This is a genomic window from Pyrococcus kukulkanii, assembly GCF_041647995.1.
Taxonomy (GTDB): domain Archaea; phylum Methanobacteriota_B; class Thermococci; order Thermococcales; family Thermococcaceae; genus Pyrococcus.
In genome coordinates this window covers 1-51,680 of record NZ_JARRIB010000007.1, presented here as the reverse complement: position 1 = coordinate 51,680, position 51,680 = coordinate 1, and the positions used below count along the sequence as shown (strand labels likewise).

47 protein-coding genes, 1 other RNA gene and 1 pseudogene are annotated in these 51,680 nt (G+C 44.0%); 24 read left to right on the top strand and 25 right to left on the bottom strand.

Annotation, left to right across the window (positions count from 1 at the left end):
• The 4 genes and pseudogenes from P8X24_RS11615 to thpR form a co-directional block, all read right to left on the bottom strand.
• A pseudogene (locus tag P8X24_RS11615) lies at positions 1 to 272 on the bottom strand (RNA-guided endonuclease InsQ/TnpB family protein); the annotation flags it as partial.
• Positions 269 to 880, bottom strand: coding sequence for an IS607 family transposase (locus P8X24_RS11610; RefSeq protein ID WP_372916424.1), 612 nt, complete (start codon positions 878 to 880; stop codon positions 269 to 271). The pseudogene P8X24_RS11615 and the gene P8X24_RS11610, both read right to left, overlap by 4 nt.
• A 295-nt stretch (positions 881 to 1,175) precedes the next feature.
• Positions 1,176 to 2,516, bottom strand: a complete 1,341-nt coding sequence (gene cca, locus P8X24_RS11605) for a CCA tRNA nucleotidyltransferase (protein ID WP_372916422.1) — start codon at positions 2,514 to 2,516, stop codon at positions 1,176 to 1,178.
• 5 nt (positions 2,517 to 2,521) lie between these two features.
• The gene (thpR, locus tag P8X24_RS11600) at positions 2,522 to 3,076 is read right to left on the bottom strand and encodes an RNA 2',3'-cyclic phosphodiesterase (protein ID WP_372916420.1); all 555 of its coding nucleotides are present in this window, start codon (positions 3,074 to 3,076) and stop codon (positions 2,522 to 2,524) included.
• Between the two features lie 121 nt (positions 3,077 to 3,197).
• Here thpR and P8X24_RS11590 point away from each other — a divergent pair, with 121 nt between their 5' ends.
• The gene (locus tag P8X24_RS11590; protein WP_372916418.1) at positions 3,198 to 4,175 is read left to right on the top strand and encodes an ATP-binding protein; all 978 of its coding nucleotides are present in this window, start codon (positions 3,198 to 3,200) and stop codon (positions 4,173 to 4,175) included.
• Here the strand turns inward: P8X24_RS11590 and P8X24_RS11585 are convergent.
• The 3 genes from P8X24_RS11585 to P8X24_RS11575 form a co-directional block, all read right to left on the bottom strand.
• Positions 4,156 to 4,728: an MBL fold metallo-hydrolase gene (locus tag P8X24_RS11585; RefSeq protein WP_372916416.1), complete on the bottom strand. Its 573-nt coding sequence runs from the start codon at positions 4,726 to 4,728 to the stop codon at positions 4,156 to 4,158. The genes P8X24_RS11590 and P8X24_RS11585 overlap by 20 nt on opposite strands.
• Positions 4,725 to 5,240, bottom strand: a complete 516-nt coding sequence (locus P8X24_RS11580) for a hypothetical protein (RefSeq protein ID WP_372916414.1) — start codon at positions 5,238 to 5,240, stop codon at positions 4,725 to 4,727. The genes P8X24_RS11585 and P8X24_RS11580 overlap by 4 nt, the downstream gene beginning before the upstream one ends.
• A gap of 209 nt (positions 5,241 to 5,449) precedes the next feature.
• Positions 5,450 to 5,911 (bottom strand): phosphoribosyltransferase, encoded by a 462-nt coding sequence (locus P8X24_RS11575; RefSeq protein WP_372916412.1) that lies wholly within the window; start codon positions 5,909 to 5,911, stop codon positions 5,450 to 5,452.
• Positions 5,912 to 6,052: 141 nt separating this feature from the next.
• On the opposite strand from P8X24_RS11575, the gene P8X24_RS11570 reads away from it, so the two are divergent.
• Positions 6,053 to 7,222 carry an ATP-binding protein gene (locus P8X24_RS11570; protein ID WP_372916410.1) on the top strand — a complete coding sequence of 390 codons (1,170 nt, stop codon included), beginning with the start codon at positions 6,053 to 6,055 and terminating at the stop codon, positions 7,220 to 7,222.
• Here P8X24_RS11570 and P8X24_RS11565 read toward each other — a convergent pair.
• From P8X24_RS11565 to P8X24_RS11540, 6 genes are all read right to left on the bottom strand, one after another.
• On the bottom strand, positions 7,207 to 8,949 hold the full coding sequence (locus P8X24_RS11565) for a radical SAM protein (RefSeq protein WP_372916408.1): 1,743 nt from the start codon (positions 8,947 to 8,949) through the stop codon (positions 7,207 to 7,209). The genes P8X24_RS11570 and P8X24_RS11565 overlap by 16 nt on opposite strands.
• 32 nt (positions 8,950 to 8,981) lie before the next feature.
• A complete protein-coding gene (locus P8X24_RS11560; RefSeq protein ID WP_372916405.1) occupies positions 8,982 to 9,995 on the bottom strand; it encodes an ATP-binding protein in 1,014 nt (337 codons plus the stop codon).
• A 39-nt stretch (positions 9,996 to 10,034) separates the two neighbouring features.
• Positions 10,035 to 11,210 carry a hypothetical protein gene (locus P8X24_RS11555; protein WP_372916403.1) on the bottom strand — a complete coding sequence of 392 codons (1,176 nt, stop codon included), beginning with the start codon at positions 11,208 to 11,210 and terminating at the stop codon, positions 10,035 to 10,037.
• Between the two features lie 14 nt (positions 11,211 to 11,224).
• On the bottom strand, positions 11,225 to 12,250 hold the full coding sequence (locus P8X24_RS11550) for an ATP-binding protein (RefSeq protein WP_372916431.1): 1,026 nt from the start codon (positions 12,248 to 12,250) through the stop codon (positions 11,225 to 11,227).
• 63 nt (positions 12,251 to 12,313) lie between these two features.
• Positions 12,314 to 14,770 (bottom strand): phosphoenolpyruvate synthase, encoded by a 2,457-nt coding sequence (ppsA, locus tag P8X24_RS11545; RefSeq protein WP_372916401.1) that lies wholly within the window; start codon positions 14,768 to 14,770, stop codon positions 12,314 to 12,316.
• A 150-nt stretch (positions 14,771 to 14,920) separates the two neighbouring features.
• Positions 14,921 to 17,386 carry a hypothetical protein gene (locus P8X24_RS11540; RefSeq protein WP_372916399.1) on the bottom strand — a complete coding sequence of 822 codons (2,466 nt, stop codon included), beginning with the start codon at positions 17,384 to 17,386 and terminating at the stop codon, positions 14,921 to 14,923.
• A gap of 39 nt (positions 17,387 to 17,425) precedes the next feature.
• Here P8X24_RS11540 and P8X24_RS11535 point away from each other — a divergent pair, with 39 nt between their 5' ends.
• The 4 genes from P8X24_RS11535 to P8X24_RS11520 all read left to right on the top strand — a co-directional run bounded on the left by P8X24_RS11535 (position 17,426) and on the right by P8X24_RS11520 (position 20,198).
• On the top strand, positions 17,426 to 18,556 hold the full coding sequence (locus tag P8X24_RS11535; RefSeq protein WP_372916397.1) for a hypothetical protein: 1,131 nt from the start codon (positions 17,426 to 17,428) through the stop codon (positions 18,554 to 18,556).
• A complete protein-coding gene (gene queC / locus P8X24_RS11530; protein WP_372916395.1) occupies positions 18,456 to 19,175 on the top strand; it encodes a 7-cyano-7-deazaguanine synthase QueC in 720 nt (239 codons plus the stop codon). Before P8X24_RS11535 ends, queC begins: the two co-directional genes overlap by 101 nt.
• A 34-nt stretch (positions 19,176 to 19,209) precedes the next feature.
• On the top strand, positions 19,210 to 19,749 hold the full coding sequence (locus tag P8X24_RS11525; RefSeq protein ID WP_372916393.1) for an AAA family ATPase: 540 nt from the start codon (positions 19,210 to 19,212) through the stop codon (positions 19,747 to 19,749).
• A gap of 113 nt (positions 19,750 to 19,862) precedes the next feature.
• Positions 19,863 to 20,198: a hypothetical protein gene (locus P8X24_RS11520; RefSeq protein ID WP_372916391.1), complete on the top strand. Its 336-nt coding sequence runs from the start codon at positions 19,863 to 19,865 to the stop codon at positions 20,196 to 20,198.
• Here P8X24_RS11520 and P8X24_RS11515 read toward each other — a convergent pair.
• The 3 genes from P8X24_RS11515 to fba all read right to left on the bottom strand — a co-directional run bounded on the left by P8X24_RS11515 (position 20,195) and on the right by fba (position 22,442).
• Positions 20,195 to 20,665, bottom strand: a complete 471-nt coding sequence (locus P8X24_RS11515) for a THUMP domain-containing protein (protein ID WP_372916388.1) — start codon at positions 20,663 to 20,665, stop codon at positions 20,195 to 20,197. The two genes, P8X24_RS11520 and P8X24_RS11515, sit on opposite strands and share 4 nt — an antisense overlap.
• 12 nt (positions 20,666 to 20,677) lie before the next feature.
• Positions 20,678 to 21,535 carry an agmatinase gene (gene speB / locus P8X24_RS11510; protein WP_372916386.1) on the bottom strand — a complete coding sequence of 286 codons (858 nt, stop codon included), beginning with the start codon at positions 21,533 to 21,535 and terminating at the stop codon, positions 20,678 to 20,680.
• A gap of 61 nt (positions 21,536 to 21,596) precedes the next feature.
• Complete coding sequence (gene fba / locus P8X24_RS11505) at positions 21,597 to 22,442, bottom strand: class I fructose-bisphosphate aldolase (protein ID WP_068575977.1); 846 nt, start codon at positions 22,440 to 22,442, stop codon at positions 21,597 to 21,599.
• Between the two features lie 99 nt (positions 22,443 to 22,541).
• Here fba and P8X24_RS11500 point away from each other — a divergent pair, with 99 nt between their 5' ends.
• Both P8X24_RS11500 and mobB read left to right on the top strand, forming a co-directional pair.
• Positions 22,542 to 22,751 (top strand): LSm family protein, encoded by a 210-nt coding sequence (locus P8X24_RS11500; protein ID WP_068322409.1) that lies wholly within the window; start codon positions 22,542 to 22,544, stop codon positions 22,749 to 22,751.
• Positions 22,752 to 22,757: 6 nt separating this feature from the next.
• Complete coding sequence (gene mobB / locus P8X24_RS11495; RefSeq protein ID WP_372916383.1) at positions 22,758 to 23,489, top strand: molybdopterin-guanine dinucleotide biosynthesis protein B; 732 nt, start codon at positions 22,758 to 22,760, stop codon at positions 23,487 to 23,489.
• A gap of 78 nt (positions 23,490 to 23,567) precedes the next feature.
• On the opposite strand, the gene P8X24_RS11490 is transcribed toward mobB, so the two are convergent.
• Entirely contained in the window at positions 23,568 to 24,149 is a 582-nt protein-coding gene (locus tag P8X24_RS11490) for a BPL-N domain-containing protein (protein ID WP_372916381.1), read from the bottom strand.
• Positions 24,146 to 25,339 (bottom strand): serpin family protein, encoded by a 1,194-nt coding sequence (locus P8X24_RS11485; protein ID WP_372916379.1) that lies wholly within the window; start codon positions 25,337 to 25,339, stop codon positions 24,146 to 24,148. The genes P8X24_RS11490 and P8X24_RS11485 overlap by 4 nt, the downstream gene beginning before the upstream one ends.
• Before the next feature lie 50 nt (positions 25,340 to 25,389).
• Here P8X24_RS11485 and P8X24_RS11480 point away from each other — a divergent pair, with 50 nt between their 5' ends.
• Positions 25,390 to 26,160, top strand: coding sequence for an RlmF-related methyltransferase (locus tag P8X24_RS11480; RefSeq protein ID WP_372916377.1), 771 nt, complete (start codon positions 25,390 to 25,392; stop codon positions 26,158 to 26,160).
• Here P8X24_RS11480 and P8X24_RS11475 read toward each other — a convergent pair.
• Positions 26,118 to 27,176 carry an AAA family ATPase gene (locus tag P8X24_RS11475; protein WP_372916375.1) on the bottom strand — a complete coding sequence of 353 codons (1,059 nt, stop codon included), beginning with the start codon at positions 27,174 to 27,176 and terminating at the stop codon, positions 26,118 to 26,120. The two genes, P8X24_RS11480 and P8X24_RS11475, sit on opposite strands and share 43 nt — an antisense overlap.
• Before the next feature lie 112 nt (positions 27,177 to 27,288).
• Entirely contained in the window at positions 27,289 to 27,825 is a 537-nt protein-coding gene (locus P8X24_RS11470) for a CBS domain-containing protein (RefSeq protein ID WP_372916373.1), read from the bottom strand.
• A gap of 50 nt (positions 27,826 to 27,875) precedes the next feature.
• On the opposite strand from P8X24_RS11470, the gene P8X24_RS11465 reads away from it, so the two are divergent.
• From P8X24_RS11465 to P8X24_RS11450, 4 genes are all read left to right on the top strand, one after another.
• Positions 27,876 to 29,804 (top strand): phosphoadenosine phosphosulfate reductase domain-containing protein, encoded by a 1,929-nt coding sequence (locus P8X24_RS11465; RefSeq protein WP_372916371.1) that lies wholly within the window; start codon positions 27,876 to 27,878, stop codon positions 29,802 to 29,804.
• Between the two features lie 142 nt (positions 29,805 to 29,946).
• Positions 29,947 to 30,831 (top strand): asparagine synthetase A, encoded by an 885-nt coding sequence (locus P8X24_RS11460; RefSeq protein ID WP_372916369.1) that lies wholly within the window; start codon positions 29,947 to 29,949, stop codon positions 30,829 to 30,831.
• Between the two features lie 46 nt (positions 30,832 to 30,877).
• On the top strand, positions 30,878 to 31,525 hold the full coding sequence (locus P8X24_RS11455; protein WP_372916367.1) for a phosphoribosyltransferase: 648 nt from the start codon (positions 30,878 to 30,880) through the stop codon (positions 31,523 to 31,525).
• Between the two features lie 3 nt (positions 31,526 to 31,528).
• Positions 31,529 to 31,810 carry a hypothetical protein gene (locus P8X24_RS11450; protein WP_372916365.1) on the top strand — a complete coding sequence of 94 codons (282 nt, stop codon included), beginning with the start codon at positions 31,529 to 31,531 and terminating at the stop codon, positions 31,808 to 31,810.
• Here P8X24_RS11450 and mce read toward each other — a convergent pair whose 3' ends face one another.
• Genes mce through P8X24_RS11435 form a run of 3 tightly spaced genes read right to left on the bottom strand, consistent with a single transcriptional unit; the run spans position 31,811 to position 33,635 of the window.
• Entirely contained in the window at positions 31,811 to 32,212 is a 402-nt protein-coding gene (gene mce / locus P8X24_RS11445; RefSeq protein WP_372916363.1) for a methylmalonyl-CoA epimerase, read from the bottom strand.
• Positions 32,213 to 33,160 carry a methylmalonyl Co-A mutase-associated GTPase MeaB gene (gene meaB, locus P8X24_RS11440; RefSeq protein ID WP_372916361.1) on the bottom strand — a complete coding sequence of 316 codons (948 nt, stop codon included), beginning with the start codon at positions 33,158 to 33,160 and terminating at the stop codon, positions 32,213 to 32,215. It abuts the gene before it with no gap.
• A 43-nt stretch (positions 33,161 to 33,203) separates the two neighbouring features.
• On the bottom strand, positions 33,204 to 33,635 hold the full coding sequence (locus P8X24_RS11435) for a cobalamin-dependent protein (RefSeq protein WP_372916359.1): 432 nt from the start codon (positions 33,633 to 33,635) through the stop codon (positions 33,204 to 33,206).
• A 127-nt stretch (positions 33,636 to 33,762) separates the two neighbouring features.
• Here P8X24_RS11435 and P8X24_RS11430 point away from each other — a divergent pair, with 127 nt between their 5' ends.
• The gene (locus P8X24_RS11430) at positions 33,763 to 34,362 is read left to right on the top strand and encodes a DUF7411 family protein (RefSeq protein WP_372916357.1); all 600 of its coding nucleotides are present in this window, start codon (positions 33,763 to 33,765) and stop codon (positions 34,360 to 34,362) included.
• An RNA gene (locus P8X24_RS11425) (C/D box small nucleolar RNA) lies at positions 34,355 to 34,410 on the top strand. The genes P8X24_RS11430 and P8X24_RS11425 overlap by 8 nt, the downstream gene beginning before the upstream one ends.
• Here the strand turns inward: P8X24_RS11425 and P8X24_RS11420 are convergent.
• Positions 34,408 to 36,114: a hypothetical protein gene (locus tag P8X24_RS11420; protein WP_372916355.1), complete on the bottom strand. Its 1,707-nt coding sequence runs from the start codon at positions 36,112 to 36,114 to the stop codon at positions 34,408 to 34,410. The genes P8X24_RS11425 and P8X24_RS11420 overlap by 3 nt on opposite strands.
• 91 nt (positions 36,115 to 36,205) lie before the next feature.
• On the opposite strand from P8X24_RS11420, the gene P8X24_RS11415 reads away from it, so the two are divergent.
• From P8X24_RS11415 to P8X24_RS11400, 4 genes are read left to right on the top strand one after another with little or no spacing between them, the layout of a single operon-like run.
• Entirely contained in the window at positions 36,206 to 37,705 is a 1,500-nt protein-coding gene (locus P8X24_RS11415; protein WP_372916429.1) for a DHH family phosphoesterase, read from the top strand.
• A 1-nt stretch (position 37,706) separates the two neighbouring features.
• Complete coding sequence (locus P8X24_RS11410; RefSeq protein ID WP_372916353.1) at positions 37,707 to 39,236, top strand: dihydropteroate synthase-like protein; 1,530 nt, start codon at positions 37,707 to 37,709, stop codon at positions 39,234 to 39,236.
• A 6-nt stretch (positions 39,237 to 39,242) separates the two neighbouring features.
• Entirely contained in the window at positions 39,243 to 39,434 is a 192-nt protein-coding gene (locus tag P8X24_RS11405) for a hypothetical protein (protein WP_372916351.1), read from the top strand.
• Complete coding sequence (locus P8X24_RS11400; protein WP_372916349.1) at positions 39,424 to 39,927, top strand: PUA domain-containing protein; 504 nt, start codon at positions 39,424 to 39,426, stop codon at positions 39,925 to 39,927. Before P8X24_RS11405 ends, P8X24_RS11400 begins: the two co-directional genes overlap by 11 nt.
• A gap of 11 nt (positions 39,928 to 39,938) precedes the next feature.
• Here the strand turns inward: P8X24_RS11400 and P8X24_RS11395 are convergent, their stop codons facing one another.
• On the bottom strand, positions 39,939 to 40,784 hold the full coding sequence (locus P8X24_RS11395) for an SDH family Clp fold serine proteinase (protein WP_372916427.1): 846 nt from the start codon (positions 40,782 to 40,784) through the stop codon (positions 39,939 to 39,941).
• A gap of 235 nt (positions 40,785 to 41,019) precedes the next feature.
• On the opposite strand from P8X24_RS11395, the gene P8X24_RS11390 reads away from it, so the two are divergent.
• From P8X24_RS11390 to P8X24_RS11370, 5 genes are all read left to right on the top strand, one after another.
• Positions 41,020 to 43,005 carry an alpha amylase N-terminal ig-like domain-containing protein gene (locus P8X24_RS11390; protein WP_372916347.1) on the top strand — a complete coding sequence of 662 codons (1,986 nt, stop codon included), beginning with the start codon at positions 41,020 to 41,022 and terminating at the stop codon, positions 43,003 to 43,005.
• A gap of 813 nt (positions 43,006 to 43,818) precedes the next feature.
• Positions 43,819 to 45,153, top strand: a complete 1,335-nt coding sequence (locus tag P8X24_RS11385) for an extracellular solute-binding protein (RefSeq protein ID WP_372916344.1) — start codon at positions 43,819 to 43,821, stop codon at positions 45,151 to 45,153.
• A gap of 63 nt (positions 45,154 to 45,216) precedes the next feature.
• Positions 45,217 to 46,125: a carbohydrate ABC transporter permease gene (locus tag P8X24_RS11380; RefSeq protein ID WP_372916342.1), complete on the top strand. Its 909-nt coding sequence runs from the start codon at positions 45,217 to 45,219 to the stop codon at positions 46,123 to 46,125.
• Positions 46,122 to 47,465 (top strand): ABC transporter permease subunit, encoded by a 1,344-nt coding sequence (locus P8X24_RS11375; protein WP_372916340.1) that lies wholly within the window; start codon positions 46,122 to 46,124, stop codon positions 47,463 to 47,465. Before P8X24_RS11380 ends, P8X24_RS11375 begins: the two co-directional genes overlap by 4 nt.
• A gap of 10 nt (positions 47,466 to 47,475) precedes the next feature.
• Entirely contained in the window at positions 47,476 to 51,543 is a 4,068-nt protein-coding gene (locus P8X24_RS11370; RefSeq protein ID WP_372916338.1) for a glucodextranase DOMON-like domain-containing protein, read from the top strand.
• Positions 51,544 to 51,680: the final 137 nt, after the last annotated feature.

The window sequence follows — 51,680 nt, the reverse complement described above, 5'->3', positions numbered from 1 at the left end:
CCCTTCCTCTTCTTTTCAAGAAAACCCTTGACTCTAGCAACTACATCCTGGCAGGCAGTGTAGTAATAGTGGCTTGGAAGTTTATACTCCCCTTTCAGTTCTGGTGGTATGGAACTCCTAAGCTTGATTGAATTCCTAATCTTATTTTCAAAAGCAGACTCGGTGAGAATTATCAGGAGTTTGGAGTAATCACTGTAAACTTCTTTCACTGCTTTAAACTTCTTCTTTGTGAGTGGGTAGCTTTCGAGGACTACTGTTCTCGTCAGTTTCACTCGTTCTCGACCTCCGTGAGGAGTTTTTTGAATCCTTGAACGAGCTTCTTGTTCTTGCGACCGTAAAGTCTTCCCGCAAAACTGGTTATTATTGTAATCAAATCCTCGACAAGTTCTTCTTTTGGTGTTTTATCCTTCTTGAAGACTGTTTCAATCCTCACGTTGTAGGCTGTGAAGAGTTCTTCCAGGTATTTGAACCCGAATCGTGTGAGCCTGTCAGGGTGTGTGATGATGAGGACATCATACTCCTTGTTTTTTGCTAAATTGATTAGTTTTTTGAGGCCTTTTCTGTTCTCGTTCAATCCTGAGGCGATTTCCTTAACCTCATCCACGATTTGGTAGCCTTTACTAACTGCATATTGTTCAAGAGTTTTGAGTTGGGTTTCCAAGTCTTCTTTCTGGTCTCTTCCTGAGACTCTGGCGTAGAGGACTGCTCTTGTTGTTTCTTGTTTTTTACCGAGTAGTTTTTGAACTTCTTCTTCTGGAATTCTGTAGTCTCGGCCTATTTTGATGGCCTTGATTTTTCCAGCGTGGATCCAGCGGATTATGGTGACTTTATTGTAATTGAGGAGTTCCGCAACCTCTGAAGGTTTGTAAAACTTGGGCATTAATGACACCTAAGTATTAGTATGCAACGAAAATATTTAAACCCTTCGAAAGACACTACTCAGAGAACAGCCTGTGAGTGTTCGAGTGACCCGCTCCGCCATAGTGAACTGAAAGAGAAGGAGGATTAACAGAGTAGTCTAAGCCAGGCACCCGTAGTATCACGGGAGATAAAACTCCACGTGAAGAAGACCCGTCACGACCAGGTAGAAAAGTAGCTCAGGAAATGAGTCTGGTGTGTACCTAACCACACCGTTCTCGCTAGGATGAAACGGTGTATAACGTTATATAACAGCTTCACTTGACTCTAAACTTCATCCTTGAGAGGAACACGTAAGCATCCTTACGTAAACTCCTTGGAACGTAATCCACCAATATATTAGCCTCCTGCACGGCCTTTTTAACCTGCTTCCCAGCAGAGAACATACCACTTTTCAGTATCTTCTCAACCACGTCAACTATCCAACCCTCGACGGACTTCTCAGAGTAGAGATCCTTCCCCTCGATCCAAACTCTCTCGTTTCTAGCATAGAACCTTAAGCCATGTGACGAGAAGTAGAGGGGCCCCCTCTTTATCGAAACCTTCGGTCTCTCGAGCCTATCAACCTCGAGGAAGATGAAGTTTCTACCGTAGTCAATCCCTAGAACCTTAAAGCCCTCTAGCTCGAGTTGCCTAGCTAGGCCTTTAGCCGTCTTCTCAACCTGGGGCAGTAGAAGGTCATCAACGATATCAGGTGGATCAAATAAGAGGGTAAGAAGGTGAGTTCTCTTCCTCCTGAGCTCCTCCAAGTAGTTCCCTACAGCAACTTTGGGGAAGAAGTAGTTAAGCGAAGGGCTCTCCAGGAACTTCTTCGCGTTAAAGTAGAAGAGGCCATAGCGCTCCCAGCTTAAGTTGGCCGCAACATTCCTCCTGGGGTCTATAGGATCTATAACTATCAAGGGTTTATCTTCCTCTACCTCCCTCTTTACGGTCTTCATCGCTATCTCGGGCTCTCTCTTAAGCCAATTCCCAGGATCAATAACCTTCTGCCTGAGCATGAAGTCATGCTTTTCTAGAACCTCTAGGAAGGAGCCGAACTTTATAACGAGGATCTCCGCAAGGTATCCAGAGAACCCCCTAACGTAGATCTCGCTCCCATAAGCGTTTATTCCCTTTAGGAATTTCTTTAACAGTCTAACCTCATCGTTCCTCCCGTTGAGGTTCTCTAGAACCCATCTCGTGTGGAGTATAGACCTATCAACGGCAGTCCTCACATCCCTCCAATCCCTAACGTCATAGCAGGGGACGAGATCAACTTGAAAACCCTTATAGTAGGCCCTAACGTAGGGGTGCTCAGCGTAAGCCACTTCATACCTCTCCAATTTTTTCCCGATTTCCTTGGCTAGCTCAAGACCCCTCTCCCTGAGCTCCTCAAGGGGGATATCCAATGGAAAGGCCAAGAACAAGTCTATATCGTGATCGCCCCTCAGAAAGGTATCCTTCTCAAGGGATCCAACAAAGTAAGGCCTAACCTCGATACCAAGTTCCTCTGATGAGGATTTAACTAGCTCAAGGAGATACAATCTAACTTCATTCAACTCTTTATAATCCTCTTCCCTGGGCTTTATCCTCTCAAGGACTTGAGCTAAAAGCTCCATGGATATCACTCCGAGAGCTCGAACCTTGCCAAAGTTTCATATATCGGCCCCTTTGGAGTTAGCGTGCTCTTCTTCAGCTCTATCGCCTCAACCCTGAAGGTTCCGAAGTCCTCGTTGGCCAATTCCTTGAGCTTCATTGCCAAGCCGAGCTTATCCTTAACGAACTTAACCCTGCCAATTGTAACGTGGGCAACGAACTCCTTGTCCTTCTTGAAGCCTAGCTTTGAAAGTTCCCTCTCTATATCCTGGGCTATGGCCTTTATCCCCTCGTCGTTCTCAACTCCAGCCCATATAACCCTAACGTAGTTTGGATTCGGGAAGACCCCTATTCCCTTAACCCTCACTTCATGCTTCTTGTGCCTTTTGGCTATCTCCGCGAGAATTTTCTTTATCTCCTCGGCCTGCTCCTGCGTAATCTCGCCAAGAAACTTCAACGTTATGTGCAGGTTCTCCCTCTCAACGAACTTAATCTTCGCCTCTTTAGTTCCTATGAAGTCCTGAGCCCTAACTATGGCATCCCTAACCTCCTCGCTGACGTCTATGGCTATAAACGCCCTCATGATACCACCTAGGGAAAATTAGGGAGAAAGGTTAAAGAGATTTTGGGGAGAGTTATCAAAGGATGATGAAGGATCCAGCTCTGACCGGTGATGAGGCCTGCGATGACTGACGGTGATTAAAATGGAGTTCCATAACAGGGAGAAGGAAATTGAGGGACTTATGAGGATAATAAAAAGTGAGCCAACGCTAATTACATTCATCTATGGGCCAATAAACAGCGGGAAAACAGCTTTAATTAAGAAGGTAATCGAAGATCTCCCGAAGGACTACGTGGCATTCTACATCAACCTCAGGGAGAGAATGATAAAAGACTACAGGGACTTTATTCAAGAACTCTTCGAAACCTTTGACGTTAAAGAGAACTTACTCCTCGACTTATTGGAGGAAACCACGAAGTTCATGGGAATTCCAATTTCAAGAAACTTACTTGAGAAGATATTTAGCAGAGATAAGCCCGGAGATGCATTCAAGTACATCGTGAATCTTACAAGGAAGCTCAAGGACAGCGGAAGGACGCCAATAATAGTATTGGACGAGCTCCAGAAGATTAAGGACATTAAGATAAACGGCTACCTGCTGTACGAGCTCTTCAACTTCTTCATAAGCCTGACTAAGGAGAACCACTCAGCCCACGTCTTCGCTATAACCTCAGATTCGCTGTTTATAGAGAGAGTGTTCAGAGAAACGAAGCTCTATGGGAGGGCGAGATACTTCCTCGTAGACGATTTCGATTATAAAACCACCGAAGAGTTCTTAAGAAAACACGGATTCTCAAGTGAAGAAATTGAGCTAACGTGGAAATACTTCGGAGGTAAACCCGTGTTCTTGATTGAGGCTATAAACAACAAGGATAACATAAAAGAATTTTGTGCAAGCCAGCTTTCGTTAAGGAAAAGGCAAATAAAAGAGATAATAAAGGGAAGGAATTTCAAAATTCTCAAAGAGTTTAAGGATAAGGAAGAGATTATTGTTGAAGAAATTGATGAGGAAATAGAGTACCTAGTGGAAAACAACATCCTGTTCTTCGATCCTGTAAGGGGAATCCTAAAGCCACAGTCAAGGCTCGATCTACTCGCAATCAGGGAAATAGCTCCCTGACGAGCTCCTCCACTTTCTCCTTTGCGTTTCCTATTATGGGCTCACCATGGGCTGGATAAAGGTTCTCGAAGTCTATCTCAAGCAATTCCTTGATCCTCTGTCTGTTCTCTTCAGGATTCAAGGAGTACATCCGTGGAATCTCCTTTAACCTCCCATTTTCCTCCATCAGGAGATCCCCAGGGAACAAAGACTTTGATTCCAAGTCCAAGAGAACTATGCTGCCCTGAGTGTGCCCGGGCATGTGGAATACCTTCAATCCCTCAATGACTTCTCCACCTTTAACTTTCACATCCACCTCCCCAATCCTGGGAGCATCTAATTCATGGGCAACAACCTTAATCCCTGGGAACTTCTCCTTTAGACATCTCAGGGAGCCCGTGTGATCAAAGTGGTGGTGGGTAAGAAAGACCATGGTCAAAGGCTTACCAAGCTCCTTAACTTTCTCAACTATCTTTTCACAGGTCTCCTCGAGACCGGCATCTACGAGGATTAAGTGGTCTTCTCTCTCGATCATGTACACGTTAACGAACCTGTCAAATATCCTGTGGATCATCTCCTCCACCTCAATATCACGATTAAAGCAAGGACACTTATAACACCAAGGGTCCACCATGGGAAGCACTTTAACTCAGACCTAGAAACTGTGAAATTTGTGGGAATTTCCTCATAATTAAGGGTAAAACCTGTGATGTTCTCGGGGGCTATAACTTCACCATCCAATTTCATCACGAAGCTTGAAGATTCCGTATTCACAATGCATGTATCTTGGCACTTCAGACCGGTGACGTTAAGCGTCCAGAAAATATCGTCCCCAGATAAGCCCTCCGTGTAGTACTTTGCCCAAGATACTTTCCCATCCTTGAGTATTCTGGCTACAAAGTAGTAACCTATCCAAGGAGCATCGCTACCTCCTCCAGCAATCCCAGCCACTATCGCCGAGTCCTTTAGGAAGACTACTGCCTCTGGAACCATATAGTATTCCGAGGCGATGACCTTTTGTACAGCCAAATTCCCGTCCCTGTCCAAAACTGCCATCCAAAGTGAGTCCCTAGGGTGGGCAGGCATCTTCGCGGAGCCGATAACTAAAACATTTGAACCAAAGTCGTGGTAATCAATAATGTTAACGCAGAATCACGGGGAAGTTGAATTAAAGGTGACAACCCAGGAGCACTCCTTCACCACATCATTCCCAGCAGCTACCTAAGGAAGGATTAACAGCATTACAAATAGTGATATCCACTTCATGATTTAAAGTTGGTCAAAAATATATAAAGCTACTCTTTGGTAACGACTGGAAATTCCTCCCATGGGAAGACTATCCACTTGTCAGTCCTGAAGACGTAATAGTCCGGAACTACGGAAGTCCATGGCTTCATAGCCAAGCAGGCGACCTTTATCTCCCTCGCACCAAGCTTCTTCACTTCCCCTATTACTACCTCTAAGGTTTTTCCAGTATCACTGACGTCATCCACTATCACAACCTTCTTGTCCTTGAGATCCCCATGTATCGGGATTGTAATTACAGGCTTCTCAGCCCTCTCATCTATCCCCTTGTAGAACTTAACGTCGATTACCTTGAGCGGAAGATCACCAAGGATGTGGCTCAACCTAACGGCTGGAATTAACCCTCCCCTTGCGACGCCAACGATTACATCTGGCTTGTACTCTCTCAGCTTATCGGCTAGAGCAAATATCGCCCTGTCAACCTGCCACCAAGTTAGATAGACCTTGTCCATTTTCTCACCCCCTTTGCTCTCCAGTTAACACCTGAATTTAAAAATCCACCGAAAAGCTGAGGCATGTTTGTCAGGATGTTGCAATATTGTGTAAAACAGCAGTTAACAATATTTATAAAGATATGTAAAGTATGAGTTAACATGATTGGACTACTTGAAGATCAGAATCCATGGTGGATACATGAGGAAGATCCTGAATTAAAGGAATTTAAGAAGCTGAGGTACAGGATAACGCCGAAGTGGATAGAAGAAATCTCCCTCCAGCCATTCTCCCTTAATTTCATTCTCGGACCAAGGAGAGTTGGGAAAACCCTCGGAATGAAGCTACTGATAAAAAACATCCTGGAGAATTCAAAAAACCCGTACTCAGTATTCTACTTCGACTGCAGCATTTTAGAGAACTATAAAGAACTCGTTGAGATAATGGAAGCATACTTCAAAATAAGAAGGCGCAAAGGAGTAAAGAGCTCGTATATATTCCTTGATGAAGTAACCTTACTCCCGGACTGGTGGAGGGGAGTTAAGTACCTTATTGATAGGAAAAAATTCATTGATGACGTTCTCACGGTAACCGGATCAATAACCCTCGCCAGAGAAAGAATTATAGGAGCATTTGGGGGAAGAATGGGTAGAGGAAGAATTATAGAGGTTACTCCGCTCTCATTCAGAGAGTACTATCACTTATTCTACCAAGAGTTTGCTCGCTCAAAGGCCAGTGAAATCTTCGAGAACTACCTAGAAACCGGAGGATACTTGGCCTATCTCAATGGCATGCTCACGACAAAAGACGTGATCTTAACGATAAAATCAGATATTCTAACCCTTGGAAAGAGCACGAGCATTGCTAGGGATGTTATCGGAGCCATAATTGACGTTGCTCCCGATCCTGTATCCTTCAGAAAGCTTGCCGAAAGGTCAGGCGTATCAGTTCCGACGGTAAGAGAGTACATTGAAGTGTTTGAAGCCCTTCACATTCTCCTTCAAATACCCTTCAGGGATGAAGGAGGGAGAATAATAGAGAGAAAAGATAGGAAGTTCATAATAAGAGACCCCCTAATTGCAAGAGCTTTAGCAGAGTGGGCGGGGAGGGAGATAGGAAAAGAGGTGCTGTACGAGTGGATCGTGCAGGAACACCTATACAGGAAATTTGGAGAGGTATTTTATTTCAGAACGGATAAATATGAGATCGACGCAGTTGCTAAGGGAATCAAAATCGAGGTTAAGTCGGGGAGAATAAAGAGGAAGTATCCCAGGGGTGTGATAGTTATCGGCGGAGAGGAAATTCCAGAGTTCCTCTATAACTTAACATGACCCTTATAAAGGCCCCTCACATCCTGGGGAAGCAAATTAAGGAACTCATCCTCGCTCTTAAAGGGCCTCTTCGCCAGAATTTTAGCTAAGGTTTTCTTTCCTACCCCAGGGAGCCACTTCAAAACCTTGGAGCTCTCCCTGTTAACGTCAATTGGAACCGGAATTCCGGTGACGCTCCTAAGCCCGTGGTCGACTATCATTACGTCGTAATACTTGTCGAGCTCGAGCCTCTTGGGCACGCCAACTATCAGGGGGTAGCTTCCAAACTGCCTGCCGAAAGTTAAACCATTATCATAAACCTCCATCCTCACGTCCCTCAGAATCGTCCCTACTGGAACGACCCTCTTGAGCATTGGGAGGTCTATCTCATGCCTTATCTTGTGCCTGTAGTGCTCTATCAGCTTCTTGTGCTTTTCAGTCTTCACCCTATCCCTCATGTTCCAAAGCGGCGTCCCAGGGAATACAACGACCTGCCTGATGTTTATCCTCCTAACCATCAAGCCGTCGTCGAGTATCTTCTTCAGGAACTGAAATGTAAGTTCGTACGTTCTCTTTGTCTCTCCAGGAAGTCCAAAGATTATGTTTATCCCAGGGAGGAGCCAGGGAAGACCATTGTAGCCTCTCTTCCCCCCGACCTCGTTTATTATCTTTACGGCCTCGTATGTTTCCTCTGGAGTAGCGTTGAGGTTATTCAACTTGGCAACCTTTGGATCCGCAGTTTCCAATCCAAAGGCAACCACGTTCCCCGGGGTTCCGTACTTAATTATGGCCTTTGCAATCCTTCTGCTCTCCTCGGGGTAGTTAGCGATCACCGCTGGATTTGCATTGTCCACGTGGAGGGTTTTAACGTTTGGTGCAGCACTTCTAACTGCTTTAAACAGCTTCTCAACTTCCTCGGGCTTTGGAATTGGAACCCTGCCGTTGGGCTCGGCCATGTAGGAGAAGATGCAGCTCTGCCTCCCTATCCTGAAGTGCCTCACTCCCAACCTGTATAGGACTTCAACTTCCTGGGCAACGAATTCCTGGGGCCTGTTCTCTACGACGGGGTAGCGAACCGGCTCCGTGCAGAAGGAACAGCCCCCTATACCCATTGCCTTGGGACAGCCACGCTGGGTTTCTATCTCGGCTAATACGAATTCAGGATAGCCCGGGAACTGCTTAACTACTTCAGCTCCCAGTAAAGCGTAGAGCTGCAACTCCCCATAGCTTCTAAACCTAAAGGGATCTAGATCCCTTCCCGAGAAGTAGTCGTAGAGGAAGGCCTCAAGGTCGCCGTAGACTACGTAATCGAAAACCTCCTCGGCGAACTTGAGTTCCTTTGTGGTTATCTTAACTCCACCCATCTTTGCTGAGCCCATGAAAGCGGGACCACCAAGGATCTTGACAGCATTAAATCCGCTTATGAACTTTGCAACCTCCTCAACGCTCCCAGGAACCGCGGAGAGATACTTTCCAGGAGTGTGAAGGCCGCCAATGAAGATTATAACATCGGCTTTCTCAAGTATCTCCCTAACCTTAGGGAAGTTTGGCGTCTTGTTCTTCGTCCTAATGCCGTCTTCACCCTCGAATGTCGCCCTTAAATCGTCAATCGTGAGGTAGAATACGTTAGCATCTCTCCTAGCCTTCTTTATCGCACCATAAGCGTACCTTGGGTAGAGACCTATGTAGGGAGGAACGCCAAGCCCCGCGGGCTCGTCCGTGTAGCCGTCTATTATTGCAACTATCATCTTAGACGAGAACACAGGAGGGGATAAAAACCTTATCCAACCTCATCCAACGCCCTCCTTATTGCCAAGAGCTCAAGCCTCCCCTGAGGCCTTAGAAGTCTTTTCCTCGGATCAAAGAAGAGGACATTGTTCTTAACAGTCCAGAAAACTGCATCGTCGATCTCATTGCACTTTATTGCCTCTTTATCGTTAAACTCATTAAGAAGGGGCAAAATATCCCTGAATAACTCTGGATTCTTTCTCCTCATCGAGTTTAGGGAGAGGACTAACCAACTCGTCCTATCCTCAAGCGTTCCCTCGCACCACTCCTTGAGTTCCTCCCTATGCTTTAGTGCTTCAACAAGATAAACAGGCTTACCCCCAAAGTAGCTCCAAACTAACTCAGCCTCATCATTAGTGAATCCCTGGGACACGAGGAATTTAAGGGCAGTTTCTCTCTCAAAATCATCAACTAGGAAGTAATCTGCTCTTCCCTGGAGCATTGCCTCGTTGTAGACCTTCTCTATGAAGAGACTATCAGAAGTAACGACAAAAACATGGCTTAAACGAGTTTCTTTTGTGAGCCTAACGAAGAAGTTAAAGAGTTTGTATATTAAAAGACCATCTATCTTTAAATCACTCACAACCTGCAGTTCGTCAATTATCAAAATCGGTTTTCTTCCTTTCTCCTTAAGCTCTCTTAAGTAATTTTCGAGGAATACAAAGGGATCTTCGTCTTTATTTTCCAGGATTTTTTTAAAAACCCCCTCAGGAACTGGAATACCACCATAAGCTAGACCACTTTTCAGGAGTTCTGCCAAGAGTTCCTTCGGAGAGCCTTCCCTAACACTAAAGAGAACCTTCATAAAGTCTTCATAGCTATTAACAAAACGTCCTCTCAGATTTATATAAAAAACCGTGAAGTCTTTAGCAATTCTTTTAGTTAGTTCAGACATTAGAACTGTTTTCCCAGAGTTTATCGGGCCGTAGATAAAGGTTATCATGTTTGGATCATAGGAAACCATTTTCAGCAACTTCCCAAGCTCCCTCTCCCTATCGAAGAACATGCTACCACCTAAGCTAATATTGATAAAGGAGTAAAAAGGTTATCCCAGGAGCCAGTCAACGAGCTTCAGACCCTCCAATGCTTCAGGGGTGTAGGGCATCACGACGTGGTGGTTACCTAAGGCTTTCTCTAAGAACTCCCTTCCTATGTCCACCACCAGCTGAGTTCTGCAGAGGCCCTCCTCAAGGAGGCCACTCCTCACTTTTCTCGCAACGAAGTAGGAAAGCTTTGAGTAGTCTAGGCTCACCCTACCTATTATGAGCCTATCATATTTTATCTCGCACGTTACGGCATAGGGACAACCGCTCTCAAAGTGGGAAACTATGCCACAGTTCCTCCCCAGGGTAGGTGCTATCGTACAGTGAGCAAGCTTCAGCTCACCATTTTTCGTGAATCCACTTGGGTTTGCTATCCATCCGGGACTGTCGGTTAGCTCATAGCTTATCGTGAGCATGAGCAAGCTGTGAAAGTCATCCTCACATGCCGTTGGAATTCCCTCGGCGTTCATCATTGCCACAGCAAGGCAGGGGGTAACCTTATACTTGACAACGAAGGGGAAGCAGTCAATTACTATAGCGTTAGCTTTGTACTCGTCCTTTAGCTTCTTTAGCGCGTAATAAATCCTCACGACATCCCTGACCTTCTCCCCTTCAGCGTTTATGAGAACCCTGACCTTGGCCAGAAGATCTTTTATTTCACTCTCGCTTGCACTCCACCCAACCTCCTTTATCCTTTCGTAGCTTATGGCATAGACTTTAGAACCAAAAACCCCTGAGAAGGCCTTAGCGTTTTCGCTTACTTTACCATCACTCGTTATCTCGAGGATCCTTAGGCCCTTCAACCTTTTATACGCTTTCAACCCCCTTATTAAACCAATTAGCTCCTCAGGAGATTCCGCATGGTACAGGTAAACGTTGTAACCATTCGCCTCAGCCCAAGCCTTAGCGGATAAACCGCTTGGAAGGCTGTTGTGCTTTCCATGGGTAATTAAAATTGTCGGCTTTCCAGCTTTTATTACTTCCTTGGCTTTCTTACTGGTTCCCCCAGTCAACAGGAAAAGTAACACAATATCAGCACCATCTACTCCAGAAACCTCATTCACATCCTTAAAGCTCACGAGATCCTTAGGGAATACCTCCCTAAAGCTCTCCATGACCTTCCTATAGTAACTTTCGCCATGAAGCTCACTTGCCAAGAATAAGCCCACAATTTCCACATTTGCCACCTCCATTATAACTTTTCAAGTGCCTTCCTTATCGCTAAAAGTTCAAGCCTCCCTTGAGGCCTTAAAATTCCCCTCCTTGGATCGAGGAATAGAACATGGTTTTTAACCGTCCAAGCCACTGCATCATCTATATCTAGACACTCAATTTCCTCACTCCACCTGAACTTTCCAAGTAGACTCAAAACTTCTTCAAAAAGCTCTTTGTTAGTTCTTCTAAGTGAGTTGAGGGAATAGAGCAACCAATGGAACTTAGCCTCAAGCGTTCCCTCGCACCACTCCTTGAGTTCCTCCCTATGCTTTAGTGCTTCAACAAGATAAACAGGCTTACCCCCAAAGTAGCTCCAAACTAACTCAGCATCATCCCTACTAAGTCCGTTGACCTTAAGGAAGTCCAAGGCAGTCTTTCTATCAAAGTCATCAACTAGGAAGTAATCTGCTCTTCCCTGGAGCATTGCCTCGTTGTAGATTTTCTCTATGAAGAGGCTGTCTGATGTGACAGCAAAAACATGGGCTAAGTGCTCCTCCTTAGTCAAGTGAACAAAGAAGTTGAACATCTCATAGATCAGCGAACCATTAACCTTCAAGTCCCCAATAACCTGTAACTCATCAACAATCAGAATAGGATTCTTCCCCACCCTCCTAATTTCTTCCATAAGAGTCGCGATATATGTAAAAGCATTTTTTGGCTTCTTTTCCATAACTATTCTCTCAAAAAGCTCACTAGGAATTGGAAATCCAAAAACTTCCTTTCCAACGGAGAGAACTAGAGAAATTGCATCCTTTAAAGTTCTAATATTGTTTCTAAGATCTAGTGAGAACAACACACTAACAAACTCTTCATAACCTGTAATAGGAGATCTCCTGAAATTAATTTTGAAAGCTAAGTAGTCGTCTGGAAGCCTCTTGATGAACTCATCAATCAAAGCAGTTTTTCCAGAGTTTATTGGGCCGTAGACAAACGTTATCATGTTTGGTTCATAAGATATTAAGCTCAGTAAAGCCCTAAGTTCTTCCTCCCTATCGAAGAACATGCCATCCACCAATAACTAATCCAGAGGAGATGATAAAAATATTGCTTGAAGAAAGAGAAGAATTCAGAAGAGATCCTCTTCTTCCTCTTCCTCGAAGAGCTGCCTCCTTGCAGCCTCGAGCATGAGCTTCCTCTCTTCCTGAGCAACTACCTGCCTGATTAGCTGCACTGCATCTGGGTTGGCTGAGATGCTGTCAATACCAAGCCTGACAAGTATTCTTGCCATCTTCGGATCACTTCCGGCCTGTCCGCAGATGCTGGTCTCGACTCCGTACTTCTTACAGACCTTAATGACGTGCTTGATTAACTTGAGCACTGCTGGGTGGGTCTCATCATAGAGCTTGGCAACCCTCTCGTTGTCCCTGTCAATTGCGAGCGTGTACTGGGTCAGGTCGTTAGTTCCAAAGCTGATGAAGTCGATTCCCTCCTTGACGAGATCCTCGATAATTATTGCCGCAGCTGGAACCTCGATCATGACACCCCAAGCAACGTCCTTGTGTGGCTCAAGACCAACCTCTCTAGCTATCTCCTTGGCCTTCCTTATCTGCTCTGGGTGGCTAACGAGTGGTAGCATTACACCAATGTTGTTGTAGCCCTTCTCAACGACCTTCTTGATGGCCTTGAACTCGGCCCTGAGAAGCTCCGGCTGATCAAGACCTCTCCTGATGCCTCTCCATCCAAGCATTGGGTTTCTCTCTTCTGGCTCGTCCTCTCCACCAGGCATCTCCCTGAACTCATTGGTTGGAGCGTCAAGGGTTCTGTACCAAACTGGCCTTGGATAGAATGCTGCTGCAACCTTCTCAATTCCCTCAGCAAGCCTCTCAACAAGCTCCTCCTCCTTGCCTTCCCTGATAAACTTGATCGGGTGCTGACCGATGCTGAGAATCATGTGCTCAGCCCTAAGTAGTCCTACACCATCAGCTCCAGTAGCTGCAGCCCTCTCAGCAACCTCAGGCATTGAAACGTTGACCTTGATGAGTGTTCCAGTGACCAATGGCGCGGCAGCAACTGCTCCTCCAGCGGCCTCAGCCTTAGCCTCCTCCTCCTTCTTGACTAGGCTCTTGACGATTCCCTTGTAAACGAGACCTCTCGCACCGTCAACTGTAACGTACATTCCGGTCTTGAGCTTCTTGGTTGCCTCCTTGGTACCAACGACACATGGAATTCCGAGCTCTCTTGAAACTATTGCAGCGTGGCTCGTCCTTCCACCCTCGTCGGTAATGATTGCAGCGGCCCTCTTCATCGCTGGAACCATGTCTGGGTTGGTCATTGTTGTAACGAGAACATCTCCTTCCTTGACCTTGTCGATCTCGCTTGCATCGAATATAACTACAACCCTACCTGCACCAATTCCTGGTGAGGCACCAAGACCCTTGAGGATGACCTCTGCCTCCTCAACTTCCTCTACCTCCTCACCAGCAGCCTCCTCCTCTTTAAGGGTTGTGACAGGTCTTGACTGAACGATGTAAAGCTTGCCGTCGTCCTTGTCATAAGCCCACTCAATGTCCTGCGGCCAGCCGTAGTGCTCTTCAATCTTTTGGCCCATCTTCGCAACTTCAATTATCTGCTCGTCAGTAAGAACCTGCTTCTCAACCCACTCTGGGCCAAGGTGCTCAGCTACCTTAACCATGACGGTTCCCTTACCGGTCTCAGGGTTCCTGATGACCATGACCTCCTTCTTTGCAATGACCTTCTCCTTAATCTTCCAGGTGCCCTTCTCGACGATGTACTCATCGGGGGTTACGGCACCACTAACTACAGCCTCACCAAGGCCCCAGGAAGCGTTGATCATTATCTCGTTCCTGTCGTTGGTAACCGGGTTAGCGGTGAACATGACACCGCTCTTCTCGCTGTTGACCATCTTCTGAACTACAGCTGAGAGGTAGACCTTGCTGTGGTCGAAGCCCTGCTTGGCCCTGTAGAAGGTTGCCCTTGCAGTCCAGAGTGAGGCCCAGCACTTCTTCACCTTGTCGATAACATCGTCAGCACCAAGAACGTCAAGGTAGGTCTCCTGCTGACCGGCGAATGAAGCCTCTGGGAGATCCTCAGCGGTAGCTGATGATCTTACGGCAACGTAAACCTCCTCCTGACCGAACCTCTGGCTGAGCTCCCTGTAAGCCTGCTTGATCTCATCTGCGATCTCTGGGGGCATGTCAAGGGCCTTTATGAGCTCTCTAATTACCTCAGTATTCTCCTGGAGCTGCTTTGAGTCATCAACGTTAGTTCTGCCGATTATGTCCATAATCCACTCCTGGAGAACCCTCGGCTCGTCAGGAGCCTGGGCGAGAACTTCAGCTATAGTTCCCTTGTTAGCCTTTTCCCCAAGGATCCTCTTAATATCTTCCTTAGAAACCTTAACATTCTCAACAAAGTACTTATATGCCTCAGCCGTAACACAGAATCCCGGCGGAACTGGAATGCCAGCCCTTGTCATTTCACCGAGATTCGCTCCCTTACCACCAACAAGTGGCACATCTTCTTTACTGAGTTCCTCAAACCACTTTATGAACTTGTAGGCCATTTCCATTCACCTCCAGCTGAGAATAACCGAGAGTGATAAAGAAAGAACGTATTTAAAATTAACGTGAATAGCTTAGTTCTTTAATGACCATTTCTGAAATTTAGCCCAATAAATGTGCAAAAGTTGGGATATTCCCAAAATAAATTTGGACTAAATTGGGCTAAACTTCAAAAGCTTGTGCTCTTTAACAAGATCATTGACAAAGTACAACCCCTGCTCATAATTGTAAATGTAAGAGAGATACCTATATATCCCTACTAGGGAATCCAATGGCCTAGGTTCTTTATTTGGATCATAAGTTTCCCTTATGAATTTTAGTTCAAGATCCCTCAGTTCATAATATCCAGCAACATGGAAAATGAAAGCTAGTTGAGCGTAAGTCACCCTGGAGTATGTATACCCAACCCCCTCAAGCTTTAACCTACCATCATCTTCTATATTCTCCATAAGCCACTTAGCAGCTTTTTTTACAGAGACTAAAACTGTGTGATTTTTAGTTATTTGATAGTACCTTGCCAACCCACTTGCGATTGCTATCGTTGTCCCAATATTTTCATTCCAGCTCCCATCATCTTTTTGAGCTTGAAGGAGCTTGTTCAATATATTAGCCTCAGTAACATTGTTTAGGATACCAAATTCCTTATATATTGGGAGCAATAAAGCATCAATAACAAGAGAGCCCTTTTTATCCTTACTAGTTGTCATGAAGTAATCTTCTTTTTCCCTTAACTTTAGGAACTCAAGACTTTTCTCAATTTCAGGTACGTTTAAGCCTTTGAGGGGCTCAATAGTATATGCCGTGTATAAGGTGTAATTGTTTGGGGGAACTCCCCACGGATAAGAGCCATCATCCATCCTCTTATATACTAACCATTTAAGTAGCCACCTATATCTTTCTTCAAAATCTCTATTTCCCGACATTTTATAAAGTTCATAGTACATCCTAGCAATCCAAGCGTTTAAGTTAAAGTACGCTTTATATGAATCATCATAATCAGCATAATTGTAGCCCGTCCAGAACTGTTCTAGAAATGATACCAGTGGAGAAAACATCCCATTAGGAGCGAGAGGATCGATTTTGTTAGGTTTTATTGGAGGATCTGGAATAAATCTGTATATCTGCGAATTGCCATTGCAAAATTCAAGCCTAAAATGTGGATCATATGGAGCGTACTCCATAAGACCATATTTTACAAAACCATAAGATAGCCTTATTCTGTCAACAAATACATAACTAACGTTGTATTTCTTCAGCAGGTAATACACCCTCTGCCTCTGATTTGAAGCAAACATGATAACATGATCCATATATGCTCGCTTGGCTTCTTTTGTTTCGGGAGCTTCCGTGAAGAAACCCTGATAAACCTTTTTCCATATAACAACATCCTTCCTATGGGTATTTCCAATAAGTAGGTACCCCATATCCCACCATACAAGAATCGTTGCATCTTCTGGCGTATTTTTAATAATCCACTGGTAAGCCTCCTTATCGACTATTGTCGGTGGGCTAATATAGTTTGAAGCGGCATATCCCCCCTGAACAATAGGAGCTACAACCATTAACCCACTAAGAAGCATAGAAACGCACTTTTGCCCAGGGATACTTTTACATATGCTAGAACCAAATCCCCGAACATTCGAAAACAGTATGGCTAAATAATGGCCAGTATTTGGATAGATCTCATAAAGAAATAATTCCGAAGCCATTAAGGACAAGGGTATGGAGGCATATGGATCCCTAAATCTGAATGACATCCCTCCAGCAAACATAAAAGACCAAGCCCAGATTGCTATTCCCCTCCTTATACAATCCTGCATCAGGTACCTTCTAGTCGCCATAACCCCAAGTGCTAACTGAACAACACCTATCCACTTAAAGTACCCAAGAAAGCTCACCTCACTTCTTTGTAGCCTTGAAATAAGCCCTCCAATGGTGGATTTAATTATTGGAAGCCAATTATAAGCAAGATACCCGATTATGGCAAAGACTAGCAAAATATGAACATATCTACTAACCACATCCCAGTACCTTGATAGTATCAATATCCCTGCAACGATTACGAAAAATAGCCATCCCCTATGAGTCATAGAGTATATTAAAAGGACGATAATTAGATATGGCAACCCAGCTTTCTCCCCCTTAAGGAACTTAACTAAGAAATATAAGGCCACTGAAAATAGGAATAAACCCAAATTCTCAGGAATATAAAGGCTCGTTCTGTATATAAAGTTAGGAGAGAATGACAAAAAAGTTGCCGCAATTAAGGCAACCCTTTTGTTCCCAGCTATCTCGGCAAAGGCATAGTAAAATCCAATTACAGCTAAGGTGCCATATATAGCTGGGAGGAGATAGAATAGTAAATCAGTATGGAAAAACTTATACAATAATGCCCCAATTATGTGGAAGAGAGGAGGATAACTGTAAGGTTTAAGTCCTAACAAGGACAGGGGATCCTTTGAAATTGAAAGTATCCCCTCCCTAACTAATCTGAGGGTGATGTCCCTATGAAGGTATTCATCATAGACAACAAGGACCATCATCCTATGAGGGATAAGTCTAACGATAAAGGACGCTATGATTAGAAGGACGATCCCAAGGTTTAATTTCCTTCCCATTGCAATCACCTTTTTAAAGTGCGGCCTAATTCAATAGTGATGAGGAAATTCCACGTGTTCAACACGACCTTCATATTTTACGTGCTCCTTATAACGTTTACACTCTTAAATAAAGATATAAGGGCTGTTATATATTCCAGGGGATACAAACCTCATGAAGTGGCAGTTGGAATGACACTCTTGCTTCTAAATTTTCTTGCCATGAATATCGGCTGGGAGATATGGAAGTTTAAGATTCCAAACGTTGTATATGAGGCAGTAATTATATTGTTCTCCTTCATATATTTCCCGATTGGCCCAGTTATGGCCCTCATATTATTATTTTTTTACAGAAAGGGTGTTGATGTATATTCAAAAAGCGTACCCATTGCCTTCTCATGCTCCCTTTTAATTCCGATACTTGCATTTCTAGTCATTGGAGTCCCACTATTTAACCAGTCACTTAGGTTTGAGTTCTCAGGGATCCTCGGGATCTCTGCATATTTGAGCACAATAGCCATAATATACTCAAACATAGACCGAAGGATAAAACTAGTTTATACTCTTACGATGGTCGCAATATTCTTCATTGGAACTTTCAGGTCATACATCCTCTGGATAACAGTTGCATATCTTCTTTCTATCTCTAAGAGGGATGTAAAGGCAAAGAACACCATCATCGTGGGGATTGCTGGCATTGCAATACTGATACTTAGCGGAAACATTGAAAAGCTACTTGTCAGAATCGGGTTCACGTTCCTAACGTTTACTAATCTTGCAGTTAGGGGGATGCCTTGGGGGATTTATCACGGAGGCCTACTTTTTTCTCCAGATCCCAGAAGACTTGTCGCAACTTTTCTTGGTGGTAAGGGACGATATACTTATTTAATATTCGGCCAACCAGTGGCTGATTTTGGTATCCTGGGGATCATTGAAAGCTTCTTAATTGGTATCATGGCAAGGGAAAGTGAAATAAGGGAAGAGTCTTTAAATTTCACAATTTCAATCCTGGTGTATTCTATAGACGCTGGAATAGATAACAGGATATTATTGGCAATAATGGGAGCAATACTGAGTGGGAGGGTAAGAAATGAAGAGGGCAGTAGTCCTATTCTCGGGCGGATTAGATTCAACAGCTTGCCTCTACTGGGCAAAGAAGAATTACGAAGAGGTGATCATGCTCACGGTTAACTATGGGAGTAATGAGGAGAAAGTCACAAACAGGGTAGCGGAATTCTTCTCTAAAGAACTCAACGTTCCGCTGAAAATTATTAGACTAGACTTCCTCGAAGAGTTCTCCAAGATAGCTGGAACTACATTGGTGAGGGGAGAAACTCCCAGGGTAACAGCGGAAGAGCTAGAAAACGTTGAGAGGGCCAAGGAAACGGCCAAGGCAGTGTGGGTTCCAGCGAGAAATCTAGTTTTGATTTCAGTTGCCGCCTCTCTGCTTGACGCAATGGGCGGAGGGGATATAATTGTAGGCTTCAACGCCGAAGAAGGTGTTACATTCCCAGACAACACCCAGGACTTCGTTGAGAGAATTAACAAGGCACTAGAGCTAGCAACCATGAACCCCGTCAAGGTCATTGCCCCCCTCATAAATCTGGATAAGAGGGGGATAGCCAAACTGCTAAAAGAGCTAAATGCCAAGTACGAGTATTCGAACTCATGCTATATGCCCCAAGGATTCACCGAAGATGGAAAGCCAATACACTGCGGACAGTGCGAGAGCTGTGTGAGGAGGCACCGCGGGCTTATAAAGGGGATAGGGGAGGACAAGACGGTCTATCTGGTACCGCCAAAGTTGTAAGTTCACGGGGTGAACTAGTTCACCGGGTGAACCTATGTTTCTTCAGGGCCCCTGCCATAACAGAGAGGAGTTGTTTGATATGGAGGATGAACTTAGAACAATTACAAAGGCACTTAAAAACAATGCCTGGGTAGCCATCCTGGAGCCGAGAATGGCTGGAAAGACAAGTCTAGCTATTGTATCGGCAAACCTGACGGAAAAGAAGACCTTCTATGTGAATTTCAAAGGAGCAGAAAACCTGAGGAATGTGACTTTAAGGATACTCAGTGCATTAGGAAGATCAAAGATGAAGGGTATAAAAAGGGTAAGGGTAGGCCCGATAGAGGTAGAAAGGGAAGTCGAGAAACCCTCAGCAATCCTAGAGGATGTTCTCCTGGGACTTAAAAAGGCAGTTGTCGTGTTCGATGAAGTTCAGGACATAAAGCAGGGAGTGAACCAGTTCCTTAACATTCTGTCTTTGGTAAGGAACACGAGGAGAGACGTTGAATTCATCTTTACGGGGTCAGGGATTGGCCTTATGGACTCGCTCCTCAATCTAGACCCACAAAATCCCCTGTATGGGAGGGCCCAATAAAGATCGAAATTGGACCCTGGGATTTACAAACTGCCCTTGAGTTCCTTGAAAAAGGATTAAAGAAGTGTAATGCCCCGTTTACTTCCAAAGAGCTCTCAGAAACTATTGAGGAGTTGGGAACCCTGCCAGGATGGCTGAGCTTCTACGAGCTGAGGAGATGTACTGGAATTCCCCATAAAAAGGCTCTAGAAGAGGCCATCGGTGAAGGAGTTAAGGTAGCAAGGGGAGAACTTGAAAATATACTAAGAAACAGGCCGGAATGGGCTAGGAAGGTCTTAAGGGCTATGGCATTTGGAGCAAAGTGGAGCGAGCTCTTAAAGCTTGGCCCCTCAAAGTCAGGCCTCTACAAGTTCCTTACTACCTTACAAAAGCTCTACCTCGTGTCCAAGAAGGGGAACCTGTACGTCATATCTGATCCCATCTACAGGAAGACATGCCTCGAACTTTAGTCCCTAGCTTCTTTCTTAACAATCTCCTCAGGTCTTAGAACTGAAATCCCAGCTTTTTTGCCAAGGACGTTAACCATAATTATGACATCGGGCCTTTCAAGGTTCACCGGATTGCCGTTTACTGCCTTTATAATCCCACCCAATTTTCTCTCAAGAGACTTCTCCCCGACCTTTGCCCCCCTGACCTTAACCCTCACGGCAAAGCTCTTTCCTGGGGGTAGCCTTATCTCTTTAACTTTCTCCTCAAGATCCTCAAGGTCAACTACATCATCTATGGGAATGAAGCTTTGAAGGGAAAAAGTTTCGAACTCCCTAACCTTCCTTACCGCTTCATCCCGCTCGAGGTTGGTCTCACCTAGGAGCACGCCACCCCACTTCGTCCTCCTAACCCGAGCGTTTATCGCCCACTCAAGTTCGAGCATTGCATCTCCTTCCCTCCCCGGAGGGCACGTGGCTATGAACTTCAAAGCTTAAACCTCCTAGCGGAACTCTTCGAGCATGCCAAGGATGTGGAAGAGCAACTTTCCGGCGGTTAAGGCGGTTATATTGCCTAATTTATCCCCAGAAACCTCCATTATATCAAAAGCTATTACCTCTTTCCTCTCGCTTATCCATTCAAGGGCCTCCACAACGTCCCAGAACCTCAACCCACCGGGCTCAGGAGTTCCAGTTTCCGGAACTAAAGAGGCATCAAAGACATCTATATCCACTGAAACATATATTGGCTCGGGCATAGAAAGAACGAGATCAACGAATGCCTCATAGCTATAATCTCTGGCATGAACCCACTCAATACCATTTTCCTCGGCGTAAATTAGCTCTTCCTTAGTTCCACTCCTAACTCCAAATATAGCAACCTTGACACCGAGCTCACTTATTCTCCTAGCCACGCATGCGTGGTTGAACCTTGAGCCCTGATACTCATCCCTTAAGTCGAGGTGAGCATCAAAAACGACGTAGCTCTTTGGCTTTAGAACCTTAACTGGGGCGTAGGTCATCGAATGCTCTCCGCCCAGGAATATTGGAATCGCGTTTGGATTCACCTCTCTAAGCTCTCTAATGGTTTCTTCCGCAACTCTAATTGCATCTTCAACGTTTACTGGTAAAGATACATCGCCAGCATCGGCAATCTTAAGCTCGGCTATGTCAACGTTATAGTCGAGGATGTAGCTTTCAAAGTTTAGTGTGGCCTGCCTTATAAGTGCCGGCCCAAACCTCGCCCCCGGCTTGTAGCTTGTAGTCCCATCATAAGGCAAGCCGAGGATTACGTAATCGGCCTCCCTCAAGTCCACGGTGGGAAGCTCCATGTCGAACGAGCGATAGGTATGGAGTAGCATTGCACCACCCGCGCGTAGAAGGAGAGAAGAGTTTAAGAATTTAATGAATAAAGAAGAGGGATCATATTAAACCTTCAGCCTTCGCAGCTTCCTCTGGGTCCTCGTTCCTGTGGACAACCCTTATTAGTGCCTTTATCATTGGCTCTGGGTTCTCCCTCTGGAATATGTTCCTTCCAACTACAGCTCCAGCTCCTCCAGCCTCGATGACCTCCCAAACTACCTTGAGGAAGTCCACCGGATTCTCGGTCTTTGCTCCGCCACTTAAGAGCACGGGAACTCCAGCTGCTGCATCAACGACCTTGGCGAAGGTTTCTCTCGACCCAGTCCAGTAGGTCTTTATCATGTCCGCTCCGCTCTCGGCAGCTGCCCTCGCACCGTACATGACAACCCTGTAGTCCTCCTTCTTCCCGTACTTCTCGTTGATGTAAGGTCCCCTCGGGTAGGCGAACTGAACAACGGGGAAGCCGAGGTCATGGGCATAGCTTACTATCTCCGCGAATTGCCTCATCATGGCATCTTCCTGGGGGGAGCCCCAATAAACGGTTGCAGCTATTGCATCTGCACCGAGCTTGATGGCATCGTCAACAAAGGCAAGCTGGCTCTGCATCAGTTGCTCATCCTTTGGCCTTAGGTTAGTCTTACTCGTGAGCTTTATCATCAATCCCACATTGGGCTTAACTTCATCCCCAGCTATTCTCGCTATCCCCGGAAGCATCATTACCCCGTCGATTCCAGCCCTCACGACTTTCCTTATTATAACTCTAGGGTTTACGTGTTCCCAAACGGGTTCAAAGTCCGTCGGACCGTGTTCAAAGCCATGATCCATGGCAAAAATTAATGCTCTCCCATCCCTGCGGAAGAACCTCCTCAATCTCCTCCTAATACCAACACTTTGAAGGGCATCCATATGTATCACCTAAGGTGAATAGATTTATAGCTTAAAAGCTCTTTTGTTGAGTGAACGTTAAAAATTCATTCAGTTTCTCGAACGTCAAGGGGTGATTAAATGGAGAGCTTACTTGAAAAAGTTCTCACAGAATGGAAGGGGCACAGGATAGCGATAACGGTTGGAAGCGAGCACTCCTTTACGGGGATCCTTGAGGACTTCGATGGGGAAGTTATGTTACTCAGGGACGTAGTTGACGTCGTGGGGAACAGGGGGAAGGCCATGCTAGTTTCACTAGATGATGTAAGCTGGGTAATGCTTCTGGAGTGATGAGCCATGAAAGCCATGGCCTTTGTTGGCTTCAAGAAGAGCGGAAAGACCACGACAGTAGAGGCCGTTGCGAAGGTACTAAAGGAGAAGGGGTACAGGGTCGTGATAGCTAAGAGCATGCACGTTGACTTCGACAGGGAGGGAACGGACACGTGGAGGTTCTCGAAGGTTGCAGATGCAGTACTAGTTAGGGCCCACGACACCGATGCATTACTGTTCAAGGCAAAGGACATAAACGCCCTCTTATCCATGGTGTCCGCTGATGTCATGTTATTAGAGGGATTTAAGGGCATAAAGCACGTGCCTAAGGTTATATGTGCCAAAAGTGAGGAAGAGGTTAAGGAGCTCAATGATGGACTGGCGGTAGCGGTGAGTGGGGTTATAGCGAGCAAGGGCATTAAGGAGATCGACGGGTTACCGGTGATAGATGCAACCAAAGAACCGGAAAAGCTTGCCGAGCTCGTTCTAAAGAGAGGATTTATGCTACCCAACATAGACTGCGGTCTCTGCGGCTTCAACTGTGCAGAGATGGCCAGGCTTATAGTCAGGGGGGAGAAGAGCGTTAATGACTGCGTTGTTTTAAGCTCTAGGCCCAAGGTTACCATAAAGATAGACGGCCAAGTTCTACCGTTAAAGGACTGGGTTCAAGAACTTGTAGAGAAGACGATAAAGGGAATGCTATCAGCCATGAAGGGATACAGAGAGGGTAAGAAGATAGAGATAGTTATCAGGGAGTAATGGATTTACAAAACTAGAGAAAAATGATTAAGGTATTCGCGTCTTTATAATTTATCAGGCATCTTGGCATCCACCACGTTATATAAGGATACTAAAGAGCCTAAGGTTCTCCTGAGAGGGCTCCACTCCATTCTCAAGGGAACCCTCCGGGTGGACTGCCAACAAAGTCACATTTCCCTGCCTAGCTATCGCTGCAAGTCCATCATTGAACACCGCAATTATCCTTCCCTCAAGCTCCATATGTGGTCCGTTTTGATACCAAACCTTAACCTTCTTGGGGAGCTCACGGAGGAACTCTTCGTCAACTATCTCTATCTCAGCCATGAAAGATCCACGGTGCCTGTGATTAACTACATCAGCTATTCCAAGCCCAGGAACCCTCGAATAGTCTGGAAGTATGACTTCATCCGAGGCAAGGTAAGCTCCAGCGCATATTCCAACGTACCTTCCCCCAGAGTCTAGAAATTCGTGGATTGCGTTCCTTTGAGGATAGAGCACCTTCCACATCTCGTATGTGTATCCCCCTGGGATTATTAAAGTATCAATGCCCTCCAAGTTCAGGCTATCGTTTACGAGCTCGTATTCAACACCAAGCTTTTCCAATGCATTCGCAACGTCCCTCCATAGCACCGCTCCCCTTCCGGCGAAGATCCCAATCATGGGGATCCCTCAGATGGATTAGCGATCCTTCCCATAAATATTATCGCACCGGTGGGCTTGTGGATTATAAAGAATATGAACGGGTGATCCGCCTTGAACTCCTTTACTTCTACAGGCATGGCAGTTTCCACTACTATTATTGCAGTTGCCGCGGCAGCCTCGGTTCCCTTCTCATCAACTTTTATGAACGTCTTGTGAAGAACCCTATCTATGCATAAATCCTCTTTCTCCCTTTCCGGAGCTATCTTCGGGATATCTAACTCCGTGAAAACGCTCTTAAGCCCGAGCCTTGCGAGGGCATCGTTGAGATTATAAAACTTCTTCATCTTAAACTTTGGGAAATAAACCATGACATTTTCCTTCTTCATCTTTTCGAGAATTTCCTTAAGGAGATTTGCATCAATGCTCTTTTCAACTTTCTCAAAGTCCTCCAGTTTCTTAGGGAGAATAACGATCATGGAGAGGTTTCCCTTGTAGGGTAACTCAATGATCTGCATTACATCATCCTCATAGTAGTTGAACTTCCCCATTCTCTTCATCATTTCCACTTGCACGACTCCATTGAACGTTGTGAAGGTCGAGTTGAAGGTTGAGGTGAATGGATAGATCCAAGTAGCGTTAAGATAGATTGCATTCGTTATAATTAGGTAAGTGTCAGAATCGAGCCTATCAACTATTTTCTCTATCTTTCCCCTCGTCTTCTCCCTAACCCATGAGTTTATCTCCCTTGCCGCACCCATTGGATCGTTGAGGAAGTCAACTTCCCTTATTTCGCCTTGATAATACTTTCTTATCGTCTCAACGTATTCCTTCTCTGGTTTAGCCCCTTCCCTAATCCAGATAGCATTCGCTATGTCGAGGGTGAAGTTCTTAGAAGAAGTTAAGTTTAGGAGCAAATTTCTGATATCACCTCTCATCTTTTCATTAGAGGGGAACCCAAACACTTTTTCAAGTTCAGCCTTGGTCTCGCCTTCAGAACCCTCATAGAGCATAGAGAATGCTAAGAAAACGCTCAAAGGTGAAATGACTAGGTTATCTTTTCCACCAATTGCTCTATACAGGTTAACGGCAAAGTTATTATTCGCCTCAACGACGTTCTCATAACCTTCCCCAGGAGGTATTGCAGTCTCATTCCCCAAGCACCCGGCAGTGATAATAATGAAGAGCAAACACGCAATCAGCTTATACATAAGGGCACACCCACAATTATTAAAGGGGAAAACATATAAGGGTATCGAAAATGTGGAAAGACGGAAAGCTTGGCCTTCCTATTAAGGACGCCATTGAGATAATTCCCGAACTTCAAAGGTACCTTGATGAAAGAGGCAGGATAGACTTCTCCAACAGAAAGGCAAGAATACTCTACAACAAGGCCATAGCTAAGGCTTTGTTCAACCTCGATATAGAGTACCACCCCAGGGGGCTCGTGACAACTCCAGTCTCTAGGTTCATATTCCTCAAGACGTTCCTGAGGGGAAGGGAGAAAGTTCTTGAAATCGGGACGGGGCATACAGCCTTCATGGCCCTACTAGCTGAGAAAGTCTTTAAATGCGATGTCACGGCCACAGAAGTTGATGAGGAATTCTTTGAATACGCAAAGAGGAACATAGCGAGGAACAACTCTAACGTTAGGCTAGTGAAAAGCAAGGGTGAAATAATAAAGGGAGTAATCCCCCAGGGAGAAAAGTTCGACGTTATATTTTCAGCCCCTCCCTACTACGATAGGCCCACTAAAGGAGTACTCACGGAGAGGGAATCCCTGGGGGGAGGTAAATATGGTGAGGAATTCTCGGTTAAGCTCCTTGAGGAGGCAGTTGACTACCTAAACCTCGGGGGCAAGGTGGCACTCTTTCTTCCAGATAAGGAGAAGCTGATAAAAGCGATAGTCAAAAGGGGAGAAGACCTTGGATACTCAGTGAGGGACATTAGGTTCAGGGTAGGAACTAGGTGGAGGCACAGCTTGATATTCTATCTGAATGCCTCTTCAACCAGGGGATCTGGAATGAAGTAGCCTTCCCCAGTTTTCTCGAGGTAGCCATACTTGACTAGATTTTTCAATAGGCTCGTGAAGTTCCTATCATCAATTTTCTTCCCCTCAATTACCTCCAAGCTTCTTTTTATCTCGCTCCAGCTGTGCCTTCCCTGGGCTACTATTCTCATTATAAGCTCGTACCTAGGTGATAGCTCCTTCAGCTTTGAGAACTCTGAAAGCACTATCTTGATTGCATCTTCCTTCAACTTTCCAAGGGCCTCCCTATGGCCTAGGCCTAGAAACCTATTATACCCGTAGAGCGTTAACCATCCCACAATACCATCGAGCTCCTCAACGGCTTCATACAGCTCATCCGGTGTTACCTCAATACCTACTTCTTCAGAGCCTTTCTTCAAGAAATCCAAGCTCTGCTCCTTGCTGAACCTTTCAAGTTTAATCTCTACATATGGTCTGCCAAAGAGTGGTGATTCGGGGCTATGAAGCCTGAGAAAATCCTCAAGCAGACCAACCTCAGAGCCCGTGAGGATGAAGGTTAAGTTTTCAAGCTCGTCAATGGCCCAAGCGAGCATATCAACGTAGCTTGCTTTTGAGAACCTTAAGTATTGGGCCTCATCTATAACCAGAACAAACCTCTCAAACTCATTAATCCTCTCGAGAATTTCTGTGAGAGTTGCGTGCTCTCTCTTAATCTCAACGCTTAAACCCATGAAGCTAACTCCTCTAATGCCACTTATTAGCTGTTTAACTTTCTCAATTCCTGAGATCCTTATTAAGCCTTCTAAAATTTCCTTTGCAAGGGCGTTTGGACTAACACTTTTGTGCTGAAAGTACAGTTGCCTAGCATCAATCCTTATCCCAGGATAGGGGGATTCGTTTAAGAACACGTTGACTAGAGAACTCTTTCCGAGCCTCCTTATCCCAAGAACTGTAACTAGACCAACTTTCTTCCCAACGGCCCTCTCAAGGGTCAGTAGCTCAAATTCTCTGTCATAAAACTCATCCTTTCGAGTCTTTGGTCTCGGGTTAAAGAGCACACTACCACCAGTTACTGGTGATTAAAACTCCCCAATAAAGGTTTCGAAGGGAGGAAGAAAAAGGACTCTGGCCGTGGGCGTTTCATCATTATTCAGTGGAGGTGCTTTCTCTTCATCGCCCCTCGATTAGATCCTTACAGTTCTCGCAAACCCAGATCTCCCTACCCTCATAGTAAACCTTGTAGAGAGGTCCATACTGACCGCAGAGCTCACACATGCCGTAAACCTCAGGTTCTTCCTCGCTTTTCTCTTCCTCTTCATGGTTCTGAGAGGCCAACGCCGCCAGTAAGTCAGTTGCAGTGACGAATCCAATGGGCTTGCCAAACTTCGTCACGAGGATTCTCCTAACTCCCTTCTCGGTCATTAACTCTATTGCATCCTGGACATCGTAATCGTACTCAATCTTAACTGGATTTTTGCTCATGATTTCCTTAACTTTAACCTGCCTCGGATCCTTTCCTTTAGCAACGACCTTGTCAAGGATATCCCTCTCGGTTACTATGCCAAGGATATCATCCTTCTCCATAACAACGGCACTACCAACTTTATTCCTCGACAGAACCTTCGCAACCTTATGAATAGTGTCATCGGGCCTAACTACAACTGCCTTTCTCTTGACAACCTGCTCCACTAGTATCTTTGGCGCCATGGTTATCCCTCCTACTCAACCCGTTTTAGCAGGGGAAATTTAAAAAGGTTATGTGGAAGTGGTTAGCAGGTGGTTTGGTGAGGAAGAGAGGACCAGTTGTCCTGGGGAGGTTCTGGATATATTGGTGTGAGAAATGTAATGTTCCTCTAATCTCGGACAAATGTAGTGTTCACGGCGAGAAGGGAGTTTTTAGAATAGATTTAACGCCCCCAGGCGACGTTAGGTTTGCATTTAAGAGGGATATTGAGCTGATCGGGGAGGTCTTTATGAGACACTACGGAGTTGATTTGAGGAAGATTTTAGAGGATAAGATTGTTTTACTTAACAAGATCCCGAGTGAAGATGATGCCTACGAGATAATTTTTGACGGATTTATATTCGGACTTATAATATTCGACCCCATAAAGCTTGAGTGGAGACCCGCCCTAAAGCTCGAGGGTGCAAAACTTCTCTGGGAAAAGTTTGGGAAGAAAATGAGGAAGTGGGTGATAATTGACGAAGGTGCTGTGGAACCAGTAAAGAAAGGAGCTAACGTCCTCCCAGTTGGGATAATTGAGGCCGAAGAGAGCATAAAGAAGAACGATGAAGTTGTGGTGGTAAGCGAAAGTGGGGAAGTTATTGGAGTTGGAATAGCTAAAAAGGACTACAAAGGACTAGTATCGAGAGAGAGGGGAACCGGGGTTAAGATGAAGAGGAAAGCTCAGGGCAGCGGGAAGAGAATTGAAGGAAAAAAGGCAACGATTGAAGATGTGATAAGGGCTAACAGAATTGCCTTGGAGGAGAAGGCTGAGGAAGCAAAGGAGTTCATGAAAAAGGTCTCAAAGAAGTATAAGTTACCAGTAGCGGTAGCTTACTCTGGAGGAAAAGACAGCTTGGCCGTCCTAGGATTGGCACTTGAAACGTTTAAAGAGTTCACGGTTTTCTTCAATAATACAGGGATAGAGTTTCCAGAAACACTTGAAAATGTGGAGAAGATAAGGAGAGAGCTGGAGCCCAAGGGAATAAAGTTCGTCATTGCAGATGCTAAGGATGCATTCTGGAGAGCAATAAATGTTTTTTCTCCCCCTGGGATGGACTACAGATGGTGTTGCAAGGTTACCAAGCTTGGCCCGATAACACTCGCTATAGAAAGGTATTTCCCCCAGGGAGTGCTTATGTTCGTCGGCCAGAGAAAGTTCGAGAGCTTCAAGAGGTACAAGCAGGGGAGAGTGTGGAGAAACATCTGGGTTCCCAACGAGATAGGTGCAGCACCTATATTCCACTGGACGGCCTTGGAAGTCTGGCTCTACATATTCTCCCGAGGTTTGAAGTACAATAAACTATACGAGAGGGGAATAGACAGGATAGGCTGCTTCCTCTGCCCAAGCCAATCTTTAGCTGAAATAGAGAAGCTAAAAAGGGAAAAGCCAGAACTATGGGAGAAGTGGTATAATGAGCTGGAAAAGTGGAGGAAGAGACTTAACCTCCCAGAAGAGTGGATAAAATACGGCTTCTGGAGATGGAGGAGGCTCGGGAAGAGGGAGAAGGTTCTAGCTAAAGAGCTCGGTATAGAAATTCCAGAGGAAAGGAAGTGGGAGCCCATAAAGTTCAGCATAAAAGAGGAAGGTGGGAAATACAGAGTTGAGATAAGTACAAAGATAAACCTGAAAAGGATAAAGGAAGTAGCTCCAATCCTTGGAGAAGTTACGGAAAGGTCTGGACTTTTAATTGTGGGTGAGAACGAGTTCTATGGGGGAACAAACTACATATTATCGCCAACATTAGATGAAGCTTATGCCTCCTTCTTCCTCGTGAGAAGGGCCTATGAGTGCGTGGGCTGTGGAGTATGCGTAACTAAGTGTCCGGAGAGGGCTATAAGAATTGATAGAAAGAGGATGAAGATAGTTGTTGACCCAGAGAAATGCACCCATTGCAGGGAGTGTATGGAAGTCTGTCCCTTAGTCGTTATCAAAGGTGTCGATATAGGTAGTCAACTTTAGATAGTTGTCAAAAATTTCCCGTATATTTTGTATATATGTTAGTTTTCGACTATTTTTGGTGACCAATTTTGACCCACTCACAAATTCTGTTGCACAAATGACATAAAACTCCCCCTGCATTCATCAAATTAGGTGGGCTATTATGAATGCAGTTAGAATAGTGTCAAGAAATGTCGCCCCAGCATTGGAACTCCAAACTAGAGTATTAGATTACATGACCGACTTCTTCGTTAGAAAGGGCTTCAAGTGGCTCCTCCCAATAATACTCAGCCCAATAACTGATCCATTGTGGCCAGATCCAGTGGAAGAGGGAATGAAGCCAGCAGAAGTGGAAGTTTACGGAACCAAGATGAGGCTAACGCATAGTATGATACTTCATAAGCAACTAGCAATAGCCATGGGACTAAAGAAGATATTCATCCTCTCGCCAAACATCAGGCTGGAAAGCAGGAGCAAAGATGATGGAAAGCATGCCTATGAGTTCACACAGCTTGACTTCGAGATTGAAGGCGCGAAGATGAAGGATGTTATGAAGTTAATTGAAGAACTAATCCACGACCTCTTCAGAAAGGCTGAGGAGTGGACGGGAAGGGAGTTCCCGAAGGCTAGACACTTCAAGGTCTTTGATTACAGGGAGATACTAGACGAGTTTGGAAGTGATGAGAAGGCTAGTCAAGAGATGGACGAGCCCTTCTGGGTGGTTAACATACCGAGAGAGTTCTACGATAGGGAAGTTGACGGCTACTGGAGAAACTATGATCTTGTGCTCCCCTATGGCTATGGTGAAGTTTCAAGTGGTGGTGAGAGGGAGTGGGAATATGAAAAGATAATATCAAAGATTAGGCAGGCAGGACTTAGTGAAGAGGCCTTCAGGCCGTACCTTGAGATTGCAAAGGCTGGAAAGCTAAAGCCGAGTGCAGGAGCTGGCATTGGCATTGAGAGGCTCGTCAGGTTCATAGTTGGGACAAAGCATATTGCAGAAGTTCAACCGTTCCCCAGGATTCCTGGGATCCCAGCGGTTATCTGAGAAAAATTCTTAAATTTTCTCACTCCCTTCTTTTGGGAGGGACACCATGAAGTCGTTTCCAGCATACCTCGCTTCTTGGGAGGATATAGAAGAGTGGGCCAAGGCTGGAGCATGGAAGGTTTTAGAGAGCGGATGGATGCCGGACGTTATAGTTGGCCTCGCAAGGGGAGGATGGATAGCTGCGAGGCTCTACTGTGACTATCTCGGCGTTAAGGATCTCGTAAGCATAAAAGTTGAACACTGGGGAATTACAGCGACCCCTGATGGCAGGGCGAGACTCAAGTACGGGGCACAGTACGACTTCGAGGGGAAGAAAGTTTTAGTGGTTGATGATATCACCGACACTGGAGAGAGCATGAGCTTAGCCTACGAGTACATGAAGACCAGAAACCCCGCAGAGATAAGGACAGCCACACTCCTAAACATAAAGGGCTCAAAGTTCGTTCCGGATTACTACGCTAAAGACATTGACTGGGCTTGGATAATCTTCCCGTGGAACTTCGTTGAGGACATGATAAACTTAACTAACAACCTGTTCGAGGAAAAGGACAAGCTGACAACGGATGAAATTATAGAGCTGTTCAAGCAACTCCACGGCATTGAAGTTCCTAAAGAGAGACTTGAAGAAGCCCTGAGAATGGCCGAGAAGAGGAACATTTTTAAGTTCGAGAACGGCTTTTGGGTCAAGGTGTGAGCTTTGGACAAGAAGAAGGCTATCAGAGAGATAAAGGAGCACAGTCCATACTCGAGAGAAATCTACGAGATGAACAAAGAGGAGATAGGGAAGGCCCTTGATGATTATGATTCTCTAAAGGAAAGCTACCTCGACAACCATCCGAGGGCTAGATTGATAAGGATAGTTGTGAGTGAAAAGCACGACTTGCCCCTAGCCATGGAGTTCCACAGGAAAGATGACTCATTTAGGGGCTTCACGATAGCCATTGGAAAGCCCTACGTAAAGAGAAATAAGGAAGAATAGTCATTCTTTTCTTTCACACAACTCTAACAGTACTCCAGTAACACTCTTAGGGTGAACGAAGGCTATCTTTGCGCCTCCCGCTCCAATTCTTGGCTTTTCATCGATAAGCCTGTAGCCCTTCTCCTTCAACTCTTCAAGCTTGGCCTCTATATTCTCCACTCCAATTGCCAAGTGATGTATCCCCTCTCCCCTCTTCTCGATGAACTTAGCTATCGGAGAATCTTCACTTGTCGCCTCTAAAAGCTCAATCCTGCTCTCTCCAACTTTTATAACTGCCACCTTAACTTTCTGGTCAGGAACCTCCTCAACCTCCTCAACCTTAAAACCCAAGCCCTCCCAAACCTTTATTGCCTCATCAAGGTTCTTAACGGCAATTCCTACGTGGTCTATCTTCTTGAACATCTACATCACCTCCTTAATTATCCGATCCGCGGCAGTGTAAGGATCGATCCTTTTAGCAAGCACTTCTCTGATTAGATCCTCAAGCTCCCCCTCCTTTATCGAAGCTTCAACCTTACTCGCTATTATTCCTGAAGCTATAGTCTTTATCTCCTCCTCAATCCTGAATCTCCTCTTCTCCTCAAGTCTTCCTGAAGACTCTAAATACTTCTTGTGCTCCTTAATCTTCTCCCAGAGCTCCTTCACTCCCTTACCGGTAGTTGCAATTGTCTCAATTATCGGAGGTCTCCAACCAAGCCTCTCCCACTTCTCGGCCTCAAAGTCCAAGGTAAGGGAGAGCTCAAAGTACGTAGCATCTGCTCCTTCCCTATCGGCCTTATTAATCACGAGTATATCCGCTATCTCCATTAATCCGGCTTTTATTGCCTGAACGTCATCTCCAAGGCCTGGAACGGTAACTAAAACAACCGTATCGGCAGTCTTAACGATATCCACTTCAACCTGCCCAACTCCAACGGTTTCAACAAATATGACATCACAGCCGTAAGCATCCAATACTTTTATCGCATCGTTCGTGGCCTTTGCAAGCCCTCCCAAGGAGCCACGAGTAGCCATGCTCCTTATGAAGACCCCAGGATCCGTAGCATGTCTTTGCATTCTAATCCTATCACCGAGAAGTGCCCCACCCGTAAAGGGGGATGTTGGATCGACGGCTATGACTCCAACTATGAGGCCTTCCCTTCTAGCTTCTCTTATCAGCTTATCAAGAAGAGATGATTTTCCAGCCCCAGGAGGGCCAGTAATACCAACTATGTAAGCATTGCCAGTTAGGGGATATATCCTCTTTACTATTTCCCTTGCCTTCCCTTCCTCATTCTCAACGAGGGTGATAAGCCTAGCAACTGCTTTTCTATCCCCTTTCTTTAACCTTTCAATTAGCTCGTCTATCATGGTTAATCACTGGAGAAATTATCCAAACTTATAAAATATAAAGTTAGCTTGGGTGAAACTTCTTGAGCTTCTCAACATTCTTGTCTATAAATTCAATTATTGCTTGGAGAGGAGTTCCCGGGCCAAAGACCTCAGCTACACCCATTTTCTTAAGCTCTTCAGCATCATCTGGAGGGATTATCCCACCAGCAACTATCAGTATATCCTCATTTGGCTTTATCCCCCTTTCCTCAAGCAATTTTAATATCTTCGGGATTAAAACCATGTGAGCTCCTGAGAGTATGCTTATACCAAGAACATCTATGTCCTCCTCAACTACGGCCTCAACTATCTGTTCTGGGGTCTGTCTTATTCCCGTGTATATAACCTCATAACCTGCATCCCTTAACGCCCTTGCAACGACCTTTGCACCCCTATCGTGACCATCAAGACCTGGCTTGGCTATGAGAACCCTCACCTTCGACCTCTCAACCATTTTTCCCACCCACAATTTTCATTTCCATGAAATAGTATTTAAGTGTTGCTAAATGTCAAGGTTCTGGACATTTTATCCCGACTTTTGCAAGGGTAATTTCTTTATTGCGAGGGCGAAAGGTTTGAGCATGATGAGGGAGGTTTACCACCTGTTTAGCGGGGGTAAGGATTCTTCACTGGCAGCGTGGATGCTTTCAAGGATGGGATATGAAGTTAAGCTCGTAACAATAACCTTCGGCCTCCTCGACAACTGGAAGTTCGCGAGAGAAACTGCGGAGATCCTAGGATTCGATCATGAGGTAGTTAAAGCCCCCAGAGAAGTCCTAGAGGAGGCAGTCAGAATGTGTATCGGGGATAGAAGGCCAGGAAGGGCAATCCAGTACATCCATGAGAAGGCTTTAGAGCTGGTAGCCTCTAGGGAAGATGTTGAGAGAATAAGCGATGGTACTAGAAGGGATGATAGAGTTCCATTTTTAGACCTTGGAAAGGCTCGCTCTCTTGAGGATAAGTTCAACGTTGCATATATAAGGCCTCTCCTGGGGCTTGGATACAAAACAATAAGAGAGCTCGTCAGCGAGATATTTATTGTGAAGGAAGAAGAAAGCGAAAAGCTTGAAAAGGGGGATTATGAGACTGAATTAAGGTACGCATTAAGGAAAAAAGGGATAAACCCCAGGGATATTTTTCCTCCAAGGCACATTCAATCAAGGGTCGTTGGGCTGAGATGATGACCTCGGCAGGTTCTGAGTCGTGATGAGGATCTTGAGTGCTGATCACCTAACGAGTATATTGAGCCTCTTTATCCTTATCTGCACCTGGTGCTCCCGCGAAACCTCTCTAAGAATCCTTGTAATTATCTCGGTAGCCCTTCTCCTTATTTCCTCATCACTGATACCTACCAATACCCCAAACAACCCTTCCTCTTCAAGTTTAGCAAGGCTAGCCTCAATTAGCACCTCTATGACGTTTCCATTAACCTCATAGTTGACCTTAAGCCACCTTAAATTCGCTCTTGGTATTGCTTTTAGTTCATCTTGCATCTTTTGCTTCAAATCCTGGACTGCAGAATTAATCCTAGATGCTATAATTGTCTTTTCCATTTCTTTTTTCTTATCTTCCAAGAGGTAACTTAGCTCCTCTATTCCTGCTTCTTTTAGCATTTTTTCTACTTCTTTTTCTATTTCTTCTTTCTTCTTAAGTAATTCCGTTGCCTTAGCTGAGAATTCTTGCTCAAGTGGCTTAGTTAAAGCAACATCTACACGATTTATCCAAACATACTTTCCAACGATCTTAGTTAGCTCCGAAGCATGCCTCTTGGCCAGGCCAAGAAGCCTTGCCTGTAGCATAGGGCCATCAATATCCCTGGATTTTCCTTCAAGATGTATGTTTATTTCAAATTCTTTTACTCCACCGAGAGCTTCTATTTCCAGTTTGTCAACAACCACTCCCTCATCTTCAATTTCCTTTAATAATGTTCTTGCAAAACCAACAAAGTACTGTCTAAATTTTGGATCCACTGTGAGGTACAAGTTTGGAGCTAATTGAGCTGTTGGAGGCCGAGTTAGCTTCCACAATGTCACATCTTCCCTCTCCCTGGCTTCCATAGACGCTATTTCTCCTCCAACAACAACATTTAACTTAAACTCCCTAATTATCGGTTTTAAGTTAGTAGACCTCCCGATTTTAGGTACGTGTTTGTGGAGTAAAAATAGACCTTTCCTCTTCATTATCTCAGGATCTCCGTTTTCTGCCACTATGTAAAACTCTCCCACCATGTAAAGTGTTCCTTCTCCAACTTCTCCTTCAATTCTCACAGATTTAAGTTGAGCTCCTGGGATATTAGAGGATATGTCTGCTTTTATTATCCTCACATAGTCCTTCAATGCATCCTCAACCCTTCTCTTAAGGTCCTCAGGGATTTCCGCATTATCCCTCCCTCTAATATCTAGGACAATCTCTTCTTTTACTTCAGGCTTTTTGATATCCTTCTTTTCTTCTTTGATCTCCTCAGCTTTCTTAGTTATCTGCTTTATTTCCTCTTCTTTTTCCTCTCTAGCCTCGGTAATAGCTTCTTCAATAGTTTCTTTTGCCCTCTTTTTAAAGACTTCAGAAAGGGGAACTGCGGGAGTTCTTGAATATACATCAATGTTGTTTGCCAAAACAAGCTTAAACATCTGGTCATCCAGAGCGTAAGCGGTTACTATTAGGGGTATATCTGCAAGCTCTGCAAGTTTCCTGATAGCTTCTTCACCATATACTTTCTCTTTCTTTTGAATGTAGGTGCCCTCAATTGCCAAGAGTCTTAATTTATCAGCGAGTATTTCTATAATGTAACTTTCTTTCTCATCCTTGCCAAATATCTTAGCATATACTCCCCTGACATTAGGGGAATTTAAGAGATCTCCAAGAGTGCTAAGAACTTCATTTCCCGAGAGACATACAGTATTTTCAATGGAAGGTTTGATCTCAGGTATTTCCATATCCCTCACCATTAGGTATATATATGTCCACCCTCAGCATGTTTTAGGTTAGTCTAGGGACATGCATTTAAATACATTAGATTAGAGGGTCATATTTAAACATTATTGGCCTAGGTGGGCAGTCATGAAGGTCCTCGTCCTCGGTGGTGGAGTATTAGGAAGAGCCATTGCCGAAGCCCTCATGGGAGAGTTTGACGTAACTGTTATAGAAAAAGATATGATTAGAGCTCAAACACTAGCTGAAAGTGGACTTCAAGTTGTTCAAGGTGACTTTTCTTACACAGCTACACTTCTTAAAGCACATATCGAGAGAGCGGATTTAGTTATAATAACTACTACTGACGTCCAGACAATAGCAAAAACGCTCCATGTCATTAGAAGTAACAATAAAGATGTCTCAGTTCTTGTCATACTGCCCGAGGATGTCTCCGTTGAAGATATAGAGAATGTCTTGAAGGAACAGTATGAGACGGAAGTTAAGATTGACTATATAATAAATCCAAGAACTGCAATAGTTAGAGCAGTTGTTGAAACGATAGAAAAAGTTGGTGAAGTTAAAAATGCAAGGAAGCTACTAAACAAGCTTAACGAGATAAAAGAGAGAACAGATACTCTATTAATTGTGATGCATGATAATCCAGACCCAGACTCAATGGCAAGTGCGTCAGCATTAGCATTAATCGCCCAAACTGTCGGCCTTAAAACCCAAATCGTCTATGGGGGTGACATAACCCACCATCAAAACAGAGCAATGGTTAATGTTCTAGGAATGGAATTCAAAAGAGTCTCCAAGGGAAGTTACGAAATAAAGAAGCACTCTGCCATAGCAATAGTAGACGCCCAGCCAAATGGAAATATAACGATCTTAGATGAAAACGATCTCAAGAAAGTCGAGATAGTTATTGACCATCATCAAATTCTCCAAAACCTTAAGGAGAAACTCCATCCTAATTGCCTAATAGATATAAGGCCCGAAGTCAATGCCACATCATCCATCATGGTTGAGTACTTAAGGGCACTAGAAATCCCAATAACAGAAGCCCTCGCAACGGCCCTTTTCTATGGTATGTACATTGACACAAAAAAATTCTCTAAGCTAAGCAGGGTCGATATAAAGGCAATAGAATTTCTAACCGGAAAAGTGAACTACGATCTATTGGATAAAATTGAGTTTCCAGATATAAGCACAGAAACGGCAGAAATATTAGCAAGGGCAATATTAAACAGGAAGATATACAAAAATGTTGTTATTAGCAATGTAGGGTTCATAGCAAACAGGGATGCAATAGCTGAAGCAGCAGATTTTCTCCTAAGACTTGAGGGAATAACAACAGTCCTTGTCTTTGGAATAGTGGACGACAGGATAGAGATATCAGCAAGAACAAGAGATGTGAGGGTGAACATAGGGACAATAATGAAGGAAGCATTTGGGGAGATAGGGAGTGGAGGAGGACACGCACAGGCAGGAGGAGCCAGAATTCCCCTAGGCATATTCAAACTTGCCAAGGATAAAACATCACTTCTAAGGCTTGTAGAAGAAGCCATAACCGAAAAATTCCTGGAAGCCCTCGGAATGAAGGAGGGCCCATAATTTGAAGATCCTCTTAGTAACTGGCAGACTTGCCGAACCCATAGTTAGGAAATACGGAAAAGGATGCGACGTTTTTGTAACTCCCGTTACCGTTGCAGCTTTTCTGACTCCTAGGATGGTAGCTGACTACTTAGAGAAAGCTGGGGTAAAGGAGTATGATATTATATTAGTTCCTGGCCTTATCAGGGGATCAACACAGGAAATAGAAGACAGAATAGGAATACCAACTTATAAGGGACCAAAGAACGCCATTGATTTGCCAGTTGTGCTTAGGGCCATAAGAAGCGGGTTTAAGCTCAGTAAGGAAGTGCCCGCAGATGAATTATTTTCCCAAGACGCCCTTAAAAGAGTGCGGGATATTAAAAATAAAACCTCAAATAAAAGGTATATCAGGAAAGCCCTAAAGAAGCCATGGAACTTCTTAATTGGGGATTTGCCAATCGGCTTGGATTTTCCAACTAGGATCTTGGGAGAAATAGTAGATGCCCCAAAACTCAGTATAGAGGAGGTCATTAAGAAAGCAGAATATTACCTGAAAGAGGGGGCAGATATAATTGACCTTGGGATGGTAAGTGGGGAAACAAACTTGGAGTTCATTGATATAATACCTGAGATAAAGGAGAAAATTAAATCTCCACTATCCATCGACTCGCTTAACACGAAGGAACTTGAAAAGGGCATTGAAGTTGTTGATTTAGTATTAAGCATAGATTGGGGTAATGTTGAAGACCTAGTAACGGAAAAGCCTGTAGTTCTAATACCAACCAATATGAAAACAGGGGAGTTCCCTACGAACCCAAAGGAGAGGGTTAATTCCTTAGAAAAACTAAAAGAAAAAGCCAAAGACCTTGGATATAGGACTATAATACTTGATCCGATTCTTGAGCACTATCCTAATTTCGCTCGCTCGGTTACGACCCTATACCTTTACAGGGAAAGAAACCCCAACGATATCCTACTATCAGGAGTTGGGAACGTAACTGAAATGACCGACGCCGACAGCCCAGGGATAAATGCAATATTAGCAGGGCTAGCAGGAGAATTGAAAATATCCCTACTCCTAACAACCGAAGCAAGTCCAAAATGCAGAGGAAGTCTAAGGGAATTGAGAAGGGGACTTGACATGATTCTTCTGGGAGGACTTAAAGATGTTGGGCTATCCCTCCTAATCCTAAAAGAAAAACGTAGGAAAGGTATAAGATTTGAAAAAGCTAGGAAGATCATCAGAGCAAAGAGCAGGCCTATAAAAATCGAAGGTGTGTACTTTAGGATATTCACTGAGGATGGGAAGATATGGGTAAACGCTTATGAGGGAACAAGATTAATTTTAACAATAACAGGAGATGAGCCCGATTCGATAATTGATGCAATTCTAGACAACTTCAAAATTTCCCCCCGACATGCTTTCTACTTAGGAAGGGAACTTGAAAAGGCTTATACAGCGTTAAAGCTTGGAAAGTCCTATATTCAGGAAGAAGAGCTGTTCCCAGACTTCTACTCCTCAGAAACATTTATAACTGGAAAGAAATAACTACAGGTGAGGGATCTCGGTATGCAACCAAGGAAGAAAGTTAAAAAGGAGTTCGAGGAAGAAGAGCTCCTTGAAGAGATGGAAGAAGACTGGGTAGAAGAGGAAGACTGGGAGAATTGGGAAGAGGAGGAATGGGAAGAAGAGGAGTGGTACGAGGAGGAGGAAGAAGAGTGGGAAGAGGAAGAAGATGAGTGGTGAGATTAGAGCCAGAAGAGCTTCTTCTTGGGAACTTGATTTAATTTTAAGGGAAGCTGAAAAATATGGAGAACTTCTTCATGAATTTTTTATAATAGTTGAAGGCCGATATAGGGATGTTTATGCTGTTAATGAAAGGGTTTGGAAATCTATCGAAAAGCTAAAGATAAGGCCATACAGTGCTGGGATATTCATTGGTACAATCAAAATCGATGAAAACCTCGTTGAGAAGTTTTATCCAAACATAGAATTCTTCAGTATTATTAAAATTCAAAAAAACTATGCTGTTTTAGGTCCCAAAGCATCATTCCTTTTTACCACTGGCAAAGACGCTCCCAAAAGGGCTATAAAGGAACTTAAATGGAAGGGAAGCAAGAAGATAGTTGTCATGAACGAGTGGAAGGATGTTATTGGGATAGGAATAATCAATCCGAAAGACGAAAAAAAGTTCATAAAAAACTTAGCCGATGTTGGAGAGTTCTTAAGGAGAAAATAAAGATCAAAAGATCATTGGCCTCCACTCTTCTGTTTCACAGGATAAGGAACAAACTCCACCGTTCCTCTCTCCCTTACTGGCTGCTTGTACAGATCCATTAAGGCATAAACTTCCTCAGGAACATCTGTTGAAACGTTTAAACCAAGTTTCCTGGCTTCTTCAACTGTTATTGGATAGTCATGAGTCCATCTACCCTCAGTTAGGATTTGGGCAAGCTCTTTAGCTTTCTCTTCGCCATACTTATCCTTTAACAGGTCATATATGAATTCTCTAACCTGGTTAATTGCCTTCTCCGCGACATCGGCTAGTATAAGTGTTTGGTCATCGACCTTATCAGCACCTTTCTTTTCCACAGCCCTAAGTATACTTGGAGCTGGATATTGGCCAAGTTGGGGATCTACCGGGCCTAAAACGGCATGAGGATCCATTATTATCTTATCTGCTGCCAGTGCTATCAACGTACCACCGCTCATGGCGTAGTGGGGAACTATGACCCTAGTCTCAGCAGGATGATCTTTTAATGCCTTGGCTATTTGAGTCGCCGCAAGGACTAATCCCCCGGGGGTGTGGATTATCAGATCTATGGGCTTATCTTTAGGCGCCATCCTTATTGCCCTTAGAACCTCCTCGCTATCCTCCATGCTAATAAACTTGTACACTGGAATCCCAAAGAGCCCAATGCTTTCCTGTCTGTGAATCAAGGTTATAACAGTGGAGTTTCTTTTCCTTGATAGTCTTTCAAGTAATTTTGCCCTCGCAAGCTGAAGTTGCCTATACTGCATTTGAGGCCACAGTAGGAGGTACATGAATAGGAACCACCATATGAGTGAACCAAGGAACCCACTAAGCAGACCCATGGGTATCGCCAAATTTAAGTTCATTGATAACTATTTAATAAGCTTTGGAATATATTCAATATGCCCTTTCGATAATCCTACAACTGTTCTTTAGGATTTTCCAGGACTTTACTTTAGAGCAATCTCAAGGAAGATTATTCGTTTAAGATTTTCAAAAATACCCTAAATTTTTTAAGACTCTAGTAATAGGCAAAACTTAGTCACCAGCAGTGATACAGCTCCCAGGGTGTGCTATATGTACAAGATTCTCAGCTTTAAAAATGACAAATACCTGGGCAAAGTTGCAAAAGTAAAATTCAGCACCCCCAAGAGGGGGAGCTATGCCTACCTCCTAGGAAATTTCAATGCATTCAACGAAGGGAGTTTTCGAATGAAAGAAAAAGGCGATAGATGGACTATAACAATTGAACTTCCAGAGGGGATCTGGTATTATGCTTTCTCCATTGATGGAACTCTAACATTAGATTCTGAAAATAGTGAAAAAACGGTATATAGAAGGCTTTCATACAAATTTGAAAAAACTGTTAATGTTGCTAAAATCTTATCAGGAGAGAAATTTTACCACTATCCCTCTTTGGTTTATGCGTATTCTTTAGAAGACTCAATATATATTCGCTTTAGAGCCATAAAAGACGTTGCTAAAAGAGTGTTTTTAGTTTCAGACAAGAAATATGAAATGAAAAGAAAAGCACGAGATGAATCCTTCGAATATTTTGAAGTAGTATTGCCTAAAAAAGAGGAACTTGAATACTATTTTGAGATTCACACGGCAAATGAAATTATTGATTATGGCGACTTTGAAGTGAATTTTAATAAGCAGAAGGAAAAGTTTAAGCCACCTTCTTGGGTTTTTGAAAGGGTCTTTTATCAAATAATGCCCGATCGCTTTGCTAATGGATATCCAGAGAACAATCCTCATAATTGTACGCCAGAGCTTAATGTAATCACCTATCACGGAGGAAATCTCGAAGGCATTATAGAGAAACTTGACTACATCGAGGAACTCGGCATCAATGCACTTTACCTAACCCCAATCTTCGAGTCAATGACGTATCACGGTTATGACGTCATTGACTATTTCCATGTTGCCAAGAGGTTTGGAGGGGATACCGCATTTAAGCGACTTGTCAATGAATTAGAAAAGAGAGACATCAAACTAATCCTTGATGGAGTATTCCACCATACGAGCTTTTTCCATCCCTATTTCCAAGATATCCTCAAAAAGGGAAAAGGGAGCAAGTTCAAAAACTTTTATCGCATTCTTGATTTTCCTGTAGTTTCTAAAGACTTCTTAAAAATTCTGCACTCCAATAAATCTTGGCTCAAGAAACATCAAGAGCTTAAGGAACTCGGATGGAACTATGAGAGCTTCTTCTCAGTCTGGTTAATGCCTCGTTTAAATCATGAAAATCCAAAGGTTATAGATTTCATACGCACCGTGATGAAATATTGGCTCGATAAAGGGGCAGATGGATGGAGATTGGATGTTGCCCATGGTATCCCTCCTGATCTCTGGCGGGAGATTAGGAAAGATGTACCAAAGGATGCATATCTTTTGGGAGAGGTTATGGATGATGCCCGTTTGTGGCTCTTTGATAAATTCCACGGAACAATGAATTATCCCCTGTACGAGGGTATTTTGAGATTCTTTGTCTATAATGAAATTACTGCAGAAGAATTTCTTAACTGGCTTGAGCTTTTGAGTGTTTACTATGGACCAGCAGAATATACTATGTACACCTTCCTTGACAACCACGATGTGGAGCGCTTTTTAGGACTCGTTGAAGATAAGAGAAAGTACTTTTGTGCTCTAACATTCCTTATGACTTACAAGGGGATTCCAGCCATATATTATGGCGACGAAGTTGGGTTAAAGAACATGGACGTTCCTTCCATGGAAATCTCAAGGACACCTATGGAATGGAATACTGAGAAATGGGATAAAGAAATTCTCAAGACCACAAAAGAGTTGATAAGACTAAGAAGGAGAAGCAAAGCTTTGCAAAAAGGTATTTTTGAACCGGTTAAATTCAAAGATGGATTGTTAATTTATAAAAGAGCGTTAGAGAATGAAAACATCTTAGTAGCAATTAACTATTCAAAGGAAAGCCAACATCTAAGGTTACCACCTTCCTTTGAAGTACTATTCCAGAGTGGATCATTTGATAATGTTGATATGCAACTGGAATCATTTTCTAGTATTATTATCAAGGAGTTATAACTTTATGGAAGTGTCTAGAGGCTAGGTATCAAAGGAGTTTAAAGTTATAACTTTGGAACATGGGAGACATTCCGCAGACTTGTTCAAGGAGCAACCAAGTTCACTGTTCACTACTATAATTGACCTAGTGTGTATGGAGCCCTATGTGATAACATAACCACAATTTATGGGCTGAAAACACTCTCACAGTTAGTGGAGAAAGGTTTGGAGATATTCCATGAAAAGTCTTGATAACAAAATTATTATGGTTGCAGAGATTGGTTATTGGAGCGACAAGAGCGCTGAGTTTATCATCTCATCAGGAATAACTACACAACTATGAGAATTATGTTGAAATCATAACAGAAAGAGCTGATAGAGCTGATCAAATGGAATATTTGAATATCTAACAATCTAACTATTTTTGAAGTTATAAACACTAATTTAGAGACTTATGGCTAACAGGTAGTGTCTCAGAGCTAAGCTTTTGGAGTTCAGAAACGACGAAACCCTTGGATCAATGTTATGTCCAGGATGGCTCAACTTGTTCATTGTAGCGAGTGTTCCAGCTGGTACTTACATAGAGTCAGTTCTTAAAGGCATCACGTGGGAATACTGGAATTTGAGAAGTATGAGACAATCACAGCCCTCTGACACCTTCAACTGAAATAAAGGAAGTCTCAGTTGAGACCAACCACTCACATCCTTTTTAGTTTTTTTATTTGATAATTGCCTCCTTTAGTGCATATGTCGATTTATGAGCAACAAAGCGTAAGGCATATATATCACTGAGAATGATACCTACTTTGAATATAGTCAGTCGAGGTGAAGGTAATGAAAAAGACGCTGTTTGCCCTGTTGTTAGTTTATGCGGTGGCATTTGCCACCATAGCAAGTGGATGCATAGGAGGAAAAACAGTTACTCCAACATCTCCAACCCACCCCCACACAACTACCACCTCCGAAACAACATCCACTCCTACCGAAACCACTACATCAAGTTCTTCTCCTACTGAAACCACAACCACTCCAACTACCCAAGAGAAAGTTACAATTGTTATTTGGCATGCCCTCGGTCCTAATGAACTCAAGGCTTTTGAAGACTTAATTGCGGAATTTGAGATTGAACATCCAAATATTGAGATCAAGTTAGAGCAAAAAGCTGACCTTGAAACCGCTCTCAAAGCTGCAATCCCAGCCGGTCAAGGGCCCGACTTATTCCTGTGGGCTCATGATTGGATCGGAAAGTTTGCTGAGGCAGGATTACTCGAGCCAATTGATGAATATATAACTCCAGAAATCCTCAACAAGTTTAGCCCAATGGCCCAAAGTGCTATTGAATATAACGGTCACTACTACGCAATGCCATATGCTGCTGAAACAGTCGCTCTAATTTATAACAAAGATATGATTCCAAATCCACCAAAGACTTTTGATGAGATGAAGACAATTATGGAGAAATATTATAACGAGGCTGAAGGAACTTATGGCCTTGCAACGCCCATAGACCCATACTTCCTTTCAGGATGGGTGCACGCATTCGGCGGTTATTATTTTGATGATAAAACCAAGACTCCAGGTCTCGACAAGCCCGAAACCTTGCAAGGCTTTAAGTTCTTCTTCGAGCAAATATTCCCATATGTCGCTAAAACACAAGACTACAACGCTCAGGTAAGCCTCTTCCTTGATGGAAAGGCTCCAATGATGATTAATGGGCCATGGAGCATTCCAGACGTTAAAAAAGCTGGAATTAATTTTGGGATTGTTCCACTACCACCGATCGATGGCAAACACAGGCCACACCCATATGGTGGAGTTAGGCTCATCTATGTTGCTAAGCTCTCAGACAAAAGCAAGAAAGATGCCATTTGGACATTCTTGAAGTGGTTCACAACAAATCCAGATGTAATTAAGACTCTTTCACTTCAAAATGGCTACATCCCAGTACTTACCGAAGTTCTCAACGATCCAGAAATCCAGAGTGATCCAGTTCTCTATGGGTTCGGTCAAGCCGTACAATATGCAATTCCAATGCCAAAGAGTCCAGAAATGGGTGCCGTCTGGGGACCAGTTGCAACGGCAATTACTGACATAATAGCAGGTAAGAAAACCATCGAACAAGCACTAACAGATGCACAAAAGGAGATACTCGAATCACTTAGCAGTTGACTATTTTTCTTTTTTTCTGTTCTACTAAATTTTCCAATGTCACCCCCAGAAGGAGGTGGAAAAATGAACAAAAAAACCATGGCAATGGCAGCGCTCAGCTTGATACTGCCCGGTATGGCAGCCTTCTTATTCTTTAACATATACCCAATACTGTACTCCACCTATATCGCTTTCACGAACGCAAAATTGGGTAATTTTCCAATACAGGCACCTGAAGCCGAGCCACTAAGATTTGTAGGTTTAGAGAACTTTAAATGGGCATTAAGCGATCCAAAATTTAGATCCGCCTTCCTATGGACATGGCTATTTGTAGCGACTAGCGTAACTTTAAAGGTAGTGGTGGGGGTTCTCCTAAGTGTTTTATACACTAGTAAGTATGTGAAGGGGAAGTTCCTTTATAGAGCTCTGTTAATTATCCCTTGGGCTTTGCCCTTACTCTTTTCAGTTATGGTATGGCGTTTTATGTTTGACCCCGTTGTAGGCCCTATAAACATCTTGTTGAGAGATATAGGGGTCACCAATCCCCCAAACTGGACGACAAGCGTGACGTGGGGATTTATTGCACTCAACATAATTGAGGTTTGGTTAGCTTATCCGTTTATGATGACGGTGATAACGTCAGCTCTCCAAAGTGTCCCTGACACCCTGATTGAAGCCGCCATTATCGATGGAGCAACCTACTGGCAAAGGTTAACTAAAGTTGTTCTGCCGATCGTTATCAAGCCCATTGCCTTTGCCACTATTTTGACATCAGCAGCAAGCTTTCAGTACTTCCTAGTGCCCTTCATATATAATGCAGGATTGTTTGAGGATAGATTTCTCCTCTTATACGGATACAGAAAAGCATTCGGAAGCTCGGTGCCACATTATGGGAGAGCAGCTGCAATTCTGCTAATAGCCACAATCGTCCTGGCGATTTACATGTTCATTAACATGAAGATAACTAGGCTCCAGGAGGGTGCTAAGGGATGAAATTTAAAATAAAATTTCCAAAGAGAAAAGATGAAGTAATAAAGTCGCTCATAGCAACCCTATTAGCCTTAATCGTTTTAGCTCTCTTGCTCTTTCCAGTATACTATATGGTAATACTCTCGCTTAAACCTTCTGGGGCACTAGCAACGACAGAAATTGACTTAATTCCAGACAAGATAACTCTTTCTAACTATAAAGATTTGCTCTTTGGCCATATGGAGGGGTTAATAAAAACCACAAACTTTGAGATTAATGCAAAAAGTGGAAGAATAAAGGATGCCCTAAATAGATATCAAATAGTACTTGGAGATGCAATAATTACAGGGAGCTACCCTGCCAGATTTACCCTCATAGATACCTCAATATTAGAGAGGAAAGGGGGAGAAGAAAGACCCGAAAAAAAGGATGTACAGATTATAGTTGGAGGAGAGTATATAAAACTCAAGGCAAAGAAGGTAGAAAGTGTCGGAGCCATTAGGAACCTGAAAATATTTGCCAAAAAAATAATCATAACTGTCGAAAATCCTGAAGAAGTTCCCATAGATCTTTCGAAGTTCACAAAGATTAACGAAAATACTTATGAAGCTCGGAACGTTGAGGTAATATTGAAAGATGGAGGCATCATAACGACTGAAAATGGCATTTTCTCAGCAAGAAATTTTGCATTTATTAGGCTAGCAAAAGTAGGAGGAGAGGTTCTAGATTACATGAAAAGGAGCCTATTGATAGCGAGCCTCACGGTAATTCTAACATTGCTCTTTGTAATACCGTCTGCTTATGCATTCTCAAGGCTCAAGTTCTTTGGGAGAGAGCATGTCTTGTACTTTTATTTAATGTTTACCCAAGTATCAGGAGGACTTGGAATAGCTGGGCTCGTGGCTCTGTATGGTATGCTAGTTAAGCTCCATTTGACCAATAACATTTTTGTCCTTCCAGTAATTTACGCAGCGGGAGGTGTTCCGTTTAACACCTGGCTCCTAAAATCTTACTTAGATTCGATACCACCAGATTTTGATGAGGCTGCGCTAGTAGATGGGGCAGGATACCTACAGATTATAAGACACGTTCTTATCCCCCTAGCTCTCCCAGGAATAGCAACCGTTGCAATATTTGCCTTCATAGGAGGATGGACTGAGCTCGTTCTGGCAAACCTGCTACTTAACCAAGAGAACTATCCACTTACGGTTTGGTTGTACACAATGCTTGCCAACTTGAGATCAATCTCGTGGAACCAATTCGCTGCCGCAGCTTTGATATTCGCACTACCCGTGTTTATAATGTTCCTCCTAGCCCAAAACTACGTGAGAAGTGGGCTCACATTAGGAGGATTGAAAGAATGAGGTGAATGGAATGAGGAAGCTACTCTCCCTATTTGCAATTTTTTTAATCCTTTTTAGTACTCTAGCAGTTCCAGCAAAGGCCGAAGAACCAAAGCCGCTAAACGTTATAATAGTCTGGCACCAGCACCAGCCCTACTATTACGATCCAATCCAAGGGATATTTACAAGACCCTGGGTTAGGCTACATGCAGCGAACAACTACTGGAAGATGGCATATTATCTGAGCAAATATCCAGAGGTACATGCCACGATAGACCTTTCAGGGACCCTAATATACCAGATAGCCCAATATATGAATGGTTCAAAGGATACCTATCAGATAATCTCGGAAAAAATAGCAAACGGCGAACCGCTAACAGTTGAAGAAAAGTGGTTCATGCTTCAAGCTCCCGGAGGGTTCTTTGACCATACGATACCATGGAACGGGGAACCAGTAACAGATAGTAGTGGTAATCCGATAAGGAAAATCTGGAAGAGATACAGCGAACTTAGGAGCAAGATGATAAGATTAAAGGCAAAATATGCTAATTTACCACTAGAAGAACAAAAAATAAAGGTTACAGAAGGATTTACAGAACAGGATTATATTGACTTGGCAGTTCTCTTTAACTTGGCATGGATAGACTACAACTACATCATGGAACACCCAGATCTGAAGGCTTTATACGAGAAGGTTGACGTTGGGGGATACACAAGAGATGACCTCAAGACGGTTCTAAAGCACCAGATGTGGCTCCTCAACAATACCTTTAAGATGCACGAGGAGATAAATCTACTACTCGGGAACGGTAACGTGGAAGTAACGACCGTACCATTTGCCCATCCAATAGGACCAATTCTCAATGACTTTGGCTGGTACAAGGATTTCGATGACCAGGTTAAAGTTGCGAATGAGCTTTACAAAAAGTACCTGGGCGGAGGAAAAGTAACGCCTAGGGGTGGATGGGCGGCGGAAAGTGCCCTCAATGATAAGACCTTAGAGATATTAACAGAAAACGGATGGCAGTGGGTAATGACGGATCAATTAGTCCTCCAGAGGCTTGGCATAAAGTACAGCCCCGAAAACTATTACAAGCCCTGGGTTGCAGAGTTCAACGGAAAGAAAATCTACCTATTCCCCAGGGATCACATTCTAAGCGACAAGGTAGGCTTTACGTACTCAGGAATGAACCAGTACAAAGCCGTTGAGGACTTCATAAATGACCTCTTAAAGATCCAGAAACTGAATTATGACGGCTCTCTTGTTTACGTGATAACGCTTGACGGTGAGAATCCCTGGGAGCACTATCCGTACGATGGAAAATTATTCCTTGAAACGTTATACCAGAAACTAACCGAGCTACAGAAGAAAGGACTAATAAGAACTGTAACTCCCTCCGAGTACATTCAGATGTATGGGGATAAGGCCAACAAGCTTACACCAAAGATGCTCGAAAGGCTAGATCTCACGGGAGATAGAGTTGAGGCACTAAAGAAGGCCAAGTCCCTCGGAGAGTTATACGATATGGTTGGAGTAAAGGAGGAAATGTACTGGCCAGAATCGAGCTGGATAGATGGGACGCTCTCAACATGGATAGGGGAACCCCAGGAAAACTATGCATGGCACTGGCTGTACTTAGCTAGAAAAGCTTTGATGAAGGAAAAAGACAAAATGAGTCAGGAAAACTGGGAGAAAGCTTATACATACCTCCTACTTGCGGAGGGAAGTGACTGGTTCTGGTGGTACGGAAACGACCAAGACAGCGGTCAAGACTACACGTTCGACAGGTACTTCAAAGTTTACCTTTACGAGATATACAAGTTAGCTGGTCTAGAGCCACCCTCCTATCTCTACGGAAACTATTATCCAGATGGAAAGCCGTACTTCACCAGGGCATTGGTGGGACTTACCGAGAACAAAACGGAAAAGTTCTCAAGCCTCTCCCCGCTGGCAAAAGAGGTGTGCATATACTTTGATTCGAACGGTATGCATTTCGTAATTAGCGGGACTAACTTAACTGAACTTGAAATATCCATTTACGAAAATGAAAAGAGAGAAGGAAACACGTTCACGCTCCTTCAAGAAAAACCAAAGGAATTCAGGTACTCAATGTTCCCGTTCTCAAAGGATAGCGTTGGATTAATGATAACCAAGCACATCTTAGTCAAAGACGGAAAAGCGGAAGTGTACAAAGCAACAGGATACGAAGGGTACGAGAAGGCAGGAGAAGCCAAAGTCCTAATTCAGAACAACATGGTTCACATCATACTTCCATTTGAATATATAGAAACTCCCGAAGACTTCTACTTCGCAGTCTCTACGGTTAAGGATGGGGAACTCGAGGTCATCACGACTCCAGTGGAAGTTAAGCTTCCAGTGCAAGTGAAAGGCGTGCCGTTAGTTGACATAAAGGACGTTGAGGGAGATGATCACGGGCCAGGGACTTACACCTATGCAACGGACAAGGTCTTCGTGCCACATCACCTAGACCTACTTAGATTCAGACTACTTGAGCAGACCGATTCCTACGTCATGGAGTTCTACTTCAAGGAGCTCGGAGACAACCCATGGAATGCTCCAAATGGATTCAGCCTCCAGATTATAGAGGTTTACCTCGACTTTAAGCCTGGAGGAAACACCTCAGCAATAAAGATGTATCCCGATGGTCCTGGGAGCAATGTTAACTTAGATCCAGATCATCCCTGGGATGTTGCATTTAGAATAGCCGGCTGGGACTATGGAAATATCATAGTTTTGGCAAACGGAACTGTATACCAAGGAGAAATGAAGATTTCTGCAGACCCAACGAGCAATAAGATAGTCGTGGTAGTTCCGAAGAAATTCATAAAGCTCAACGAGAGCTATGGACTGTGGGGAGTTGTATTAGTTGGATCCCAGGACGGTTATGGACCAGACAAGTGGAGGCCGGTAGCGGTTGAAGCTGAACAATGGAAGCTAGGAGGAGCAGAGCCACAAGCCGTGATAGATGGTCTAGCACCTAGGGTTATGGACTTACTTGCCCCCCCAGGGTTCAAGCCAACCCAGGAAGAGCAACTCAAGAGCTATGATCTGGAGAAGAAGAAACTGGCAACGGTAAGGGCCATTCCAATGATAAAACCAGCGATAGTGATAATTGATCCAGAAGGAGATGATCACGGGCCGGGAACTTACACTTACGCAACTGACAAGGTCTTCATCCCACACCACCTAGACCTCCTCAAGTTCATTATGAAAGAAGAAGAGGAGTACTGGAAACTGGAATTCTACTTCAAGGAGCTTGGCGACAATCCATGGAATGCTCCAAATGGATTCAGCCTCCAGATTATAGAGGTGTACTTTGACTTCAGGCCAGGAGGAAACACCTCAGCAATAAAGATGTACCCAGACGGGCCAGGAAGTAACGTTAACTTAGATCCAAACCATCCCTGGGACTTAGCCCTTAGAATTGCAGGATGGGACTACGGGAATTTAATCGTCCTTCCGAATGGAACCGTGTACCAAGGAGAAATGAGGATCTCAGCTGATCCAACTAGAAATGCAATAGTGGTTGAGCTACCGAAGAAGTTCCTTACGATTAACACCACCTACGGCCTATACTTAGCGGTCTTAGTTGGAAGCCAAGATGGCTATGGGCCTGATAAGTGGAGATCAGTGGCTGTTGAAGCTGAACAATGGAAGCTAGGAGGAGCAGAGCCACAAGCGGTAATAGACGGTCTAGCGCCAAGAGTGGTAGATCTATTAGTGCCCCCAGAATTCAAGCTAACCCAAGAAGAGCAACTCAAGAGCTATGATCTGAAGAACAAGAAGCTCGCGACGGTCTTGATGATCCCAGTAATAAAGGGAACATATAAGCCGCCAGAGAAACCAGAGGAAACAAAAACAGAGACAAAAACTCCAACGCCTACAAGAACGGAAACTCCAACCCAGACAAAAACAGAAACTAAAACAGAGACGAAAACTACGACAACGCAGACTTCAACAACTGCACCAAGCACCTTCCCAACTCAATCACCACAGTCACCGACTAAAGAAGGGATATGCGGACCTGGAGCAATCCTTGGATTGGCATTATTAATCCTACTAAAGAGAAGGCTTTGATCTTCCATATTTCCATTTTTAGAGGTGAAAAACATGGCAAGCGTGAAGCTTGAAGGAGTATGGAAGATCTTCGGGGGGTTTGCTGCGGTTAAGGATTTAACCCTAGAGGTTAGGGATGGTGAGTTCCTAGTACTTTT

What these genes read in the sequence shown, in the direction of transcription:
- P8X24_RS11610 (WP_372916424.1), bottom strand. Translation starts at nt 880, where the DNA reads ATGCCCAAGTTTTACAAACCTTCAGAGGTTGCGGAACTCCTCAATTAC.
- cca (WP_372916422.1), bottom strand. Translation starts at nt 2,516, where the DNA reads ATGGAGCTTTTAGCTCAAGTCCTTGAGAGGATAAAGCCCAGGGAAGAG.
- thpR (WP_372916420.1), bottom strand. Translation starts at nt 3,076, where the DNA reads ATGAGGGCGTTTATAGCCATAGACGTCAGCGAGGAGGTTAGGGATGCC.
- P8X24_RS11590 (WP_372916418.1), top strand. Translation starts at nt 3,198, where the DNA reads ATGGAGTTCCATAACAGGGAGAAGGAAATTGAGGGACTTATGAGGATA.
- P8X24_RS11585 (WP_372916416.1), bottom strand. Translation starts at nt 4,728, where the DNA reads ATGATCCACAGGATATTTGACAGGTTCGTTAACGTGTACATGATCGAG.
- P8X24_RS11580 (WP_372916414.1), bottom strand. Translation starts at nt 5,240, where the DNA reads ATGCCTGCCCACCCTAGGGACTCACTTTGGATGGCAGTTTTGGACAGG.
- P8X24_RS11575 (WP_372916412.1), bottom strand. Translation starts at nt 5,911, where the DNA reads ATGGACAAGGTCTATCTAACTTGGTGGCAGGTTGACAGGGCGATATTT.
- P8X24_RS11570 (WP_372916410.1), top strand. Translation starts at nt 6,053, where the DNA reads ATGATTGGACTACTTGAAGATCAGAATCCATGGTGGATACATGAGGAA.
- P8X24_RS11565 (WP_372916408.1), bottom strand. Translation starts at nt 8,949, where the DNA reads ATGATAGTTGCAATAATAGACGGCTACACGGACGAGCCCGCGGGGCTT.
- P8X24_RS11560 (WP_372916405.1), bottom strand. Translation starts at nt 9,995, where the DNA reads ATGTTCTTCGATAGGGAGAGGGAGCTTGGGAAGTTGCTGAAAATGGTT.
- P8X24_RS11550 (WP_372916431.1), bottom strand. Translation starts at nt 12,250, where the DNA reads ATGTTCTTCGATAGGGAGGAAGAACTTAGGGCTTTACTGAGCTTAATA.
- ppsA (WP_372916401.1), bottom strand. Translation starts at nt 14,770, where the DNA reads ATGGCCTACAAGTTCATAAAGTGGTTTGAGGAACTCAGTAAAGAAGAT.
- P8X24_RS11540 (WP_372916399.1), bottom strand. Translation starts at nt 17,386, where the DNA reads ATGGGAAGGAAATTAAACCTTGGGATCGTCCTTCTAATCATAGCGTCC.
- P8X24_RS11535 (WP_372916397.1), top strand. Translation starts at nt 17,426, where the DNA reads ATGAGGAAATTCCACGTGTTCAACACGACCTTCATATTTTACGTGCTC.
- queC (WP_372916395.1), top strand. Translation starts at nt 18,456, where the DNA reads ATGAAGAGGGCAGTAGTCCTATTCTCGGGCGGATTAGATTCAACAGCT.
- P8X24_RS11525 (WP_372916393.1), top strand. Translation starts at nt 19,210, where the DNA reads ATGTTTCTTCAGGGCCCCTGCCATAACAGAGAGGAGTTGTTTGATATG.
- speB (WP_372916386.1), bottom strand. Translation starts at nt 21,535, where the DNA reads ATGCTACTCCATACCTATCGCTCGTTCGACATGGAGCTTCCCACCGTG.
- fba (WP_068575977.1), bottom strand. Translation starts at nt 22,442, where the DNA reads ATGGATGCCCTTCAAAGTGTTGGTATTAGGAGGAGATTGAGGAGGTTC.
- P8X24_RS11500 (WP_068322409.1), top strand. Translation starts at nt 22,542, where the DNA reads ATGGAGAGCTTACTTGAAAAAGTTCTCACAGAATGGAAGGGGCACAGG.
- mobB (WP_372916383.1), top strand. Translation starts at nt 22,758, where the DNA reads ATGAAAGCCATGGCCTTTGTTGGCTTCAAGAAGAGCGGAAAGACCACG.
- P8X24_RS11490 (WP_372916381.1), bottom strand. Translation starts at nt 24,149, where the DNA reads ATGATTGGGATCTTCGCCGGAAGGGGAGCGGTGCTATGGAGGGACGTT.
- P8X24_RS11485 (WP_372916379.1), bottom strand. Translation starts at nt 25,339, where the DNA reads ATGTATAAGCTGATTGCGTGTTTGCTCTTCATTATTATCACTGCCGGG.
- P8X24_RS11480 (WP_372916377.1), top strand. Translation starts at nt 25,390, where the DNA reads ATGTGGAAAGACGGAAAGCTTGGCCTTCCTATTAAGGACGCCATTGAG.
- P8X24_RS11470 (WP_372916373.1), bottom strand. Translation starts at nt 27,825, where the DNA reads ATGGCGCCAAAGATACTAGTGGAGCAGGTTGTCAAGAGAAAGGCAGTT.
- P8X24_RS11465 (WP_372916371.1), top strand. Translation starts at nt 27,876, where the DNA reads ATGTGGAAGTGGTTAGCAGGTGGTTTGGTGAGGAAGAGAGGACCAGTT.
- P8X24_RS11460 (WP_372916369.1), top strand. Translation starts at nt 29,947, where the DNA reads ATGAATGCAGTTAGAATAGTGTCAAGAAATGTCGCCCCAGCATTGGAA.
- P8X24_RS11455 (WP_372916367.1), top strand. Translation starts at nt 30,878, where the DNA reads ATGAAGTCGTTTCCAGCATACCTCGCTTCTTGGGAGGATATAGAAGAG.
- mce (WP_372916363.1), bottom strand. Translation starts at nt 32,212, where the DNA reads ATGTTCAAGAAGATAGACCACGTAGGAATTGCCGTTAAGAACCTTGAT.
- meaB (WP_372916361.1), bottom strand. Translation starts at nt 33,160, where the DNA reads ATGATAGACGAGCTAATTGAAAGGTTAAAGAAAGGGGATAGAAAAGCA.
- P8X24_RS11435 (WP_372916359.1), bottom strand. Translation starts at nt 33,635, where the DNA reads ATGGTTGAGAGGTCGAAGGTGAGGGTTCTCATAGCCAAGCCAGGTCTT.
- P8X24_RS11430 (WP_372916357.1), top strand. Translation starts at nt 33,763, where the DNA reads ATGATGAGGGAGGTTTACCACCTGTTTAGCGGGGGTAAGGATTCTTCA.
- P8X24_RS11420 (WP_372916355.1), bottom strand. Translation starts at nt 36,114, where the DNA reads ATGGAAATACCTGAGATCAAACCTTCCATTGAAAATACTGTATGTCTC.
- P8X24_RS11400 (WP_372916349.1), top strand. Translation starts at nt 39,424, where the DNA reads ATGAGTGGTGAGATTAGAGCCAGAAGAGCTTCTTCTTGGGAACTTGAT.
- P8X24_RS11395 (WP_372916427.1), bottom strand. Translation starts at nt 40,784, where the DNA reads ATGGGTCTGCTTAGTGGGTTCCTTGGTTCACTCATATGGTGGTTCCTA.
- P8X24_RS11390 (WP_372916347.1), top strand. Translation starts at nt 41,020, where the DNA reads ATGTACAAGATTCTCAGCTTTAAAAATGACAAATACCTGGGCAAAGTT.
- P8X24_RS11385 (WP_372916344.1), top strand. Translation starts at nt 43,819, where the DNA reads ATGAAAAAGACGCTGTTTGCCCTGTTGTTAGTTTATGCGGTGGCATTT.
- P8X24_RS11380 (WP_372916342.1), top strand. Translation starts at nt 45,217, where the DNA reads ATGAACAAAAAAACCATGGCAATGGCAGCGCTCAGCTTGATACTGCCC.
- P8X24_RS11375 (WP_372916340.1), top strand. Translation starts at nt 46,122, where the DNA reads ATGAAATTTAAAATAAAATTTCCAAAGAGAAAAGATGAAGTAATAAAG.
- P8X24_RS11370 (WP_372916338.1), top strand. Translation starts at nt 47,476, where the DNA reads ATGAGGAAGCTACTCTCCCTATTTGCAATTTTTTTAATCCTTTTTAGT.